This is a genomic window from Brevundimonas sp. P2_A6, from assembly GCF_056404975.1.
Window position 1 is genome coordinate 165,249 of sequence record NZ_JBFUCZ010000002.1, and the last position, 54,380, is coordinate 219,628.

Sequence of the window (54,380 nt, forward strand, 5' to 3'; positions counted from 1 at the left end):
CATCGGCAGTCGGCAGGACAAGAAACTGACTCAGGTCGGAGTTGATCAGGTCGCGGGCCAGAGCATTGAACCGCTCGGTATGGGCGTCGTTTCTAACCAGCACGACGCCATCCCCGTCCAGTTCCACACGGAACGCGGGGTCATCGAAGCTGACCTTGTCGAGCAGACGACCCATTCAGGTAGATGAACCAAAAACCCCCGGCTGAGTCCAGCGTAGCCGTAAGCGGTCGGGTTCCCGGCTTCAGGCGGGCTTGGGTTCGGTGTTCAGCAGCGAGGCAACCGCGTTGACGATCTGGGCTGAAACGAACGGCTTGCTGACCAGGATGCTATTCGGGACACCATGGGCAGCCCATTCATGGGCGCTGTCAGCGGTGACGTAGACAACGGGCAGGGTCGGAAACTTTTCCCGCGCCGTTCGGGCAACATCCCAGCCCGTTTGATCGCCACCGAGGTTCACGTCTGTGACAAGCGCACGACACGTTTCGCCTTCGGTGTCCAACAGACCGATGACTTCCGCATAAGACATCGCCGACCGGTGAGCAAAACCGCCGTCCTCGAGCGCTTGCTCGATGGTCATGAGGATCAACGCTTCGTCATCGACGACGAAGATGCACACAGAGTCAGACATTTAGGGCTCGTAAACACGGACGGTACTTAACACTCAACCCTTCGACCGGTTGCGGACCCATGCCATGGGTGCGCAGACCGTTTGCTAGATGAGACCCGATAAAGCTATATCTTGGCAGCTTAACGCCAATCAAACGTCGAACTGAACGAACCTTGACGGTGCGCATTCGGTTGGTGCGGGTTCGCGGGGGGAGACATGGTCAGAGCAATAGATGACGTAAAGCCATGTAGACGGATGCGGTCTCCATGAAAGAGCGCCAAAATCTGTCGACCATGGCGGAAGAGTCTCCCGCCATGCTTTGGAGGGGTGATGAAGACGGAAATTGCGTTTATCTGAATAAGGCCATGCGGACTTTTTGGGGTCTGAAGCTTGAAGATTGCCCAACCTTTGAATGGGCGAGCACCCTGCTAGTCGAAGATCAGTCAGCCGTTTTTGAGCACTTTAGTACTGGGATGGCTATAAAGCAGCCGTTCACTTGTGAAGGGCGCTATCGTAGAGCAGACGGGCAAATGCGAGTCCTCCGCACCCGCGCGGAGCCCTACAGCCATGATGGATGCTTCGCTGGGATGGTGGGCGTAAACGAGGACATCACCGATCTTCGCAATGCGGAGCAAGCCTTGATGATCCGAAATCAGGACCTTGATCGCAGCCTTGCGCAGATGGAGTCGGTTGCTAGTCGGTTTGCGATGGCCACGAGCATCTCCGGGCTTGCGATGTCCGAGCATGACGAGGACCTTCGGTATACCTGGGCGCACAACGTTCCAAACTCACTGGGCAAGACGCCAACGGAGATGGTCGGTCCTGAGGTCGGGGCCCCTCTCGAGGTCCTTCTTCGGCGGACGCTGGATACCCGTCAAACGCAAGCCCAGGAGTTGTCGTTCCTTCTCGGCGATCAGAGGCTTTGGGTGGATATTCAGGCGTCGCCTTCAACGCTCCCCGATGGGCGTCCGGGCGTAATCGCCAGTGCCCTGGACGTGACTGCGCGCAAGCTGAATGAGTCGAAGCTCGAAGTTTTGGCGAAAGAACTCGGGCATCGTGTCAAGAACGTCTTTGCGGTCGTGCAGGCGATTATCCGGCAATCGACCAGGACGATCTCCGTGCCCGAGAGCTTTGTCGTCGCGATCGAAGCGCGGCTGATGGCGCTCGCCCAAGCTCAGGATTCACTGTTGAATATGACGGACGACCGGTTCGAGCTGGGTCGACTGTTGGCTCGCCAGCTGTCCCACCTTGAAAGGGTCGATCTTGATGGGCCGCAAGTCCTGCTGCCTGGAAAACTGGCTCCATACCTTTCTCTTGCGGTCCATGAACTTGGTACCAACGCGCTCAAATACGGCAGCCTTCAGGCCGACGAAGGTCGCGTTAGGCTTACGTGGTGTCTCCCCGACGATGAGCATGTATGCCTGAGTTGGGAGGAGCTTGGCGGACCATCACCGAGGGCGAGCAGCCCGGGTCCCGAAAAAGGTAATGGCGGGTTTGGTTCTCAGTTGCTGACCAAGGTTTTTCAGGCCGCTACTGAGGGCAAATCCACACTCAGTTTCCCGCCGGAAGGACTGAAATGGGAAGCGACCGTACCCACAAAGTTTTCCTTGAAGTTATAGCTATTAGCCGAATTGGATCGCACAGTACTTGTTCTTCAGCCCCGGAGACGAGCCCTCGGCCAATGGCAGACGACGCTCAGGCCAGACTGTCGCTTAGCTCCCAGCGCGCCTAAGAGAACCAGCTCATCCCAGTCAGTTTACTTAGGGGATGCCGCTGGAAGCTTCAGCTTCTCGGAGTAGGATAAACCTTTCGGGGCTCGGCCAAGCTATCAGTCGCTTCCCGCGACACCTCCGTAGTCGTGCGCCCCTCCAGCCCTGCCTTGGCCATCCAGCGATGATCGCGCGTGCCGTAGAGGCCGCCGAAGACTGCGGCGACCCCGCTGAGAAACATTGTTAGGAAACCCCACAGAGCCAGCGTCGCGGTGTTGTCGGCGGCATTCTCTACTTCCACGCGGTCGGTCTGCGGGACGACAAGTTGTTCGTCTGCGACGCGCCTATCTGGCGACAGAGCATCACCGATGACGGTCTCATCAGCAGCCGCCCGGGTCGCTTCACCGCCCGCGACCCCGGCCGTGTTCACGGCCGCCGAGCCCGACGCGATCAGAATGGCGAGGAGGAAGGCAACGCCCCAGACGCTGAGGCCATGCAGCCCGCCCTTGTGATGATCGGCATACTTCGCCGCGCGGCTAGCGACTGCTCCGCCCACGAACAGGGCGATGGAGTTGGCGACCACGGCCCACATGCCAGCGGCGGCAGCGAAGCCTTCTGCGTGACCGCCGGCGAGGTCGTAAGGATTGAAAGCTCCGGCCCCCAACGCGACGCCCAAAAGGTTGAGCATCGCCCCCGTGGCCACAGCTACGACCGCACCCGCGATCACTGCTGGCCAGGAGACGAGGACGTGAAGGGGGTGCGGGTGGGAGCTTCGGTCGAGATAGTCGGTCATGTTTCCCTTCCTTGGACTACGATGCCAATGGAAGGTCTACGCGTCGGTTGGGTTCCGACGAGAAGCTCTATATGGTTAACGATCAGCCGGGGCCGCTGCGTCAGGCGGCACCGCAGCTAGGTGCATGTTTGTTCGAGTGCCTCACCAGCGTTACGACGCCTGTCGCTCGCTCTTCCGTGCTAGGCGCTCATCCAAGCCGTCGAAGAAGAATGTGACCGGCAAATCCATGTGCACGGCGATAGTCCACAGCACGGAAGCGGAGAGACGATTAATACCCTGTTCGTATTTTTGGATCTGTTGAAACGTTAGGCCCACCATCGATGCGACCTCACTTTGAGAGAGGTTCTGCGCCTGACGGGCTGTTTTGAGCCTTCCACCAACGTGAACATCAATAGGCGTCCTCGCTGCAGCATTGGATGATTGAGGCATGCCTTAGACAAGCTCCCGATTGCGACCGACGCAAGCCATTAGCTGGCAAAAACAGCCCCGTTGCGCAAACTTGGGGCGTCAATCAAGCTGCTAGAAGGGCCGGCTCTGCCGCTGTGACCGCCTTCGCCCGGACTGGGAAGGGGTTGGGTCGGCCGGTTTTTGAGGTCGTAGGTGGCCCTTTAAACGCATGTAGACACTGGGTTTGGACGATCGCTTCCCTCGATTTCATAATGAGAGGGTCATCGCTCTATCGGTAGCGTGCTAATTTCGATAGCGCGGTTGAAGAGTCAGCAATTACCGTTTCGGCAAACGCTGGTTAGCCGAAAGGGTAAGGACGCTTCGTCCTTAGACCGCCTAGGGTCGGAACGGTCGTGCTTCACGAAGCGCGGCACGGAGAATGTCCGCTTTCGGCAGGACAGCTAATGTCGCAAACCGACCCAAAGCGGACCTAGGGTGGCCCATTGTAGGAGCCCCCTTCCACGTCCCCCGATGCGACATGGAGCTTGAAAGGGAGCCAATCTGGCGGACCCATTGGGTTGTAAGCCTCACCCGTTATTGCCTGGCCGTCGCATCGGAGCGACCGCATCCCATCCCAAGATACTCGGCGCGACTGCCAAATCGCGCCAGACGGCCCGATGGCTTCAAACCATAGACCATTTCCAACGATCAGGATTTTCTGGCCGGGGACAAACTCGATGAAGTCGGCAGGCCAAGTGAGTTCTGAGGCGGTCTTGGCGTCGATGTTCACACGATACGCGGTACTGCCAGCTACAACGATGAGTGCTGCTGGTCCTAGCTCACCTTCAACATCCAACGCCATCTAATCAGCAGACCCACCCTTCGCCGCCTCCGCGCCGATGCGGACATCGCATGGGCGCTAGCTGTTGCCTGATATGAGGCAGGGTAGGGTGTCTTTCGAGTTGGCGAAGGTAACCTGACAGCGCCCTACCGCCAGGGCTATCTGACGGCCGTGCCGGCCGCCGACGGCAACTCGGTTGCGGGCACCAACGAGACCATGAACTTCGATGCACAGGCGTCGTACAACATCACGCCTCAGCTCCGCTGGCCGAGGTGCTGATGGCAGAGGGGTAGATATGCAACGGCAGGAATCGTCGTGCGTTCTGGCTGGTGGGCGACATAGCGCCCGGCCGGACCGCAGCGATGGCGGAGCGCAAACTCACCCGTGTTCTGACCGACCGCATCTGCCAGCTCGCCCATTGGGTCGGTCACCCGTACATGATCGCGGCGCTAGGCCTCTTCACAGGGGTCTGGTTTGTTACGGAGAAGGCCAACATAGGCTGGGACGGCTTCCTCGCCGTCTTCACGATGGTTGCGACGATCGTCATTCAGGCTTCGCAAAACCGGGACACTGCAGCAATCCACGCAAAACTGGACGAGTTGCTCAGGGTCAATGAGGACGCACGGGACGACCTCCGACATGTTGAAGAACTGCCTGAGAAGGAGATCAACAACCTCAGGGACTAGGGCTGCCTAGATCCGCTTGCACGTGCGCTATCGCACCTTGCCGGCCTCTCGGTTTCGCTTGCGGGGCACGAACCGCGATGGGGAACACGGCAAAGACTCGGCAGTTCTAAGTGTCCACCCAACAAGGATACACCTCAATGCACACCGACAATAATCGCGCCGTCAAGGCCCTCAACGATCTGATCGAGACCACGCTGGATAGCGTGAATGGCTATCGCCATGCCGCCGAAGGCGTTAGCAATCCGGAACTAAAGACCCTGTTCACAGAGCGTGCCGGCAAACGTGAAGAACTCAGCCGTCGGCTCCAAGCCGAAGTTCGCACTTTTGGTGGTGAACCAGAGGATGACCAATCTCTTCTGGGGCGCATCCACAACAAGTTCGCGGAAATCAGAGGCGAAGTCATGGGCCGTGACGACAGCGGCGTGATCGACGAAGTTGAGCGTGGTGAGGATGTGATCAAGGCGCGGTTTGAAGACGCAACTAAAGACGCCGATCTTCCCGATACACTTCGCCACCGCGTGGCTGAAGAGTACGCGTCGATCAAGGCTGACCACGATACGCTCAGTGGTTTGAAGCATCGCCTCAACTAAAGCGCCACTTCTTCAAAGGTATAATCGAACGACGCGCCCGAGTTGATCTCAGGCGCGTCGTTTTGCGGCTACTTACTCGGTTCGGGCTGCGGCATCGGCAGCAGCATCGGTTTTCCGAGCGGCGGTGTCGGCGGCTGCATCAACGTTGGCTGCTGCCTCGCCGGTCGCTGCGGCGGCGCTGTCGGCAGCCGCGTCAGCGTTTGCCGCGGTGTCGCTCGCAGCAGAAGCAACTGTCGCCCCTGCATTATCAGCAGCGGCAGCTGCCTTGTCTTCCGTATTTTCGGAACAGGCGGCAAGTGACAGAGCGGCCGCGATGGCGGCGATGTAGATGGTGCGCATTTTGTTTCCTCAGGACTGACATGGCAGCTAATCCGCCTTCAAACGTCAGCTGATAGAACCTAGTCGGCGGTCGGCCCTGTGGCGACAGGATTGATAGCGACTGTTGTCCGAGAGGTCGCATCTGTGTGTCATTGCCTTGGACGGCTCCCGACCCGATGCTGACTTCGGCTAAGTCATCTCGCGGCTAACCAGGTCTTGCCCCGGGTGATCTTCGCCCAGTGTCCGAATGAGGCGGACCGCGACGCGAAGGAGAGCGGGATTCCCCAGCCGGTGCCAAGCGTAGATGAGGTCCTCTAGATCAGTGTCCGCAATCGAACTGCGAGTGAAGGACCGGCCCTCCCGTAGCAGTCCTGCGCCACCGTCGAGCGACTTGTCGATAAGCTGAGCCATATTGCACCAAGGTGAGACGGGGTCGGTTCCGTCGCCTTCGCGGAAGCATACCTGGGGCCATCAGCTAACTGCGCTGGACATCTGCTCTAGGCCTTGGTCGCGATGTCTGCTTTTCGGCAAACACCATATGACCACCTTCGACCCATTGCAGACTCCGGTTCCGCCGGTAACCTCTGCGGATGAGCCTTCCTACCTTCCAAGACCTCTACCCTCACTCCAAGGCGTATCTGGGATTGCCGCCCCTTCGCATCCCGGCAGGATGGATGATCGGGTGGAATACGCTCGATGCAGGGATGGCCACGTCACTGGACGGTATCGGTGGCTCGTCGGTGTTCACCGCGACGAATGAAGGGCGTCGGTTCCGCATCGACATCATCTTCAGACCGGAGTTTGACCCGGACGGTGCCTTCCATCTCGAAACCTGGTATCAACCTTGGCCTCGATCCGAGGGGGGGCGCAGGAGAAATGATTGCCTGTTCGCCTTCGATGCAGACGCACAGATCATCCACGAATTCGAGACGCGGTCATACTCTGCGTTAATCGCGGAACTGGAGCACTGGATCGCTCGCTGCACTGTATGGCAGCGCGAAGGGAGCTGATGGCAGCTTTCGACCCTTATCGGACATTACTGGACCGTTGCGCTTCGTAAGCCTCGATCATGCTCCAAAGCATTGCCTGATGCTCGCTCGGTCTTTCTGCTGCATTGCGGACCGAATGATATTCGACATCGCTGCTGATCGAGCCGCGTCGCACAACCCGGCTTATGGTCCTGCTGAAGAGTGCGCGAACGTCCGAGAGGGTTGGAAGTCCGGCGGCAAGGAACTCTTGATCGGTCGAGACGACTCGGTCATCCGGCCAGTCGCCCGTCAGTTCCATCACGTCGCCGATAGCAAGTGCAAGGCCCACCCTCGCCTTAGCCGGTGCCTTCTCGGCGAAACCATCGAGGACTTGAACCGGGTCGATGTCGGAGCCGACTTCGATGTGTGGCATGGCAAGCACGACCATTCGTCCAAGCCATATTCTGAGGTCGTCGTAGTTGTCAGGGCTCACCAGCATGCCGCTATCGTGGCCACCTTCATGAGCGACGGCAATGTCCCCTTTCCACCCATAGCGGACATTCGGAACGTCCGCTTTGGGCCTCTGCCTGCGCGTCGATGGATGGCGACTACTCGTTGTTCAACCGGAACGCCCGGCCTCTGGCACCGAGAAGGCTCCAGCCGGCCGTTGTGGGCCGGAACCCTCCCTTTTGTCCTTGAACGGCCAGCCCCAGAACGGCGAGCTGTGAGCCTCGGCCTTCCGCAGGGAGGCGCTCGGGATCGATCAGGTTCAGCAGGGCGTCGATACGTTCGTCGTCGGTCATCGTGATCTCTGAATGCAGAGGTGGTAGCCAGGATATCTGGACTGTGGTGCTGTGGAGGCGATGTGCAACCTCTACTCCATCCGCAAAGGCCCTGCTGCGATCCTCGACCTTGCGCGCGCCATGGGGAACGTGGGCAACCTCGAACCCCGCGACATCTATCCGGACTACCCGGCACCCATCGTCAGGAACGGGCCGGATGGCGATCGGGAACTCGTCCTGTCGCGCTGGGGTCTGCCGTCGTCCAAGAAGGCGTTGTTCGACGCGGCCACCAAGCGGGCCGACAAGCTGAGGGCGAAGGGCAAGGACGTCGATTTCCCCAGGCTCCTAGAGCTCGAACCCGACAGCGGCACGACCAACGTCCGGAACACCGCCAGCTCTCACTGGAAGCCGTGGCTGTCGCCCCAGAACCGGGCGCTCGTCCCCTTCACGTCCTTCAGCGAGCCCGGCCGCGACGCCGAAGACCGGTACCGTCCAATCTGGTTCACGCTGCCTGGAGACGAGCCGCTCGCGTTCTTCGCCGGTGTCCACGTTTCGGACTGGACCTGTGTGCGCAAGATCAAGACCGGCCTGGAGACGTGTGATCTGTTCGCCTTCCTGACCACCGAGCCCAACGCGGAGGTCGGCTCGGTCCACCCCAGGGCGATGCCGGTCATCCTGACCACCGACGAAGAACGTGACGTCTGGATGCGGGCACCGTGGGAAGATGCGAAGGCGCTACAACGGCCGCTTCCGGACGGCTCGCTGTCGGTGGTTAGCCGCCAATGATCGATTTAGTGCCGCCCTGGCTTGAGGCCATCGGGGGTGCGCTCGGGATGTCGTTTGCCCTGTCGGGGATCCAACGGGCGCAACGACTCGGTTGGCGGAACAGTCAGGACCGCACCACCGCCTATGGCCTTCTGATATTCGGCTTTCTGCTGACGGTGGTCGGTGCGATCCGATGGGCGGGCCTGTGAGGTTGCTCGCCCGCGCGATCGTACTGGGGACGGTGCTGAACCTTGCAGGCATCGCGCCTGAGCAGGGGATCAGCATCTGGGTCCAACGCCTCCTTGCCGACCAGGCCTACGATCGCTGCATGGCGACCGGTGGAGACGACGACTGGAAGTGCGAGGAGCTGGTCGAATAGGCGTCAGGCTTTCAACTGGCCTCGGGTGGAACGGCCGTCTGCCGGACCGCCAGCGTCAGAACCGGCCCGTCGGCCTTCGCTTCGACGGCGTCCACCAGAGGCCAGAAGGTCAGGTGCCAGCCGGGCGGGCTGCCCATGAAGATCATCGTACCGTCGCAGCCCACCCGACGACACCGAGCCGACCGGCCCCAGGGTTTGAAGTCGCGACCGTTCATGCGGATCAGCACCTCGAAGTCGCCCAGCAGGTCGAGGTGGCAGTGCAGGCAGCGGGTCCGGATCAGCCACCCGTCGCGCTGCATCTGGCCCAGCATGACGTGGGGATGCAAAAGGTCGTGCAGGCCCCGACGCTCCGGCTTCTTGTAGCCCACGCCCTAGACCCCGGTCCTGAGGTTAGCAGCGTCGCCCCGCCACTCCCAGACGCGCTCGTATCGAGGACCCCAGTCGCGCTCCACCTGGATCCTGTCGGGCCGCTCGCCACAGTCGCAGCACCGAAAGGGGATCAGGCCCATCTCGATCGGCTGCCACCGCCTTGGAATGGCACCGACGCGAAGCATCCGAGTGCGATTGCAGCGCCGACAGTCGATCGTCGCCCTGAGGGTGTGATCGTCCCTCATCTCCAGCGGTGTCATGGCTCAGGGTCGCTTGCCGGCTGCCCAGTACATCCCGGCGCACAGCTCGGAGATGAAGGCCTTGTGCGCGTCCGGTGAGCGGATGATCTCGCGGGCCTGCTCAGGCGACACGCGGGCGCTGGCCATGCGCTCCATAAGTCGGTGCTGGTCGGCCGGGCTGGCCGGGAAAAGCTCTTCTTGCATGACGATCTCCAGGTGCCGACCCGGCTGGCGTTGTGACTCTGGAACTGCGGCGCGTGCAAGAAGATGTTCCGTTTTTGTTCTGTTTATCCACCGCCATTGAGACCTGTGGACGGGATGGCAATAGCGAGGCCTCAACCGGCAAGCCGGGTTGCGATGTCAGATTTGGATCTCGGCCGGGAGGCCCTGAGCTAATTCCGAGATCAGGTCGCCTGGGGCTATGCCCATTGCCCGTGCCAGAACGATGAACTCGACGATATCGACGCGCCGCTCTCGGCTTTCAATTTTCGAGATAAAGGAGCGTGGCTTGTCGATCCGCTCGGCCAGATCACGCTGCGAAAGTCCGAGGCGCTTGCGCACGGCGACGAGTTGGCTGACCGCCTTTTCGTAGGCGGCCGACGTAACCCAAACTCTCCGCATCCGGTCACTTTCAAACGACGTGACACGTTGCTAAGGCTTGCTCAAACCGCACCCATCATGGGGGCAAACGAGGATTGGCGACGCCATTATGCGGTGCGTTAGCCGCCGAAGTTGCGGTGGTGGCCTGGGGGGCAAATGGAGTTCGAATACAAGGTGATCGACGTCGCTGACGGGGCGATCAGCTCATTGCTCCTGAATGAGGGTCGCATCGAAACCGACGTGCTGGAGGCGTACTTGAACGCCATGGCGGCCGAAGGCTGGAGGGTGGTTTTCATGGCTAACGTGCTGCAACGCCACCTCGTCGTCAGCAGCAGGGAAACTCTGATGGTGACCTTCGAGCGGCGGGTGCCGGAAGACCAACGGGCCACTCGGGCCGCGCGGGTGCTGGACGACATCATCACGGCCGAAGACCGGTCCAAGATCGTCGGCCGGAAAGCTGCGGCCGGCGCGATCGGGCTGGCCGTCGGCGGAGCCGTCATTGGGTCGATCCTCTCGAACGAAGGCGAGGCGTAACGTCATGGACATGCAAGCAAAGATCGCCGCTCGCCGCGCTGAGATTGAGACCCAGACGCGAGAAAGCCATCGCCTAGCGACAGAAGCTACAAAGGCGGAGCAGGCCGCCGCCGAGGCTCAGCGTGTCCAGGCGCTGGATGAAATCGCCGCCGAGGTGTCACGGGACGGTCTGGACGTGCAGCGTCAGGGCGGCGAGCTCAAGGCAACCGCCAAGGTGCCGATTCCCCTCGATGTCGACGGGCTCAAGCGATCTGCAGTCGACAAGCTGTTGGGCAGGGAAGCTCGCAAGATGTGGACGCCCGCCGAGAACTGGCAGGTGATCACCTTGATCGTCGCAGGCGTGTTTCTCATCACCGCCTATGGGCTCGGGCTGGGGCTCATCCTTGTCGGACTGATCAATCGAAACGCTTTGAACAAGCGGTACAAGGCTGAGCTCCGCCAGCGGTATCCTGCAGTGTTCCTGGAGCCCCAGACGCCGCCGTCCGCCACTAAGACCGGGTAGTAACCGCGCTCACCTCCTCCAGCTCTCCGGCGGATATTTGTAGGTGAGAAGAAAAAAAGGGCACCCGCCCCGCGACCGACAGATGTCAGTGCGCGGGGCGGGTGATAGATGAGCAGGCCCGTTTGCAGCGCCGGCCTCGACGTCTGCCAGGTTCAGGCGCTGGCGTGCTGCAGATTGCCAATGCGTGAGGTGCAAGCCATAGCCATGAGCCATGGGCTGCCTAGTTATCTTTATGCAGCGTTCGTAGCGTCAGGGTTGACAGAGTCATGGCCACAGCTTGGTTCGTAGATGGTAGTTATTCGAATATATCGTGGCAGTCCGTGTCTCGGGATCGGCTAGATTACTCAGCGTTGCGACGTTACATTGAGGCGGACGCATCCGATACAATTGGTGACGCGTACTACTTTGATTGTGACAAAGATCCACACTCGACCGGTCTATCGGGGTTTCACCGGTTCCTGAGCTCGCCGCCTCCCAAGGGGCCCGGGCTCCGCGTCAAGTTATATTGGCTCCAAAACAAAGCACATGAGTGGCCTAAACATGCCGGTGGAGGACCAATTGTTCACCCAGTGTCAGGGGAACAATATACCACCAGAATTCAGAAGGCAGTTGATGTTGGCCTTGCGTTTCACTTGATGCGATCCTTCAGTAAGCAGAGCTGGAACAAGCTATATTTGATTGCCGGGGATGGTGATTTCAGTGAAGTGATAAAACACCTAGTCGAGAACGAAAACGTTGCAGTAATTGTCATTGGAACGAGCGGCTCTATCAGCGGAGAGCTAGCCTCCTATGTCCGCATTATCGATTTTGCGGAGATCAGGACAAAGGTCGCGATGAATGCCAACTCGACCCCGCCCCCTTCCGGCAAAGTCGAAGAAGCCGTTGAAGCCGGTTCCAAGAGCCCCACCCGCACGCAGGCTCTGGACCAGCATACGGGTGGGTTACCAACGTCAGGATATCAGCTGTCTGGCGGATCCAGCTTCCACGGCAGCAAGCAAGGTGTCGTTGGCGAGGTGCGAGTAACGTTGGGTCGACTGGTAACTGGCGTGCCCCAGGACCTTGCCGACGGCAAACAGGTCGACGCCGCTGTTGACCATGAACGACGCAGCTGAGTGCCTGAGGTCGTGGATCCTCAGACCCGGCAGCTTTGCGTCCCTGATCGCCTTCTGCCAACCGTGCTTGATTGAGACGAACGGCAGGCCGGTCGCCGGGTTGGGCACCAGCCACGGACAGTCTTTGAACCGTGGCAGCTTGGCGATGATCGCCAACGCCGCCGCAGACAGGGGGACGTGGCGCGGCTTGCCCGTCTTGCTGGTCGGGATCAGCCAGGACTTACGTTTCACATCGACGTTCTCCCATCTCGCATCCAGCAGCTCGCGCAGCCGGGCACCGGTCAGGAGAAGCAGACCGACGATGTGCTGGAGTTGGAGGTTGTGGGAGCCGGCCACCGCCTCACGAAGGCGCGCCGCCTCCTCTGCCGATAGGAACCGTTCGCGGGCGTTGTTAAGCGGCTTTCTGGCCACGCCACGGGTCGGGTTCTTGTCGGCCCCAATTACCTCCCAGCGGGCACCCAGGACGAAAGATCGGCCCAGGATCACGCGCATCTTCTCGACTGTCGCCGGGGCCGAGCCGGCGGCACGCTTCTCGGCAAGCCACAGGCTGACGCCGCGTGGGGTGATCTCGGTGATCCGCACCTTGCCCCACTTCGGCAGGATGTGATTCCGCATGCAGGCCTCGGTCGTGCTATACGACTTCTGGTGCAGCTTGGCGTCGGCTAGGTGCATCGCAGCCAGTTCGCGGTAGATGGGCACCGACTTTGCTTCGGCCTTAGCCGCACCGGGATCGCCACCCATGGCAATCTCGGCCCGAAGGCGCTGCGCCGCCTTCTTGGCTTCCGCGAATGAAACGTCCTCGAACTTCGCGATCTTATGCTGCTTTTGGGTCCCATTCCGATCGTACCGGATGGCGTACGTCCGGCCGCCGCCTTCACGGCACTCTAGAATAAATCCTGTGATGTGGGTGCAGTAGAAGTCGGTCTTCTTTTTTCCGGCCGTACAAGTGGCCGTGGCCACAAATGCGGCGTCTAGCTTGGCTCTAGGAATGGTCTGACTCCTGTAGATGAATGTTGAAATAAGAGGGTGGCGTGATCGCCGGCCGACCGGAGGCGTCGGCAAACCGGTCCCCGGGCGCATGGACCCGGGGACGGTGCGAGCCGTCCATCACGGACGATCGTCGCTGCGGCAGGGGCTTCGCTCGGCGCGGGTTGACCGCGTTACGAATGCGACGACAGCAGGCTGTAGAGAGATTGACCTCTGCCGGCCCTGCGGATGGCCCAGTAATGGTCTTCCGAGGTCGCGCCGGTGTAGCGGTCGAGGACGTGAAGTGCGTACCGATCGCTGACGCCGCTCTGTGAGGCAGCGGTCACGGCGAGCTGGACGCGACCCTCGCTGAAGCCTCCGGCTATGAGGCTTAAAAGCGCCAACACCACGCGGGTCTCGTCGTCTTGTTCTGCGTAGGCATCGGGGCCGGCGTGATCGTTAGGATGGACGATTTCTGCCCTGCGATGGACGGCAGATTCAGCCGCGCAGCCATGTGTTACCTCGGTCATGGAGGCCTCCAAAAAGGTGGGGTTGAAGGGGTTGCGACTCCGCGCTTCCTCTGTCGAAGCCGGCGGGGTCGCGGGTCGGTGGCCTCGCTCGGAGCGAGCGCGGCGGGGGACGAACTGGCCCGACTTGCCCCAGGGCTGGCCAGTGGGCGGGCGTCGGGCGGGCGGCGATGGTCGGGCCATCGCAGGCGCGGAGCGAGCCCCAGCGGGCTGCGTTTGGCCCGCCTCGGGCGGGGCCGTTCGAGGTCGGCAAATCCCCAGTTCCCCACTTTCCCAGAAGTCCCCTCCGACGACTTGCGATCCGTCGTCTCGGGATCTGGGAAAGTGGGGATTTGGGAGTCGGTGGGTCCCTCAGTCGCGCGCCAACAGGTGATAGATTCGCTTACCCCGGTCGCCCTTGGTGTAGTTCCAGCGGTGCTTTTCGGGGTCTGAGCCGGTGTACTTGGCGAGGACGCGCTTGGCCGTCGCGCGCGAGATGTCACCTTCGCGAGCCAGGGCGCGGATCATCTTGTCTTCGCCCACATGGCCGTGGCCGGAACGAAGGTACGCGGCAATGCATATGACCACGTCTTCGTCGCTGAGCTGTTCCACCTCTAGCTGGTGGCCATCAAGCTCCTCCGGATAGACCGGCCGAAGAGACGCGACCTTGTCTGCATAGGTCAGGCCAGGCTCCGCGGAGTAGGCGTAGGCGACGATCTCCGGGCCTTCTGCGCGGGTCTTCAAGCGCGTGAAGCGGATGATGCGCTCCCCGGATCCTGGGCTGGCGCTCATCGGCTCGGCAACATAGACCGCGTCGAAGTCCTCCAGAATATCGGTCGTGCCCTGATAGCGGGGCGTTCCGTCGGGGTTAGGGCTCTTGGCAGTATGGCCCAACGCGAAGATCGTGCCGCCCGCCATAACGAACTCTCTGCAGACCTGGGCGAACTCGCTCGATCGCCCTTTGTCCATGAGGTTGGTGAACTTCTTGAGTACGTCGATGAACACCACCGACCCGCGCGCCGACCCGTCGTACGTAGCCTCCTTTAGTTTGTCGGCGAATTGGCCGGCCTTGAAGCCCTTGTAGCCGGGGGCCAGCACGTGAGCGCCGGCACCCTCAAGCAGCCCGACCTTCTCAGCGAGACCTTTGCTACTGTCGTCAGCGTTGACGTAGATCACGTCGTTCGGATCGACGCGCCCTAGTTCGATCGCTTCGAGGATGAGCGCGATCGTAGTCAGGGTCTTACCGGCATTCGCCTGGGCGTAGATCATGGTGGCTTGGCCGAACATGACGAAGTCCCCGAGGAGAGGCTTCGTGTCGACGGCGCTTGCTTTCAACCTGGCTCCATCCCCCTTCAGGCTGTGCCTATGAAAGGGAGTTTCCATTTTCGCTCGCCTTGGCGCTTGCGCGTCCCTGGCAGGAACTGGGTCTTGGTCAGCTGGAAGTTCGGGCTCTGGCGAGCTCGAAAAGCCGTCAGGCTGTGTTGTGTTACCCGGTGGCTTGTTTTCATCTTCGTTCGGTGTCGGCGACGCAGACTCGTCATCGTCCGAACGATCGGAATCGTCTTCCATTCGTTTCTCCATTCAACGATTTCAAAGACCAGATCGGCCAGACGACCTGTGCGAAAGCGCAGGGGCGAACTGGTCCGACCGCAGCGCGATCTCCTTTCGGATGGCCGAGCCGCTAGCCCCCCCCTACGTCCATCGCAGTGTGTAATTCAACGCCCAATTTCAGACTTCGACAGAATACCCAAAGTTTTCGCATTGATCCTGAAGTATCGAACAATAGCTCAGTTAATCTCGCCGCCAAGCGGAAGGCTAGTTTACTAGGAGTGAGCTCACCGGTAAGTCCGGAAGTGCCTTCCGGTAGGGACTGACACGGCGTCCCATTGGAAGTACCTTCCGGCCGTCTGAACTCTATCGCCCACGTTTCAGTGGTGTTCGCGGCCATCCGTCAGAAGCAGTCGGTGTCGAGACTTCCGCCGCGCGGCAGCGATGACCACCGCAAGTGCGATAACGCCGACCGTGATGATGAATGCCGTCGGCTGGGCGCTGGCCAGACCGACGACCGTGAGGGTGCCCACGAACGCCAGGGTCTCACGCGGCCGGGTGACGGAGTAGAACAGCAGCATGATCGCGAGGGCGATCACGAGCGCCGACACCGCCGCCCGGATGGCCGCCAGGACGAGTAGCGCCGTCATGAACGCGACGAAGCGGTTCACGCCTCTTGCCCGACGTCAGAGGACCAGAAGTGAGCGAGACATAGGTAATGAAGCCCGAGTTCAGTCCCTGGACCGTTCTCGACGAAGATGCGGGTGTGTCCGTAGGCGATCTCGAACCAAAGGCCGTGGTCTTGGATCCAGTCGCAGCTGGCGGGCTCAGCGTCGTCGCCCGTGATGGAAAAGCCGAGCGCCCGATTGATGACATCGGCCGTGTCTCCCCCCTGGATGACGAAGAACCAGGGGTGGCTTTTCTGCCCGGCATGAAGCTGTCGAGCACGAAGGCGGATAAGCCCGCGCAGGCTGAGATCGAGGTCGGTGTCGTGGAGCGCGTCCGCCACGGCGGCGCAGGTTTTGAGTTCAAGCACGAGGAGGCTCCTAAATTGAAATCGCCCTCGCGACGGGCTGTCGGAGGGCGCGGAAGGATGGGTCGGCGGAGTGAGGCGAAAGAGGCGTCAGGCGGGGTTCTGCCGGTTGGCGACGGCAAGCAGATTGAAGTGGAGGGTGTGATCGACGCCCGGATCGTCGGCGACGAAGACGATCAGGCCGACGTCGTCGGTCAGGACGAACGCCAGCTCGAAATAACCAGCCGAGCCGTGGTCCTCCATCCACTCGAAACCCGGCTGGTCGGCCTGGTCCCAGGTGAGCGGGAAGCCCACCGCGTCGTGGATGGTGGATGGGTTGTCGCCCGGCTGGATGACCGCGAACTGGACGGTCTCGCCGAGGGGTTGGTGTCGGACATCGTCGAGCTGCCAAGCGCGAAGGCCGATGAGGGCGCGTAGTTCAGGGTCGATATCGGGGTCGGTGAGCGCGGCCGTGACGGCGGCTCGGTCGGAGAGTTTCAGCACGGCGGGGGGATCCTTTCAGGGCAAAGAAAAACCCCGCAGCGTGAGGCCACGGGGGTTCTGGTTGGGTTGGCGATGGAGGGGTGGCGTGGGGTAGGCAGTGGTCGGGTTGAAAGGCCTAGCGTTTCATCAGCTACAGGTTCTGCAGCTAGAGGTTTAAAACCGCGGCTGAGCGCTGAAGCTAGGACCTAGTTCATATAAGATGCCGGCATTTGCGCATGTCGCGTCCGGCTTGAGCCCGCCAGCTAGACGGACGCGGGTCCCGAGCCTTGGACGCCTGTCTAGCTTCGCTGGACGCCCGGATGGGCCGTGGGGATCTTAGCCGCCTGCGAGGCCATATAGGAGCGGTGGTCAAAGCGCGACGCCTGAAGCCTTAACCACCGAAGCGAGAGACGCCGGGAATGCGCGCGAACAGGATTTCGGCCGCGCCCCATCTTCCAACGAAAAACTCGCCGCCAAGGCTACGAAGTTCCTTGTCCGCGATGTCCTTGAAAGCCTTCTCAGCCACCTCGGCCGCCGCGCGGTCCACATATGGCTCGGACACCATCGGGATGGCCCAGCGGCCGATGGCGGCAGGAGGGATGCCAGCATTCAACTCTTGAACCCGCCGTCGTGGATCGTTGGAGACGCCGATTTTCAACAGCACGGACTTGTCGCCGTAGGGGGGCGTTTCACCCAATAACGCGAAACCGTTACCCTCGAAGCGGGCCATATACATGCGCGTCGGCCCATCCTCGTAGAAGCTTGTGCGAGCGCCAAAGCTACCTGGAAAGGCGCGAGACGGGGTGAAGGCCTGAGCCAGTGGCGCGCGAGAAAGGCTGCCGCCGGACAAGGGCGGTTCGCCGAAAACACTGACCTCGGTCACCCTGATCTTCAGCGCCTGCTCGACCTCTTCGGGCAGCAGTGGCGGGCTCCACACAGCGATCGCCTGGCCCGCTTCGGGGCGATAGGTCTTGGGCGCGATGCGCTCCAGCAGGATCGGCTCATCCACCCGCCAAGCGCGCACGACCGGGAGGGCGTTCGTCCAGCGATCGCTCCAGCCCTTCTGGCGCTTGCGTTCCATGCCGGCGGGTGACGCCTTGTCGATATCCTGTATGGGGCGCGCCTCGATCTGGAGGAAGCCGATCACCTTGTTGCGTTCAGCGCGGGCCGTCTCGGCGCTCGACGCTCCGTAGATCATGAACATGTCGCCGTCTTCGAGGAAACCTAGCATACGATCGCGGCGCTCGGGTTCTGTCCAGCCAATGTAACCGTCCTCTTCCGGGCCGAAACCGTAGAAGGACCTGAGCCAGATGCGGCGTGGACGCGCGAGCACGTTGCGTCCCTCCAGAGAGGGTTCGGGTGCCAGCTCGCTCAATCCGTCATTCCCCTGAAGGCATCGGGCCAGCCGCCGTGTTTGGCGATGACCCTGTCGATCTCGGCCGTGACCTTCGTGGTCTCCTCAAGGGCAACGATCATGCGGCGATAGTGGAGCTGGTCCTCCGGCGTGAGGACGCGGCCTTCACGCTTGTTCTTGCCGCCCTTGGCGGCGCGGTCCTTGAGCCATTTCTGGGCCGGCTGGTAGCCGCCGATCCAGTGATCCCAGACCGAGGAGGGAACCGTCTCGAACCAGCAGGCGTCATTGATGTAGACCCGGCCAGCGGTGTTACGCCGAGCGTCGAGCTTGCGGCCGTCCAAGCGCGCCTCGACCCCATTTGGGTTAACGAAACGCACGGCGGGGTCAGTAAGGATGGGAGCATTGCCGAAGTCCAGAAGATGCAGCGCTATGAGCTGGCCCCCAAGCGGCACCAGACGGTTGAACAGCTCTTTGTTACGGGTAAGCGGTATCCGTGCGTAATCCTCTTCAAGACGTCCTTGGTAACGGAATCTATAATCTGGTGAATGAAGTATGGCATAAATAAATCGAAATATTGAGTTGCCATCGATGGCGGCATCTAGACCAAGCGCGGCCACGTATTTCGGGCTGAGATTGAATGCAACCCCGCTGTCGGTTCCAGGAACCATTGCGGAATCACCGAGACCGAGAGGAAATACCTGAGTATTTCGGTCGTGGGTGGCTGCTTTGTATTCAACCAGCCCATTGGCCACGAATACATTGTCGTAGGGCTTCCCAGTCACTCGCCGAGTACTAAGGAGCGCGAGGTTGGGTTGAATAAGCAAGCCCATAATCTCAGGCCGCGGCTCCCCAATCATTAGCGGATGATAGATGACCCATCGTTTGTCAAAGGGCCGGTAAAGTATCGGCTTTATCGCTGCTACAGCCTCATCACGGGGAACATTTCGAGCCCTACCGATGTCGAAATGAGATGTGCTGCACAAACCAAATTCTTCTACGAGCTCCGCGTCAGTTATTGTCCTGTCCAAGAGCCTTTCAATATTGTGCTCCAGCTCAAGTCGGGTCATGCCGACGGCGAAATTGTCGTGACGCGTGGCGAGCGCCGCACCATTAAACGGCAGGCTTCGCCCAGAACGTCGAGCCCCAGCGAAGATGTTCGGAAGGGACGGAGCGGCACCGTAAATTTCGTCCGCAGCCTTCGGACGAGGGACCAACCACCACGTCGGGCCCAGCGGCACGAGCTCTTGGGAACTAATACCCACCAGGTCTGATAACGCTGCGGATTTCGATTCTCGATCACCTCGGATGCGACTGTATAGAACCGAACCGGTGCGCCCAGAGAGTGCCCTAGAAACGGTAATCGCGACGCCCTGTTGGATGTCGAATACGTTCTCGTCGATCTCAGTCTCTGCTGCTCGACGGCTATTTCCACCGAGATCGACAATTGTCAGGCCAGACTGAGAGGAATTGACGATCTCTTGCCTCATGTCGCGAAACAAGGGCCCGTCTAGGAAGCTATTGTCAGTAATAAAAGATAGAATATAGGTACCAGTGCGCGCCACCCAGTCGAATGATGTCGCGAAAAACTTGACATAATCGTTCGATAGCGCTTGACGCTGAATTTCTTCCTCAGCGATGGACGTTTTGTACTTCTCCATGACCTTGTCGATCAACTTCGACTTGTTGCTGGAGAGCTTCGCGTAGGGCGGATTACCAACGAGAACCGTGAAGCGTGCGTTCGCCTTCGCTTCATTGGCCGCCTTGGCCTCATGCGCCAAGGCCTCCGACATGAAGCTAAGTTCCATGTCCAAGTTGCGTGCAGGCTCCAGCGCATTGGTCAGGAACACTCGGGCCCGGGCAGGATTGCCGTCGACGTCCAAGCCTTCGAACCGGTAGCCGGTGTCGGCCAGCTTCAGCCCCAGCTTCATGTGGGCGACGGCATAGGGGGCCATCATCAGTTCGAAGCCGTAGAGGCGGGGCAACAGGTGGGCGGGAACATAGTCGTTCCAGGCCTCGACACACGCCTTGCCGTCCAGCCCCGCCGCCGTCCATTTCGCCGTCATGGTCGTGTGGATCAGGTCGATGGCTTCGACCAGAAAGGTGCCGGTGCCGGTAGCGGGGTCGAGGATTTTGACGAAGGGTTCATCCTCCCTCACGCCTGCGGGAATTTTCACGTCCGGATGGGCGGCGGCAAACTCGCCCCAGGTGGCGGTATCCGCCAGGCCGTCGGTGAGGCCGAACTCGCTGCGCAGCACCTCGTCTACCGAGCGCACGATAAAGGAGACCACCGGCCTGGGCGTATAGAAGACGCCCCGCTGGACCTTCAGCGCCTTGTCATAGGCGTGCAGGAAGCCCTCATAGAAATGGATCACCGGGTCGTCCCCGGCCTTGTGCTTGTCAAAGTCCAGCAGCACCGACTCCATATCGGCCGCATTCAGCAGATCGACCACCTCGCCGACGCCGAGCTCGTCGAAGTCCAGTCCGGCACCCTTCGCGTCGCGTCCGCCCGCGCTGAGGAATGAGCCGAACAATTCCTTCAGAAACGGATTGGTCGTCGGCATCGCCTGGCCGGCGGCGTCGGCGGTGATGGCGGGCAGAGCCGGCTTGGGTCCGAGACCCACTTTTAGCGCCGCCTCGTGCTTGACGTCGCGTTCGCGCACTTGGTTGATGCGGGCCGACAGCAGACCGTAGGCGATGGTCTGGGCGTAGGTGTCGGCGAATTTCTCTGTGTCGAGGTCGCGGTTCAGCGTTTGCTTCACTGCCTCGAACAACTGCTTCAGGTCGCCATTGGCTTTTTCCTTTGGCAAGATCAGCTTGATACGATCGCGGATATCGCGCGCCAGCGCCGCCAAGGCTTCCGCCATCTCTTTGGCGGTTCGGACAGATTCACGCGGTCGCTCGGTGAACGCGTCGCGCCAGTTCAGCGGCAGGCCCTCGCCGTGGAGCCAGCCCAGCTTAGAGCGCAGCACCTGGTCGGTGTGCGAAAGGCGGCGAACGGTGTCGTCCCTGTCCCAGCCGATGACCCGCAGGGTCGGTAAGTCGTTTCCTCGCTCCTGGAAGTGGGCGAAGGAAAGACGTCGGTCATCTGCATCGCCTACCGCCGAGATGAAGATCAGATCGTCCTTGTTCCACGCCGCCTGATCGGCCGCATTGGCCGAGGCGCGCTTGCGCTTGGACAGGCCGCGCAGGATGCGGCGCATCAGCGTGACGGGAAGCTTTCCCTGCGGAAAGTTGAGGAAGAAGATGCCCCACCGCTGGTCGGTCCGAAGGGGGCGCAACTGGGTGATCTCGATCGGCTCGTCGAGATCAAGGCCGATCTCCGAGGGCGTCCAGTTGAAGGTCAGATCGCCGAAGGCGGCGTCCTCGGGAATTTCCCATTCCAGCTCGTCCCGCAGGTAGCGGACCAGGCCAGGGAAGTCGTTGATGCGGTCGAGCGTGGCTGGTGCAGTCATCGGCTCAGTTCAACTCCATCCAGGCCTTCAGGATCGGCTTGACGCCGATCGGAGCCTGCACCTGTTTCAGGTATCCACTGACGATGTGCTTCTCGACCGCCGTGCGGGCGGCGGTCAGGCGCGCCCTATCCACCGGAGTGCGCGGCGTATCCTCGGCCGAGCGAATACGGGCGGCGATGGCCGGCACGCTTTCCAGGACGGTGTCCCCATCCAGGTCGTGAAAATACCACCGCACCTGGCGACCATTGTCGCTGTCCCAGGTCTCTTCGCCCTCGACCGTCCGGGTTCGCCCCGGCAGGGCGTAACAGAAAAATACGCCCCGCGCCTTGATGGCGGCGCGCCCGCTCAACACCCGGTTGGGTAGGCCAGCCAAACGGACCTCCATGTCTGGATGCTCGATCAGGAGCTGCCGCAGTTCCTGGCGCAGGTTCTCCTCTTCGGTTGGTTCAGAATCGATTTCGCGGTTCAGGTCCTTGAGGTCGTCAAAGTCGTCTGACTCCTTCAAGAGCCGGCGGCCCTCAATGCCAAACAGCCGGGAGATGCGCAGGGTCTTGCCAGCCACCCGCGCGTATAGCCCCAGCAGTTTCTCCAGGGCCTCGTTGGGCAGGAAGTTCCAATAGGCAACGTGCCCGCGCAGGTCCTTGGTGTCCGGATGGTCAGCCACCAAGGCGGCCTCGATGTCGGGGTTCATCCGACGATCAACGCGTCCAATCCGCTGCATGAGCCGCACGGGGTTCCAGTGGAGATCGTAGTTGATCAGCCGGGTTGCGTCCTGAAGGTTCAGCCCTTCCGAAAGCACGTCGGTCGCTATCAGGACGCGGATTTCGGCTTCGCCGGATTCAGCCAGGGCGGCGCTGGTGGTCTGATTATAATAGGGGGCGAAGTTGCGGATCATCTTGTCGCGCGGCGTCTTCGTGGACGAGTCGATCTGGGCCAGACCGGCGATGCCACGCGCCTCCAGCTCACGCTTCAAATATCGCGCAGTGCCCTGATACTCGGTGAAGATCAGCACCTTGTGACGGCTTAGCACGGGGTCGTCGGTCAACATCCGACAGAGCGCCTTCAGCTTGCCGTCCTGCGCGGCGTCGAACAGCTTCAGGACGTCGAGGAATTTGACCAATTGGTTCAGGTCTTCACGCGTCTCGGCGATCAGCTCGGCGAGCTTGTATTTTTCACGCGGCAGACGCTCGACCTTGCGCACGTCCGCGTCCGTAATCAGCGGATCGGCGTCGTCCTCGTCGTCGGCTTCGTCGCCGGTGTGACGTGCGAGGCCCGCCTGAACCTGAGCGATCTGCGGGGCATGGCGATCCTCCCAAACAGCGAGGTCGGCTTTCTCGGCGTCGGTTTCGGCATGAACCTTCCAGAAGGCCAGAAGCTTGATCATGAGTCGGTGGCAAGAGAGCTCGAAGGCGGCGGTGGAACTCTCTAGGCGCTTCAGGAAACCGATACGGATCAGGCGCACGACCTGCTTCCGCCGGCCCTTCGCCAGATCATCCTCCTCTGAAGGCTCGATCAGCCATTCGGTCGGATCGTAGAGGGCGAGGCGGAACAGTTCGCTCTTGTGGCGGAAGGATTCCTCGACCAGGTCGAGCAGCTGCTGTTGCAGCGGCGACAGGTCATAAGCAGCAACTTTAGGGTCGTCGCGCACCGGGAAGATCGCCTGACCCTTGGCCTCGGTAAGCTGGCTCGCCTTCACGTAGGCCCGGCTGCGCTGGACCACCAGATTCTGAACCAGCGGGTCGGCCGCGAAGGCTTCGCGTGCGGGGCCGACCTCGACGGTCTGATCGACATCGTCCTCGGGTGGGGCGGTCTGGTCGGCGTGATTCGCCGTGCGGATTGTCTTCTCAAGGCCCCGGAAATGCCCCTGAAGCGAGTGCACGCCCAAGCCGGCGAAGGCGTCGGCACGCTGGGCGAACAGTTCAATCAGGTGCATCAGGTCGAACACGCCGTTGTTCACGGGTGTGGCGGTCAGAAGGAATACCTGCTTGCCCTGCGCCATCCGTTGCAGGATGCGATACCGGGACTCCTTTTTCCGTCCCGTGCCGGCGAGGCCTGGATTCCGGAAATTGTGGGCCTCGTCGATGATGATGGCGTCGCACTGAGAGGCCACCGCCTCGATCGTGCTCTTCATGGACTCCCGATTCAGGTCCGTGTGGTTGAGGATCAGCAGGTTGCTCCACTGCCCCCCCTTCAATAGGTCGGGAAGGTAGCGCTTAAGGTTGGCCTCCCACACCGACTGTCGTCCGGACTTCGGGACGATGAGCGCGACGCGTTTGTTCTGATGAACCGCCAGGCGCTCCAGCACCATTAGGCCGACAAAGGTCTTGCCCAAGCCGACGCCATCGCAAAGGAAAGCGCCGTTGTGCTCGCCGGCGATCTTGAGCAGCTGGCCGTAGCCCTCCCGCTGATAGCCATCGAGCAGTTTCCAGATGCGCGAGTGGTCACGCTCCCACTCGCCGGCCGAAATCTCTCGGCGGCGGAAATACTCGCTGAGCGACTGCGCCCACACATCGAAGGGCGTGAACTCCTGGATGTGGCGCTCAATCGTCTTCAGGACCTCGACCGTGATGTCCTCGGCCTGATCCCAGTGTTCTTCATACCAATCCTGCAACACCGACACCGGTTGGCCGGTGATCTGGACGTTCAGTTCGATGTTCTGGGTAAGGCCGGGACGGGTGAAGTTCGATGACCCAACAAGGGCGGCGGCGCCGATGACCTCGCTGCGGGCGTGGGTGATATAGGCCTTGGCGTGGAACTTGGCCTGTCGATAGACGCGGAACTGAATCTTGCCGCTGCGGATGGCCGCAACGATCGCGGGCAGGCCGTCCAGAAAATCGTCCTTCTCCTTCTCGGCCTCCAGGCTGTCGTCGAGCCTGCGGACACGATCTGATAGAGCCTTCTCGAACATCGCGCGCGTGCGCAGCGTGACCTCGTCGCCCATCAACACGCGCAGACCATCGACCTTCTGCCACTGGCCATCCAGAGCCAGCATCGAGCCGATCTCGAAATTGCCCGTAGCTACGTCGATAGACCGGGCATAGTCGCACCAGTCGCGTAGATAGCGCAGAGCCTTCCACTCATCGTCACTGTTATCGACGATGAAGAGCTCACCACCCGTTCTGGCATTTTCGCGCTTCGGCATTGTGCCTCCCCTTACCGACAACCGGCACACACCTAACACGTGTCTGGTTCTTGTCTCGGGCGAAGTGGACGTTGGGCCTCTGCGCCCAAGTTTCGCTCGACCTCCACCCGGACATCAAACATTTAGCTAGTTGTCTTGGCCGCTCGTCCGGCAAAGGCCCGAACCGCCCAAGGAGAGGTGCCCCAGGTCGGACCCACTTCGGCTCCCAGCGGGAGGCACTTCCGCCTTGGGCCAAGCCTATGTCCTATGGGAAGTAGTGGTGCCGCTTAGGTGACTCGAACACCTGACCCCCGCATTACGAAATCCAGGGAAGCGAACCGGCCAAACCAAGTGGTGGCATGGGTTCAAAGGGCCATCTGCGGCCTCTAATGTTCGCCGACCCAACCCCTTCCCAGTCTGGGCGAAGCGGGCGGTTTCGACGTTCCCAAACTAAGGCGCCTTCCGGTGGATGAGAGCGGAATTCCGACCTGCGCCATACCTGCAAACTAGGTCGAAGGGGAGCAAGCATGGACGGTGCTTTCCCGACCACGCTGAACTGAAGTATGGCGATCTGCCGGCGAGACACGCTACGTTTGGTTTTGCATGATCCCGAGAAGCCTCAAGGCGACGGGGGGCCAGACGGGTTCGGCTAAAGATGGACGCGACTTTCTTCTTGAAGCAGCGAACGGCTTTCATACGCATCTTTTACGACACGGGCGTGGCGGGGTTCGAAGACACCAAGCAGCGGATCGAAGCCGGAGAGCCGCCTTACGACAATCCGCCATACAGCGAGGACGGCGAGCCGCCTTATGTGACCGAATGGATTGATGCCGATACCGGCCGCGATGTTCTTAGCCAAGCATGCGTCGCGCTTCTGTCCGACTCGTTGAAACTTTACCTCAATACCTTGCGACTTCGGACGCTCCGATTCGAATTCGAGCCCCGGGAAAAGGCTCTTTTGAAAAAGGGCTTCGTCGCCGCATATCGATCAGCCCTAGGCGATGTGTTTGATACCGACTGGTCTGACTGCCCGGTCCGTTTTGAAGTCATCGAACAGATCGTTCTTGCACGGAATCAAGCTCAGCACGGCGATGACATCACATCATTCCGCCTCACACATGGCCCTAGCACCCTGCGCGAGCTCCGCCAGCCAATCTTCGTAGACCCCCCGGATTGGCAGGCCTGGATCGATGCTGGCGGGGATGAGCGCTCATTTCTCGCACCTTCGGTTAAGGTGTCGCGAGACGCGTTGTTCGAGGCGATCGCTGAGGTGGATCGACTGGGGGACTGGGTGGAAGCCCGGATCGAACACGATTGGCGTCGACGAGGAACAGCGATCTAACGCACGTCGCGTTCGATCTCTGAAGATTAGCCTGCATGGATACAGTTTGGCCCTCAGTCGGGGCGAGCCGCTCCGGCTAGCGACCGCGCATGATGTTGGCAGTCACCGCGCTTGATCAATCCCGGCGCGAACCTATTGTGGCGATCAAGCGGCGGGCGTCGGGGCGCGCCACAAGATCGACCAACCGGAAGTTCCGGATTTGCCCGGCTACGGAGCACTAGCTTGAACAACGCTATCCGGATCACCGACTACGGAATCGCCGATGTCATAAACAGCCTTCGAAGCGCCACGTGGCAGGTGCCCCGTTTCCAACGGGAATTTGTCTGGGACACCTCTGCGATCGCCGCGCTCGCGACTTCGGTGATTGACGCCTACCCCATTGGAATGATCACGCTCTGGGAGCAGTCGGACCGAAACCCGCTCGACCTCGAGCGGCTTACAATCCAAGACTATGACGCGAAGGCTCGCAAACAGGTCACAAAGCGCTTCGGCGAGGATGCCGGCGGCCAGAAGCTCTACGCCATCTTAGATGGCCGACAACGGTGCACTGCCTTGGCCATGGCTTTCGCGGGATTCACGCCACAATATGGAAAGAGCAAATACAACGGGCGCTACTTCCTTAACGCCGCACAGCCGGATCCGTTGGAACGCATAATCTTCCGCAAGACAACCGATCTGGAAAAGGCCGGCCTAACCACCTCAACAGCGTGCATTGCCCAGGGGCTGTTTCCCCTCGCGAGCGACATCGAGGGAGAGTCGGTGTTGCGGCAGTGGTACCGGTACGCTCAAGAGATTCGGGATCCACAGACTTATCCTGGCGGAGAACTGCCCGATCCTGTGGAGCTCAAACGCCGAGATTCCATTGTTCAAAGCGCGTTCGACGGCATCAACGAAACCCGACTGGCAGCCTGTATCGTTCCGGAAAAGTATGACCTCGGGCAAATCTGCGAGATATTCGAGACGCTCAACCTGTCGGGAATGAAGGTCTCGACAGTCGATTTGATTAATTCCTGGATTTATCGGGAAACTGAGGGGGACGACGGTTCAGAGGGGCTTCACATTCGGGACTGGGTCCGCGATTTCGGACAGATTGACGGTGCCGTAGGTTGGGCGGTACCGGAACGACGGCCTGAACTAATAGCCCAGTTCGTCACCGCAGCCTTCGTTGCGCTGGAACGCGCAGACAAACCAAAACCGCGACAGGTTGGCGGAAACCGTAAGGTGACGACGATCGACTCGATCAAGTCGCCGGACTTGTTGGCGACGCCCGCCGCGCATTGGGAAGCGGTGGTAGCGAACCAGGATCAGTTCGCGACCTTCCTGAGCGACTTCCAGTTTCTGGTTGCGGGCGGTCATTTCAGCTACGACAAATGCCCGTATCCGATCTCCGCATCGATCTACGTAGCGATCCGTTGGCACAAAGCTTTTGATCCTCCGGGGCTCCACAGCATGTGGAACGTCGCCGATCTAAACTCCCTTTACCGAGCCTTTTTCTGGCGCAATGCACTCGCAACCCGATACGATCAGGGCTTCCTGACGCGGCTCGCGACCGACCTGGCTAGCCTCAAGAAAATGCTTCGGACGCGGGGTAACTATGAGACCAAGTCTGCTTGGCTTCACGATTGTGATGCTCAACTGGAAGCGATGATCGACCCCAAGGATGTCCCGTCTCGCGAAGCCATTATAGACCTGCTCACGGATGGAAGGCCGGGTGGAGCGAAGCAGTCAGCACTTTTGCTTCCGATGATCGCGGGGACATCGAGGGACATCGAGGGCGTCGATATTTCCCTGACTGCCGAAGGCACGTTGGAGCTTCACCACATCTTCCCTCGAGCATGGTGCGCGGACAACGCCTCGGGACCCTTGAAAGCCTGGCTCGACAAAGACCAAGCCGGCCGAGATTGGGTCAATTCTATTGCTAATCTGATGCCCCTGGCGCGGGAGACAAATAACGATTGGAAGACCAAGTCGCCGCGGACTTATATCGAAACCTCGAAAATTACTTTTGAAACAGGCGGCGAATTCTTCCAGAACGTTTTCATCGGTCCGGACGATTTCGCCATGTTGACCGGCGAACCTGAGGCAATGCCTAGTTTCTGGCAGGGACGTGCTGCCAACATCGCTGACGACCTTCTCCGGCGCACTCGCTTGTCTGTGTGATCCGTGCCCACGGACTTGATGGAGTTTGTCTCAGTAGCCCTCAGGCAGGGCCTGGAGTGCTCAATCTCCGATCTTCGGACGCTGCCGGAATTCCAGACGCTCGCCGCTTTAGAGGTGCTCGACGAACTGGGACGGGTATGCGAACGCACCGGGGTAGAGTGCAGCCCACCACTAGCCACGGGAGAGTTCGATGACCGGCGAGTGTTCAGCGCTCTGAAATCGGCGGACGAACTCGAGAGCGCCTGCAAAGAGGCACTAAAGTTGGGGGAAGGACACCGGGTCGAGTACAAACAGACGCTCGGCTTGAACGTTCGACGCCTGGAACAACAACCAGAAGCACCTGCGGCGGACTTGTTCTCAGACGAAATTATCCACGAGGTGATCAAGACCGTCGTTGCGTTTCTAAACGCCGACGGTGGGGTACTCCTGATCGGCGTGTGCGACGACGGAGCTCCATACGGTGTAGAAAACGAGTTCGGATTTATTGGGGGGAAAGCTGATCAAGACCAATGGGAACTGCGGCTAAGCGCAGCATTGAGGACCTTTATTCCAGATTACCGCATTATCACAGGATATATCCGGCACGGCTTTGTGGAAGCCGATGGCTGTCGGGTTTGCGTCCTCAATGTTGAGCCGCGTCGCGATTGGTTGAACGTCTGCATCAAGTCAGCAAAGCCGGGCGCTGAGGAAATCGTGTACCGCCGAGCGGGCAACCAATCGGTAAGGCTACAAGCTCGGGACATCGAAGCTCTTGTAATGAACCGCCAGCGCTAGGGCAGGGGTTCTGAGGATCTCTCATTAAAAGGGGCACGCTGACGCTGGGCAGCGCGATCAGCACAGCACCGGCTCATAAGCGATCTTGTCGACGACCTTGTTCGACGCGCCCCGGGTTGCGTAGGTTCCAATCAGGTAGCCCACGTCTGTCGGTTCCTCGATCAGGTGCAACTCCCAGCGCTTTTCCTTTGTTGGAGACAGGCGAAAGGCGCGACTATTTCGGCGCATGAAGAGCGCTTTCGACCCTTCCAGTGGCCCCCACTTGCAATCCGCCCCAGACAGGAACCGGCGCTCCAGGGCCAAGCGTTCGGCCGCCTGCGCGGCCTTCCAGTTCTCCTGGCGTTCGCGGTCCAAGCGCCTCTCTTCCGCGTCAGCGAATTCCTGGAGCGCGCCAACGATGGCAGGCAGTTCGGTGCCTGCTTCGAGTTCGGCGGCGTACAGTGCCAAGCACGCATCCTTCACGCGCTCGTCTGGATAGCGGTCTGCGTATGGTTCCTCCTGGAAGGCCCTCAGCCTCTGTTCTGCGTCGGTTTTCGTGAGCCGCGGTCCGGGCAAACCGTTCAGGAAGGCGATCAGATCCTCGATCGGAATCCAAGTCTTCGCGGCAGCTTTCAACAGCTCGCCTCGTGTCGCATCCCATTTGGCCCATAGCGGCGAGGATCGATCAACGGCAGACACGATGTCCTCAGCCAAGCGGTCGACCTGCTTTGGGTCCTTGAGATGACGAAGAGACGGGCTCTCAAGGTACCGAAATAGCAGCCGGCGCACCTCGGCCTGCCTCTGGTAATCGAACATGCAATTCTCCGATCAGAGCGAATGTCGAACTGTTTGGCTTTCGACCGTCAATCCGCAGGCCGATGATTAGCCATCCAATCGGGTTTAGACGGGCGGCTGCGTTGGACAATTACTGACGGTTTGTGATGGTCTCCACCTATGTGCAACCTCTACTCCCTTCGAAAAGGTCCGGCCGCGATCTTCGACTTGGCGCGGGCAATGCGCAGCGACGTCGGCAACCTCGAACCCCGCGACGTCTTTCCTGACTATCCGGCACCGATCGTTAGGAACGGGCCGGGCGGAGATCGGGAACTGGTCCTGTCCCGGTGGGGGCTGCCGTCGTCCAAGAAGGCGCTGTTAGACGCGGCCACGAAGCGCGCCGACAAGCTGCGGGCCAAGGGCAAGGACGTCGACTTCTCCAGGCTCCTAGAGCTCGAACCCGACAGCGGCACGACGAACGTCAGAAACACTGCAAGCTCGCACTGGAAGCCGTGGCTGTCGCCCCAGAACCGGGCGCTCGTCCCGTTCACGTCCTTCAGCGAGCCCGGCCGCGACGCCGAGGACCGTTACCGCCCGATTTGGTTCACGCTGCCTGGAGACGAGCCGCTCGCCTTCTTCGCCGGCGTCCACGTCCCGGCCTGGACCTGCGTGCGCAAGATCAAGACCGGTTTGGAGACCTGCGACCTGTTCGCCTTCCTGACGACCGAGCCGAACGCCGAAGTGGGCCTTGTCCACCCCAAGGCGATGCCGGTCATCCTGACTACTGAACAAGAGCGTGATGTCTGGATGCGAGCACCGTGGGACGAGGCAAAGGCGCTACAGCGGCCGCTCCCGGACGGGTCTCTGTCGGTGGTGTCCCGACCGTGATCGATCTGGTGCCGCCTTGGCTAGAAGCTATCGCCGGGGCGTTGGGGGTGTCGTTCGCCCTCTCGGGATTTCAGCGCGCCCAACGGCTCGGCTGGCGGAATGGTCAAGATCGCACCACGGCCTTTGGCCTGCTGATCTTCGGCGCTCTGCTGACCACCGTCGGCGTCGCCAGGTGGACGGGGCTGTGAGGATCTTCGTGCGGGCGATGGTCCTGGGCGCCTTGCTGACCCTCGCCGGCATCGCACCGGAGAAGGGCGTGATCGTCGGCGTCCAGCGCGTACGTGCCGACATGGCCTATGACCGATGCATGGCGAGCGGAGGAGACGACGACTGGAAGTGCGAGGAGCTGCTGGAGTAGCTGTCTTGCCGACTCAGGACGTGTCAGGCTGAGCGGGGTCCTTGCGCACCGCCAGCGTCAGAACCGATCCTGTGGCCACCGACCCGACCCCGTCCACAAGAGGCCAGAAGGTCATGTGCCATCCGGGCGGGCTGCCCATGAAGACCATAGTGCCGTCGCAGCCCACGCGCCGGCAACGCGGCGAGCGGCCCCACGGCTTGAAGTCGCGGCCGTTCATGCGGATCAGCACCTCGAAGTCGCCCAGCAGGTCGAGCTGACAGTGCAGACACCGGGTCCGGATCAGCCAGCCGTCGCGCTGCATCTGGCCCAGCATGATGTGGGGATGCAGAAGGTCGTGCAGGCCCCGCCGCTCCGGCTTCTTATAGCCCATGTCCTAGACCCCAGACGGGCGGTCTGCGTCGCCGCCTCGCCACTCCCAGACGCGCTCGTACTGAGGCCCCCAGCCGCGCTCGACCTGGATCCTGTCGGGCCGCTCGCCACAGTCGCCGCATCGAAAGGGGATCAGACCCATCTCGATGGCCTGCCAGCGCCTGGGGATGGCACCGACGCGAAGCATCCGGGTTCGATTGCAGCGCCGACAGTCGATCGTCGCCCTGAGGGCGTGATCGTCCCTCACCTCCAGCGGTGTCATGGGTCAGGTTCGCTTGCCGGCCGCCCAGTACATCTCAGCGCACAGTTCGGAGATGAAGGCCCTGTGCGCGTCGGGGGAGCGGATGATCTCGCAGGCCTGTTCGAGCGAGACGCGGGCGCTGGCCATGCGCTCCATCAGACGGTGCTGATCGGCAGGGCGGATCGGGAAAAGTTCTTCTTGCATGACGCTCTCCAGGTGCCGACCCGGTTGGCGTTGTGACTCCGCTGACGTGGCCCACGCAAGCGATTGTTCCGTTTTTGTTCTCATGTCTGTGGAGAGCTTGACCAGGACGCGGGTAGTTGTCCTGACCGACCGAAATTTCAAAAAAAGGGTCTCCCCGCCCCGCGATGCCAGCCGGAACCAGCGCGCGAGGCAGGGAGAGATTTATACGGCCGGCTTTGCCGCCCCGGGCTTGCCGGCCGCCAGCAAGGGGGAACCGACGAGAAATCCGACCCGCGCTATACCGGCAGACACGGGAGGAAGAGCGCTAACGAGTGCCAAAAAGCCAGTCGAAAAGACCCTTCTTTTTCTTGGTCTGAGCCGGTCTTGGCTCCGAAAGCGGCGGTTGAGCTGCCATTCCTGTCATGGCCGAAATGGATTCAAAGACTGTCGTTTTTTGCCAGTCGGCGGGCTTAGCCCAGGCCGGTGGTGCCGACGCTGGGGGTTTCGGCCGAGGATCAACTGTCGAAGCAGCCGTCCTTTTGGATTCCGCCTGACCTGGAGCGGTGCTCTTCACTCCGATTTTCTCAAGGAGGGTTGAGGGAATATCGATGACCTCTCTGGCTCTCGTCATGGCGACGTAGAACAGTCGCAACTCGGCCGCGAACTCATCATCGGCCTTTTTCGCTTCAATCGGTGTGGCTCCTTTTGAGGTAGGCCGCGCCGGCAAGAAGTCGTCCATCAGCTGAACGTTCGCCCATTCTCTCCCCTTCGCCTTGTGAGCGGTCGAGAGCACCAGATCGGCGTCCTCTTCATCGACCGTTCGATTCAGCGCCCACATCAGCTGCTTTTCACCGCGCGCCTCAACTAGGTTCACGAACGTTAGGAGGTGGGCACCTTCCTGGCTGCCGGCAAACTCGACCACTTCCCGCCAATTAGAAAAACCAAAGAAATCGGGCACGACGCTCAGGTTTCCGGCTTTGAGATCTTGCACACCTCTCAGCATCGCCATGAGCTCTGTCGTGCCGCCTACGAGGTGGGGCTTGCGCCCGTCGTCTAGGGCAGTGAGCAGGGAGGCCATCACGTTGGCGTTCGTGCGTGCAAGTATTGTGTCTGGCCTACAGTGAGCGATGGAACTCTTAATCGCCGAATTGCCGGTGAGGGCCTTCGGCTCACCAAGCTTCTGCAGCACCAACGAAGCCGCAGCAGCGATTTCAGATCCAAACCGAAACGACTTGGTCAAGGTAACCGCGTGGTCGGTCTCCATCGCCGCCATTGCGTTCACGGCACCGCGCCATTCGTAAATTTGCTGGTACTGGTCCCCGACATAAACGAGCTGCGCTTCTTGTAGCTTGAGCACCTCAAGCACGACTGGATTGGTGTCTTGGGCTTCGTCGAGGAGGATAAATTCTGCAGGGATGCGCGGTCGCGACAGCGCCCAAAGCTTAAGATAGCCGTCATGACCGAGCGGCAGCGGATCATCCGCATTGCACATGCGCGACCAGACGTGTTCCGCCCCCCGGCGTGCGTGCTCGTTGACGCGTGCGACCGTGTCTTCGCTCGCGGATAGCAGCGAACCATGCCGTGGAACATGCGTGTCCAGGATCACCTCGTCGCCGCTCTGCCCGAAGCTCCGAATGGTGTCGAGAATCAGAAAGGCCACCGACCGGGGCGGAAGGATATGGCCTTCATCAACCCGCCATCCTTTTTTCAGTTCTAGAACGTCAGCAAGCTTTTGCGCGCTGATGCGTCCCGTCATTTTTTCGTTGTTTCCCGCGAATCCACCAGCGATCGCCCGATAGGCCAGCCCGTGTGTCGTTGAGCAGTTAACAGTCTGGGGAAACTTGGTTTTAGCGTCGGTCACGATCGATTTGTTGAATGCGATGTACTGCCCTCGCCGCTCGCTCGAGTGAGCAAGCATCTGAAGCGTCGAGGTCTTTCCAGACCCCGCGAAGGCGTTGATGCGCAGCGAACCTCCGGTGCCGAAGCTGTCCAACGCCTCTACCTGTTCGACCGTTGGCTTGTGCTTTTGCCTTGTCGCCTTCTGAGCCGAACCTTGAGGTGCGGATCGGGGTTGGCGTGCACCTGAAGCTGACCGTTTAGGCTCCGTCGTTGCCGGCCGGGTCGTGTCCGAAGCGCCGCTTTCGATCCGCTTAACAAGATCGCGTGCCCGAGGGACGCGCCTGAAGGTAAGTTCGTGTGAGATGGTTGAGACCGTGCGGGTATCCCCCGCCGCGATGGCGTTTTCCAATGCTTCTTCGATCAGGTCGATCGAAGCTGACAAAAATGGTCGTCGACCGCTCGCCACCACCGTCCCCTTGAACGCGACAGCGGCGCTCTCTCGCTATGGTTAGGCCATAGGGATGTCGCATGGGCCAATGTCAAACCGTAACAGCGCATCAAAGCGATCGCCGACTCCCTATCCTCCATACAGCGCCTTTGATTATTGGGGCTTAGAGAGCGGTCCGCGTTACCCGATCTCGCACACCGCCACAGCGAGCCACCCAGTGCTTAAGCGCCACTGATCATCAGATTGGGCCATGCTGGCGAATAACCTCTAGAAGACGACGGAACTCGCCATCATCCCCATCGGATTTCCAAGCGTTGATGAAGCGGCACACCAACTGCAGGTTACCACGCGCGTAGTGGCCGTCGCTGTCGATCCGATCAAGTGAGCAGCAAAGCTGTCGGTCGTCTCCCTCGTCATCCTGCAGAGGGATCCCGCTAAGGGCACAGATGCCTTCTTGGGCATCAAAGAGATCGGCAATGTGACCTTCCAGTTCGTAGACGTCATGGAAGTCGAAATTCTTGGTTTTGACGCGCCTTTCGACAGTCTGCCCATTTGACGAGGCGGCCGTGTCCATGGCGCGTCGCGCCAAGACTGCAAAGGTACGCCGACGTGCACTAAACACCGTTCCGGGCAGTCGAGACCTCGAGTGGTGCCGCCAGTCGTCCAACTTGTGCCATGGCTCAAGGTCGCCACCAGCGATCAGAGCCAGAGCATAGTCCGAATAGCGCTCGCCCAGCTTCTGTAGCGTCGCCTCAGTGACCAGAAAGTCGGGGCACTTTGGGTGAAGACTTCGCCATTCCAATGGCCGGCCTAGGCGGTCCTTATTTGACCATGGCTGTGATGGCTTTCGATAGAAATAAATTCCCGCAGCCACCGGATCGCTGACGCCAGGATCAATTCCGGGCTCGATGATCGGATCATTATCAAGGGTTATGGTCCACCATAGGTGACGACCGTCCTGATGCAGCCAAAGGTCACCAGCACTTTCAGTTATTATTGTTCCTAGATTGAACCAGCGTGACGTGACCCCCGTTTCTCATCCAGCCATAACGAGAGTCCTTGGTTGATCTGAGCCGTGATTGGCAGGGGTGGCAAGAGGCCGGTCTGCGCAGCCATCAACCCGCGCAGCAGGCCGGCCGATGTGTCCGGTGAGCGCCTTGGCGTAGGCCTCGGGCGTCAGCCATCCCAGCTTCGAGTGCGGCCGGGTTTCGTTGTAGTCACGCCGCCAGGCTTCGAGCACGCCGCGGGCGTGCGGCAACGATCGGAACAGCGTCTCGTTCAGCAGTTCGTCGCGCAGGCGGCCATTGAAGCTCTCGTTGAAGCCGTTCTGCTGGGGTTTGCCCGGGGCGATGTAGTGCCAGCCCACGTCGGCGTCGTCCGCCCAGGCCAGGATGGCGTTGGACGTATATTCCGTGCCGTTGTCGCTGATGATCGTTTCGGGTCGCCCGCGCTGCTGGATGATGACGTCCAACTCGCGCGCCACCCGTGCGCCCGACAGCGAGGTATCGGCCACCAGCGCCAGGCACTCGCGGGTGCAGTTGTCGATCACCGTCAGGATGCGGAAGCGACGGCCGTCGGTCAGTTGGTCGGAGACGAAGTCCAGCGACCAGCGCTGGTTGGCGACCAGCGGCAGCTCCAGCGGACGTCGTGTGCCCATGGCGCGCTTGCGCCCGCCGCGGCGGCGCACCGTCAGCCTCTCCTCCCGATAGATCCTCTGGACACGCTTACGGTTCACCGCATGGCCCTCGCGACGGAGCATCACGTGCAGCCGTCGATAGCCGAACCTCCGGCGCTCCTGCGCCAAGGCCTTCAGCCGATCCCGCAGGACGCCGTCATCCGGCCGTGTGGCCCGATAGCGCACGCTCGCCCGATCGGTGCCCAGCACCCGGCACGCCCGCCGCTCGCTCATCTCATAGACCGACTGCAGGTGCGCCGCCGCCTCTCGATGCGCAGCGGGCGTCACCACTTTTTTCCCAGCAAGTCCTTCAGCGCGACGTTGTCCAGCATCGCGTCCGCCAGCATCCGCTTCAGCTTCGTGTTCTCGTCCTCAAGCGCTTTGAGCCGCCGGGCTTCCGACACGTCCATGCCGCCGAACTTGGCCTTCCACTTATAGAAGGTCGCCGAGCTGACACCGTGACGCCGGCAGACCTCCGCCGTCGCAACGCCCGCCTCCTGCTCACGCAGGATCCCGATGATCTGCTCTTCCGTGAACCGTGATCGCTTCATTCTGTCCGTCCTTTCGAGGGGCGGACTCTAGCTATTCCTGGAGGAGTTTCAGGGGGTCACGTCAAGCGCCCGGCTGTCGAGCGGGTAGGTGACACCCCCTTCAAGGTCTTCAGATTGGTGACGCAAAAGTCGATGTAGCCCGCGCGGTCGCCATCGCCCCAGAATGGGTGCACCCGGCGATCCTGCATGGTGACCACCTCGGACCTCGCCAAGCATTCAGGCCAAGCGAAGTTATCCCGGCCGAAGTTGGCCACGAACACTCTCATTGGCGTGTCAGAGGGGCGCTCGAACCAACCCGCAGACTGTTTGCGCGGCGACGCTGCTTTAGAAGCACGTACATGGACCCCAACTCCGACTCATGACTGATGCGCCAAGCCCAGTGGGACTGCGAAGCCAATCGATCAATGGTTCGGAAGTAGGCAGCGTTCATCGGAATTTTGCCGTCGCAAAAGATCACCGTGCAGGCGATCCTTTTGGAAGCCTCAGTTACGTATAATGCGCCTGCATCTCTCCAAGCCGCCCGGAAAGCCCTCACGATACGATTTTTAGAAGCGCGGGGGCTGGCCCGAGCAAGCTTGACTTCGAAGGCCCAACCGTCCTCGTCTGCATTCTTCGGTGCCAACAGCCAGAGATCACATCGTCCATGGCAGTCGTCGCCATTTTCTTTTGATAGTTTCCGGGTGGGATACTCGAGCAGGCCAGTCAGCCCCGCCCGCCCGGCAGCTGATAGCATTAAACCAACGGTGGCGACTTCCCCTAGCTCTAGCGGGTCTTGGCCGCAGCGCTCAAAATAGCTCTCTCGGACGGTGCCGAATGCGCGCATCCAGCGACGCCAAGCAGGCACGTCGGTAGCACTCGCCGCAAGATAGCGAACCCGGGCCAAAGCTAGCCGGTGGCCGTAGGAGGAGCGACGGGCTGAGCTCCCTGTCTAGGTGGCATCTTCGTCAACTTGACGGAGAATTAGCCGCTCGGTCGCGCCGGAGATTTCCTGATGTATGACGAAGTGGCCTTGCAGCCGGACCTGGTTCATTCCGGTCCCCCCATGAGTGGTGGGGGCCACTTCTTTCGAGGCCTCTACACGGACTTGAAGCGTCGAGTTGCAAACGGTGGCGGGGTGCCCCTCCCACATGCGACGATGCGGAAGCCCAATATCGCGGTTGTAGATGCGCCCTTCCTGGAAGGTGTATGTCCCCCCCTCTTTCTTAAATGCCTCTTCGCTCTGGCCCGGGAGATTGTACGCGAGGTTACAATCGTGGAGCATCACGAAGTGTTCTTCAAATATGGGACTAAAGTCGAGCAGCGTGTTAATGCGCACTTTTTCAGCGTCATGCTTACGTAGAAAGGCGAGGAAGGCGTCGTTATTTGGCGAATATTCATTGAAAGCCACGGAATCACGCTCGAACTCGGGCATCTCTTTGGCGCGGGCGTCACAATATGTTAGAATGCCGACGAGGGAGGCGATGGCACCAAGCGTCGTTACGCTCAACACCGTTATTCGAGTAAACGGGTTGGGCTTAGGCGGCGTCGAGGCAGTCATTTGCACCCTCACGTGGTAGGGCACTGTCTTCCCGTGATCCGGTGATAACCGTCAATATCTGATCCTGGACCAGTTCCGCTGCCCGCCTTCGCGGACATTTGCAGCGTCAGTTTCGTAGAATGTCCATTACGCGCGTGGATAGGGCCGACTGACCAAGCAAAAAATAAGGATGTCCCCGCCCCGCGAGCCGACCGAAGCCAGCGCGCGAGGCGGGGATGGGAGTTCACCAAGCCTGTTTCGCCGCACCCGCCTCGACAGCCGCTAGAAGGGTGTCGTTGGCGAGATGGGAGTACCGCTGGGTCGACTGGTAACTGGCGTGACCCAGCACCTTACCGACGGCGAAGAGATCAACGCCGGAGTTGACCATGAACGACGCCGCCGAGTGCCTGAGGTCGTGGACTCTAAGACCAGGCAGCTTCGCGTCTCGGATTGCCTTCTGCCAGCCGTGCTTGATCGACACGAACGGCTTCAGCGTGGCGGGATTGGGCACCAGCCATGGACAGTCCTTGAACCGTGGCAGCTTGGCGATGATCGCCAATGCCGCCGCAGACAGGGGAACGTGGCGGGGCTTGCCCGTCTTGCTGGTCGGGATCAGCCAGGACTTACGTTTCACGTCGACGTTCTCCCATCTGGCATCCAGCAGTTCGCGCAGGCGAGCACCTGTAAGAAGGAGCAGGCCGACAATGTGCTGGAGTTGGAGGTTATGGGAACCGGCCACCGCCTCACGAAGGCGCGCAGCTTCCTCGGCCGATAGGAACCGTTCGCGTGCGTTGTTCAGGGGTTTCCTGGCCACGCCACGGGTCGGGTTCTTGTCGGCCCCCATGACCTCCCAGCGAGCGCCCAAGACGAACGATCGGCCCAGAATAACCCGCATCTTCTCGACCGTCGCCGGGGCCGAGCCGGCGGCCCGCTTCTCTGCCAGCCAAAGGCTGACGCCACGCGGCGTGATCTCGTTGATCCGCGTCTTGCCCCACTTCGGCAGGAGGTGGTTTCGGACGACTGCCTCGGTGGTGGCGTAGGCCTTCTGGCTAAGCTTGGCGTCGGCGAGATGCATGGCGGCGAGTTCGCGATAGAGCGGGATGGCCTTGGCCTCCGCCTTCGCAGCGCCGGGGTCGCCGCCCATGACGACCTCGGACCGCAACTGCTGCGCCCGCTTCTTGGCCGCCGCGAAGGTGAGGTCATCTACCTTGCCGATCTTGAACTGGCGTTGTCGGCCAGCGGCGTCGGCGTAGCGGAGGTAATAGGTCTTGCCGCCAGTGGATCGGCATTCCAGGACGAAGCCGGTGACGGTCTCGTCGTAATAGTCGGTCTTCGCCCTGCCGGGTTTGCAGTAGGCAAGGGTCACATATGTCTGGTCGAGCCGTGCCTTAGGCATGGGTGGTCTCCTGATGATGATGATGGGATTGATGTCAAAGTCTTGAGCGCCAGCCGATCGGCGAACCGTCGGCGTCGGCAGAGCGGACCCCGGGCACAAAGTCGGGGACGAGCGGGGCGCGGAGGCCCGAGAGGGCCCCAGAGTCGGGCGCTGGGGCAGCGCGGCGGGGGTCTGGATCTCGGGATGATCGGACCCCCGCGCCGGGCTCCAGCGGGCCGGTTTTGGCCGGCTGGCGACGCGCGGGACGGCGATCCGGGCCCCGCAAAACCGGCAAAAGAGGCGCGACCTGTTTTGCCACTTTTCGGCGGCCGGTTCTCGGCCCGACCGTCGTCGGGCGAGTCGGCGGCGTCTAGCCCTCGATCACCCGCCAGGTGTTGCGCCGCGAGTTCGGCCCTGACTCGATCCGCAAGCCGTTGGCCCAGCGGCCTCGGTTCTGCTTGAGGTACCAGCCGAGCTTTTTCCTGTTCACGACGGTGCCGTCCATCAACCCGATCTCGTCCAGGGCGTCAGCAAAACTGGCGTCTCTGGCGGCATAGGGCTCCACTTCACGGACCATCATCGGCTCATCGTCAAATAGCCTGACCCAGACCTTAAGAAACTCGCCGAGCGCGTCTTGGTCACTATCCTGCTGAACCTGCTCGATCAGACTGGTTGCCGGGTCTGGCTCGCCCAGCCACAACAAAGAGTGACGGCAGAACAGGGACCACTCATCAAAGCTTCCAATTGGCGGCACGTCGGCTACCGGCTGGCCCGCCAGCCGGTGCGCCTCTATGATGGTCAGGGCCGCCTGGACAATCCGGGACCTGTGCTTCCGGATATGAGCGACAGGGTTGAACGAGAACTTCCGCAGTGTCGGCGTCTCGCTCTTTGGGGCGAGCCGGATCGACACGACACGGCGACGCATATCCTGCGCCGGCTCCACGTTGTTGCCCGTCCCAAGAAAGAGCACGTTGGTCCGTGCCGTGGCAGTTCGGCTCGCGCCAAGATAGCGCTCGGTGATTGATGAGCTCGTCAGCGCCTTATTGAGGGGACCCAGCGACTTCCAACCCGTCTGGATCTGCATGTCGTCGAACAAGACGACGGCAGGCTTCTCGAGCAACATCGCCAAAATGAGTTTCGTCGCTTCTTCAGCCGTGGTCGGATAACTCACGCTGTATGGATCGCCCGGGCCGGCAGCCAACGCGATCAGGGACGCCAGATAACTCTTGCCGCCGCCAGATCGAGGGGCGTTGACGTTAAATCCTGGGGCTAGAGGCAGAGATGGGCGGACGGCGGCTGTGATGATCGCTGCCAGCGCTGCTGAACGGTCTGCGTCTGAAGCGAACTGGAATTCGCGCATTAGCCATTTCAGATATGCGAGTGCGATTTCTGCTTTGTCCTGGTTTAGGTCACAGAGATCATACTCCGTCTCATCGAAATCCGAATAAATGCCAGTCGCCTCATCGAATCCAGACTGAGATACGAGACGCCCATCCGACCCGTAGAACGGCTGCCTAGAAAGGCCAGTGAGCGTTCGCAGGTGTGATCGATCCTGCCCATACCGAAGGCTTTGGACCACGGTTGAGGGCGGGTCGCAGCGCTCCCATTCTTTGCCCTTGGCCTTTCGATAATAGTCGACCTTCGAAGCTAGGAACGCGCTCAGCGTCTGGTCATTGACGAGTTCAGATGAAATGCCCTGTCCAGGCTTGGTGACAATTCGGACGATAGGGCCGCCGGCGTTGAAGTAGCTGCCGTCTGCCGCCAGCACTCGCTCGGATGCGGCCACGGCGCGGTGGGTCTCACCCGTCTGCATAAAGACCACCGCCTTGGCACGGGCGACGTCCGGCGTGAGCCCGAGGTGATCGATCAAGCTTTGAGCGTCGCGCGTTTCAGCGTGCTGGTGTGCGCAGCGGAAACGCCCGATCGGTCTGCCGAAGTCCGGCTCCAGGTAGTCCGCCTGAGAGGACTGTTCAGGAGGGTGTTCCGAAGCCCAAGGGCAGGCCAGTCTGTGGACCCCCTCGCCAGCGGCTTCGAGATACAGGCCATTGGCAATGAGAGCGTCCACAACGGGGTTGGACTTCGGCGCAGGCGTGTAGACGTCGTCGGAGTGGTCAGTGTCTGCTGGTACTGAGTGACGAAGCGCGATGTCCGGACGGGATGAAACAGGCAAAACAGGTGTCGGGGGAGGCGGGTCACCTCTTTCACCGCTTTCCTCGGCTCCGTTGGCTACCACGATCTCCGCCGGGTTAGTGGAGCTCGGTTGTGTAGTCTGGGCCGCGAGATTGAAAGTCTCGCGCTCGGTTTGGTCGGTCAACGGTGAATCTCCTATATCCGCTGTGGTTCTCTGTTCAGATGAGGAAGTCGCATTCCAATTTGTTACATAGCACTCGGCCATGAACGTCTTGGAAGGCGTCGATTTCTTCGCTCGACCGAACGTAGAACTCAGTATTGACCGTGTGAAAATCCCCCCGCTGGAAGTATCGAATGCAAGGAATGCATCTCTAAGCTGACAGGCACATAACCCTTAGGCATGTAAAAATTACATGTGCACCTGGTGCTTGCTGGTGTAGGTCCGCCAAGCGCCTGGCGGGCCTTTTCTCGGCGCGCGAACGCGAAGCGGAGATGGCGATGACCGATATTGGGAAAATACGCCTGGCGTGGCTGGAGGCGTTTGTCGCGATCGCCAAAAGTGGAAATCAGCTGTCAGCCGCGACTGATCTCGGCATCGATCAGCCGACCATCTCCCGGTACGTCCAGAACCTTGAGCTCGCGATTGGGTGTAAGCTTGTCTATCTCAAATCCAGCAAGCTGCTTGAAGCCGGCCACGCTTTTCAACCCAAGGCGGAGCAGGTGCTCGAAATCCTCAGGGATGCCAGAGCGTCGCTAGCTCCCCCGGCACCCAGATATGGGCCACCTACCCCGATCAAATTCATCAGGGTTCCTGGATCTGACCGCGACTGACGCGGCCGCCCAGGAACGCAGCCCGAATCCAGCAACTCGAGCCCGGTGTATAGGCATCAGCCGACTCCTCACCCGCTTGCTGACGTGAGCCAGTAAGCAGGTGAGGCCGCCGGTACCCGCCCGGCTGTTCGCGAGGTCTTCAGGCGACTATCCAAGAAGGTCTCGATCTAGCTGCTCCGATCCCGGTGATCGGTGTTCCCGGCCATCCGTCAAAAGCAGTCGGTGTCGAGACTTCCGCCGCGCGCCGGCGATGACCACCGCTAGAGCGATCACGCCGACGGTGACAATGAAGGCTATCGGTTGTGCGCTGGCGAGGCCGACGATCGTAATGGCACCCGCGAAGGCCAGGGTCTCACGCGGCCGGGTGACGGCGTAGAAAAGCAGCATGATCGCCAGGGCGATCAAGAGAGCCGCCACCGCCGCCCGTATGGCCGCCAGGACGAGTAGCGCCGTCATAAACGCGAGGAACCGGTTCACGCGCCACGCTCGCCGTCAGAGGACCAGAAGTGAGCAAGGCACAGGTAGTGGATGCCGAGCTCGGTGCCGGGGCCGTTCTCGACGAAGATGCGGATGTGTCCGAAGGCGATCTCGAACCACCGCCCGTCGTGGTCCTTGATGTAGTCGACGCGAAGATCCTCGGCACCGTCGCCGGTGATGTTGAACCCCAAGGCGTCGTTGATGACCTCGGGCGTGTCTCCGCCCCTGATGACGAAGAACCACGGGTGGCTCTTCGCCCCAGCGTGGAGCTGCCGAGCACGGAGGCGGATCAGCCCGCGTAGGCTGGGATCGAGGTCGGTGTCGTGGATCGCGTCGGCCACGGCGGCGCAGGTTTTCAGTGAAAGCACGGGAGGTCTCCTTCAGGCATGAAAAAAGCCCCGCACGGGTGTGAGGGGCTGGATGGCGGCTAGGGTTGTCGGTGTTGCTAAGTCGGCGGCGCTGGACGATCGGCGACGGCGAGGCAGTTGAAGCGGAGGGTGTGATCGACGCCCGGATCGTCGGCGACGAAGACGATCAGGCCCAGGTCGTCGGTCAGGACGTAGGCGAGCTCGAACCACCGACCATGATCGTTCATCCACTCGAAGCCAGGCTGTTCAGCTTGATCCCAGGTGAGTGGGAAGCCCACCGCGTCGTGGATTGTGGAGGGGATGTCGCCCGGCTGGATGACGACGAACTGGACCGTCTCGCCAAGGGGTTGGTGTCGGACGTCGTCGAGCTGCCACGCGCGAAGGCCGATCAGGGCGCGTAGCTCGGGGTCGATATCGGGGTCGGTGAGCGCGGCCGTGACGGCTGCTCGGTCGGTGAGTTTCAGCACGGTGGAGGGTCCTTTCGGGGCATGAAAAAGCCCCCGCAACGGTGGTCACGAGGGCACGGGTTGGGATGATCATGGTGGGGCCGGCGCGCGGCCGGCAGTGGTCGGGCTGAAGGTCTAGAGTTTCATTAGAGATCGCTGCGCCCGATGTCCGGGCCGGCTACTTTTCCGGGGCTACCGAGCACAAGTGTTGAAGGCCGGGCTAGTTAGCCGTTCTTCATATAAGATACCGAGGATTCCGCATGTCGTTGTGGCCCTACGCGGCCAAAGAGATCGGGAGTCGCGAACCCACTTAAGTTCCCTCGCCCTCGGTTGACGGGATCGCACTCGCCGAGACTCAAGATATGTGAATCTCATGACCGACACCAACGATGACGCCGAAGTCGCCGATGAGCAGGGCCTTCTTGTCAAGGCACAGCGCAAGGCGCCCGTCCTTCGAGAACTCTGGAGGCGCAAGCGCGACGAGGCGGATCGCGTCGTCACCGGCGCCGACATCGAGGCGGCGATCGACGCCAGCAAGGTCAAGATCAGCAAGCGCAACACCGCCAACTTCCTCAAGGATATCGTGCGGCGGAAAGGTGCCAGCGCCCTTTGGCCAAGCGATTTAGTCGCCGAGCGCATCACGGCGCGGCAAGTGTATGGCAATAAGCGTGTGTTCGAGTTCGTGCCGTTCGACGACGACATAGACGAAGCATTTCCGGACCGGTTCGGCCCACTCGAAGACACGCCGATCCACGACATACAGTCAATCTCCCTCCCGTTTACCGCAAGGCGCCTGGGTCGAAACGAAGAGACCTGGCTATCCCAAGTCGCAGTACATCTAGGGGTGATCCAGGCTCATCTCGCGTTCGAGTCGCCGCTGTCGAAAAGCGTGCGCGATGTCGTGCACCTACAAACCGGCATGAAAACTCAGCCGGAGATCGACGCGACTTTCATCGTCACAAACACCGCGGCCTCAGGGGCCGAGGACCACATTTTGCTTACCTGCGAAGCCAAGCGGAGCAAGGAGCGCCTGCTCGAAGAGCAACTGCGGTTCCAGGTCCGCGAAGGCATGAAGGCGACGTTCAAACTGTGCGATCCCCCAATTTCCGGAGTGAAACCCATTGGCATCCAACTGGCGGATGTGCAGACAGACTTCGGCGCCGAGCGTCTCATTTATGTTGTCGAGTTCGAAACGATCTCGCGCAGCGTCTACCAGGCGCTTTGCTTCCCCAACGTACCGGCCCCGAGCTTGCGATCCGTTCCCGACGAGGCGGCCATCTTCGCCCTTCCATTGAAGGCCGTCTCTCGCGCCTACTACCGTCTTCGGCCTTCGGTGGCGGGAATCTCGCTGCGCTGAACACCAGGACGGCTCGCACGTTGGATTGCTATGGCAGACAATCGGAGCGTCGAAAGCCGCAGCGCGCTCATGGCGCGGATCGGATCCAAAAACACGGCTCCGGAGATGACGGTTCGTCGCCTGCTGCACAGCTTGGGTGCCAGATTCCGGCTGCACCGCAAAGACCTGCCCGGCGCGCCCGATATCGTCCTACCCAGCCGCCGGCTCGTCGTCTTCGTGCATGGCTGCTTCTGGCACAATCACGGCTGCAAGATCGGTCGCCCGCCGAAATCCAGACCGGAGTTCTGGTTGCCTAAACTTGCGCGCAATCGCGAGCGGGATCGTGAAACCGCGGCGGCGTTGGAACGGTCGGGCTGGCGGGTCGAAACGATCTGGCAATGCGAGACGCGCGACCCCGAGACATTGCGCTCACGCCTGAACAGGCTGCTCGTGGAAAACGAGCGACCGCCGCTTACTCCAGCTTCCAAACAGCGGGAGCGAGTTTCGCCAGAGCTTTAGATCGGGCCTCGATCTCGGCCTTGGTCCACCGGTCTTCGGCTTTTACCGCGTCGTTGACGGCGAGTTTGGATTTGTTGAAGCCTAAGGTCTTCTTCTTGTCGAAGCCCTTGCTGCCTAGCTTGGCGTTGACCGATTTTTCTAGAACCGTGAGGTTGCCGATGCGCTCCACCCATGAGGCGAGCTCGTCGGCCGGTGGCAAGTCGGTCCAGTCGTTCGACGGCTTGCGAGGCATTATGTGCTCCAACGAGGCGTCTTCGTCGACACGTACGGCCTTGTCGGTTTCCATTGCCTTGTTCAGTTCGCCCAACACGTATCTAGCGATGTCCGGCTTGCCGAAGCCGTACTGCTCGAAATCCGCGACAAACCGATCATTTGGGACCGTGACGTTCTTGAGCAGCCCTTTCACGGTCTCGAAATTTCGCTTGTCGGTTTTGCGCACCAGCAATGCGGCGTCCGAATAGGTTTTCTCCAGTTCGTTCGCGCCGGCACCCGAGAGAACGTACCGGAACGAAATTGTCCAGACGAGCCGCAGCATGCCGACGACCTCCTTATTGGTGCCGCCCTCCATGACCGCGAGGGCTAGCGGCCGGAACTGGGTCGTGCGGAGCAGTTTGAAGAGCCGCACATAGTTCTGAGGCGATCCTTCGAAGTCGGCCCAATAGGGATGGGAGGGATCACTCAGCGCCGCATAGTGATCGGCCGCCTGCTGCAGGCCGATGGCGAACTGCTTTGCTTTTTGTGGCCCTTTCACCACCTCTCGCAGTTTCCGGTATAGGTCGCGTTCGCGAAGCAGTTCATGGGCCGACATCCAGTAATGGCGCAGGAAGGCGGTCAGGTTCTCGCTTCCGACCGCTTGGACGATATCGCTCCAGCTCTTTTTGATCGTCGCAAGCGTAGGTCCGCTGCCGGCGGACGCGAACAGATAGTTCTTCACCAGGTCGGAGACGGCCAGATCCATGCCGCGGTCGTTCAGCGTTTCGAAGATGACGAACGCGTCCGACTCGTCGCCAACTTCTATGACGATGAGATTAGCCGACTGAGCGACAAACTCTTCCAGATCAATCTTTGCGTCCTCGACGTCCGGGCGGGTAGCGACCCATTCGTCGAGCCGTTTGCGAATGCGTTCGTAGCCGTCCTTCAGAAGCTGATTGGACTTATGGCGCAGGTCGGATGCAGGGGCCTCGGTGCCGTTCAAAACGACCGCCTGATACGTGGCGTTGTTCGTCTCGTTTAGCGTCAGCTTGGGCAGGACGTCCCGGGAGCGGCGGTCGCGACTGCCAAGATATTCCTCTTTTACCTCGCCACCGCGCGCGTCGGCTCCCCAGGCTGCCGAGATCGCAGCGAAGATCATGCTCAGCGACGTTAGTCGTTGCTGGCCGTCGACGATCTCGTAGGCGGCGCCGAGACCGGTCGGCCGAACGACCACGGCACCGAGGAAGTACTCGTCGCGGCCTTCGGACAGCGCAGTCGTCAGATCGGTCCAGAGCGTTTCGATCTGATCGTCCGGCTTCCAAGCGAAGTCGCGCTGATTGGCGGGTACGGAGTGGATCACCCGCAGAACCTCGCCGACGGGTTTGGCTTCCGCGGTGATTTTGCGTTTGCCGCTCATTGACGTCCTTTTGGGTCGGGTTTTTGAGGAAGATTGGTCGGTTTTTTGAAAAAGACTTGCCCAGTCTCGCCGAAGCCCGGTCTACAACCGAAATCGACACAGGCCTACGATAAGACTAGCAACGGGCGACTCGATTTGCTTGTCATTCCCAAATCTAGGAACATCGCCACGGCCCGTCCGTGGGGCATGGACTTTCTCGCCTGAGGCGGCGGCATGGGTTTCGGTTTCGAGCAAGCCGGATCGGAGTGATCCTCGCGCATCGCAGACATCAAAAAATCCTGCCGAGAACAAAAAGCGATCGACTTTGTCCGGCCCTGACGTTAGATTCGTAAGGCAGCTCTCGGGACCACACATGAACAGACCCATAGGCATCGATCTGTTCGCAGGCGTCGGAGGCATGAGCCTCGGATTCGAGCAGGCCGGCTTTGATGTGGTGGCGGCTGTAGAAATTGATTCGATCCATGCAGCCGCGCACGCTTACAATTTCCCAGAAACCACGGTCATCAACCAATCTGTTGAAGCCGTGACTGGCGCAGATATCCGAAGAATGGCTGGCATAGGGGGGCGCAAGGTCGATGTAGTCTTCGGCGGCGCACCTTGCCAGGGCTTCTCCCTTATTGGGAAGCGAGCACTGGACGATCCGCGGAATTCGCTCGTCCGCGATTTCGTTCGTATCGTCTCCGAACTTGAGGCGACGCACTTCGTTTTTGAGAATGTGAAGGGCATTACTGTCGGTCGGCACCGGGCATTCCTAGAGGAGCTCATCGCTGAGTTTCAGGGCCACGGATATGAAGTTGTTTTGCCGTGGCAGGTCCTGAACGCGTCGACTTTCGGTGTCCCCCAGAATCGCGAGCGGCTCATACTTATGGGTACAAAAAAGGGCCACTTACCCCCGGAGTATCCCGTGCTCACGACGAGATCGGCTGGATCGGTCGGATCGGCCCCTGAAGGACCCTCTTGCGCAGAAGCATTGAGCGATCTTCCCGACGCCGAAAGTTTCGAGCAGCTTCACCAATCGGACTCCGTGGCTACGTCAGCGTGGGGAACGCCCAGCGAGTATGCGCAAGAAATGCGGTGTCTGACTAACGAGGCGTGGCGCTTCGGCTACGTAAGGCGTTGGGAGCCGAACGTTCTCTCATCCAGCGCGCGGACCGAACACACCGCCATATCGCGCAGGCGTTTTAAGGAGACCGTGCCAGGCGACGTTGAACCGATTTCTCGTTTCTTTCGTCTTCCTCCCCAAGGTGTGTCCAACACGCTTCGTGCTGGCACTGATGCGGCCAGGGGAGCGTTCACGAGCCCTAGACCGATCCATTACAAGTTCGACCGATGCATTACCGTGCGCGAAATGGCGAGGCTGCATGGGTTTCCTGACTGGTTCAGGCTTCACCAAACCAAATGGCATGGCGCACGACAGATCGGAAATGCCGTTCCTCCGCCACTCGCGCGCGCGGTCGCCGAATCAGTCATCACTGCGCTTGGTATAGCGCCGGAGAGGCCCGCTCGGTCGATCGAACTGGGAGACCCCCAGCTGCTAGCTATGACGATGGATTCTGCCGCCAGACACTTCGGAAAGGTGTTTGAAGTTGTCCGCCGCAACACAAAAAGCGGGGCCAAGAAGCGGAAGCAGTCTGAGATTGAAGCCGACCGCCTTCAGTTCGCGGCGGAATAGCGAGCAAGCATCGGTGTGGATTGTGCAAGAATGCACGTCTACAGTGCCACCTTCGAGGTGGGGCGATGTCGCAAAAGAACTTTGTCTTAGAAGCGCTATTTGACGAGCGGTTCGACGACCGGACTGGCGTTCTCGACCGGCCGCTTATCACGCTTCAAGACGTTGCAAACTGCATTCGGACCCTGGCCGAAGCTGGCGTGGTTACGCTGTCGCCCAACAATCCTGCCAACTTCATGAAGGATTACCTACGTTCTGCGCAGCGGAATGTTTTGTGGCCTACCCGTATTCGAGCGGCGGGCTACACCGCTCGCCAAACCACCGGGATAGGGCAGTGCTTTCAGTTCGTCCCCCTGTTGGAAGGCGAGGAGGCATTTCCGGATGATTTTCTGCCTGATGGGTCCGAGCCCACCTATCTGATTCAGACCCTAAGCCTCCCGCTTACCACGCGCGAGATCGTCCGCGTGGACGAACAGTCGGTCGCACAGATCGTCGTCAAGCTACATGTCCTCGAACATTTTCTGGCGTCCTCGCCAAAAGCTGTAGGCTGGGGACTACGCGAAGTGACCCACCTCCAAAACAACGTGAAGCTTCGCAGTGCGGAGATCGATGCTCTCTATCAGGCAGTTATCAAGGCCGATGATAGCATCCACCACGGCGCTGTCGCGGTTGAGGTGAAGATCGGCGATCCGATCATCGCCGAACAGATCGAGAAACAGGCTCTTGCCGCATTGGACGATCCGGCGTTCGAGTTTTGCATCCCGGTCATTTTGAAGCGTTTCAAGAAGGGCGAGCTCATCGCGATCCATTTGGACCCTGTTAGACGCTCGGACATCGATGCAGATGGCCGAGTGGCGCTCAGCGGGATCGCGTTTGCTGCCCGGTACGTTTTCTCGCCGGCGCTGCCCAAGATCTAGCGACAAACCTTGGTCCACGTTCTCCGGTGCCTCGCCTCGTGCGTCTAGAAATCAGGCCGTAGGCCGGGAAGCACCCCACGTGGGACCCACCCCCGCTCCCAACCGGAAGGGGCGTCCGCCTTAGGCCGACCCTATGTCCTACGGGAAGAGATGGTGCCGCTTAGGTGACTCGAACACCTGACCCCCGCATTACGAATGCGATGCTCTACCAGCTGAGCTAAAGCGGCCCTGTCGGAACGGCCCGGGGGCGTCGGCGACGGAAGCGGCTCTTTATACGCTGGCCCCCGGCTTGCCAAGCGCTGCGAGGAGGGCGGTTTCGGTGGGGGTGGGGGCCACGCGGATCTCGGCGAACCCCAGGTCGATCAAGGGTGCGGCGGCGGCAGGCGATATGGTGGCGGCGACCCGGCCCGGGACGACGCCGGCCAGGGCCAGGGCGCGGGCGGCACGGGGGGAGTGGACGAGGACCGCGTCCCACGCCGCCGGAGCGCAGGTGCCGGTTTCCAGAGCGCCGTAAATGGCGATGGAGCGGATGGCGGCGGCGTCGCCGACCGCCAGGGTCAGGTCTCCGGCGGGTTCGGCGGCCGAGAGGTGGAGGATCGAGCGGCCGGGGGCTTCGCGCCGGATCAAGTCGGCGAGGGCGGTCAGGTCTCCCGCGGCGGAGCGGACAGCGACGAAGCCGGCCTCTCGCGCGCCCCGGGCCGTGGCGTCTCCGACGGTGAAGACGGGTAAGGACCGCTCCGCCGACCGGGCGGCGAAGGCGGCGACGCCATTGAGGCTGGTGAAGGCGAGGGCCTGAACGCCGGAGAGGTCGAGCGTGACGTCGAGCGGGCGGATTTCGAGCAGGGGCACCACCACGGGCGTGAACCCGAGCGTGGTCAGACGCTCGGCCGTGCGGTCGGCCCCGGGCTGGGCGCGGGTGACCCAGACCCTCACGCGATCCGGCCCTTCACGCCCTAGACCTGAAGCGCCACGCTCTGATCGCCGGCGGCGGCGTGGACCTCGTGGCCCAGGCGCAGGCCCAGGTCGCGGGCCCGGTCCATCAGATGGTCCGGACCGTCCGGCACGGTCATCACGGTCATCTCTCCGGCGCGGCGCCAGCGGGCCGTGCCGTCCGGGGCCAGCATCTCTGTGGTCAGGGTCAGGCGGTCGCCGTCGATATGGGCGTGGGCGCCGACGGCGGTGCGGCAGGAGCCCTCCAGCGCGACCATGGCGCCGCGTTCGGCGGCGACGCACAGGGCGGTGGGGCCGTGGTTCATGGCCTGGACCCAGGCGTGGTCGGTGTCGCCTTCGCGCGTCTGCAGCGCCAGCGCGCCCTGACCGGGCGCGGGCAGGAAGGTGTCGACCGACAGGAGGCTGCGGATCGCATCGGACTTCCCGAACCGGTTCAGGCCCGAGGCGGCCAGCAGGATGGCGTCGAAATCCCCCTCGGCCGCGCGACGCAGGCGGGTGTCGATGTTTCCGCGCAGCATCTCGATCTGCAGGTCGGGACGGAGCGCCAGGGCCTGGGCCTGGCGCCGCAGGGAGGCGGTGCCGAGGCGACCGCCGTGCGGCAGGTGCTCAAGCGCGTCGTAATCGCGGCTGATGAAGGCGTCGCGGGCGTCCTCTCGCTCGGGGATGGCGGCGATGGTCAGGCCGGCGGGCTGTTCGGCCGGCACGTCCTTCATCGAATGGACGGCGATGTCGACGCGACCGTCCAGCAGCGCCTCCTCGATCTCCTTGGTGAACAGGGCCTTGCCGCCGACCTCCATCAGGCGACGGTCCTGGATCTGGTCGCCGGTGGTGACGATCTCGACCAGCACGACCTCTTCGATCGGCAATCCCATGGCTGCGGCGATGGCCCGTTGCATCATTCCCGATTGCGCCAGCGCCAGGGCTGAGCGTCGGGTGCCTATCCGTATCGTGGCCATGCGTGTCCGTTGCGTCGTGTTGTCCGGGTCGCTACCTGAACCCGGTGGAAATCGAGCCCGACCTTAACAGCGAAAACCGCGCCGGAAAGCCGCATTCCGACCTTACTGTTCTCGGTCTCGAGACCAGCTGCGACGAGACGGCGGCCGCGGTGGTGCGTCTGACGCCGGACGGTGAGGCGACCGTGCTGTCGTCGGTGGTGCACAGCCAGATCGACGACCATGCGGCCTTCGGGGGCGTGGTGCCCGAAATCGCGGCCCGCAGCCATGTGGAGATGATCGACGGCGTCGTGCGACGGGCGATGGCCGAGGCGGGTGTCGGCTATGACCGGCTGGACGGCGTCGCCGCGACGGCGGGACCGGGGCTGGTCGGCGGGGTCATGGTGGGTCTGGGGTTCGGCAAGGCCGTGGCTCTGGCGCGGGGCCTGCCGCTGATCGCGGTCAACCATCTGGAGGGTCATGCGGTCTCGGCGCGGCTGGGCGAGCGGGTGGATTATCCGTTTCTGCTGCTGCTGGTCTCGGGCGGACACTGTCAGCTGCTGGAGGTGCGCGGGATCGGCGACATGAGTCGGCTGGGCACGACCATCGACGATGCCGCGGGCGAGGCGTTCGACAAGATCGCCAAGGCGCTGGAGCTGGGGTATCCCGGCGGCCCGGCGCTGGAAAAGGCGGCCGAAGGCGGCGACGGATCGCGGTTCGACCTGCCCAGAGCCCTGCTGGGACGCAAGGACTGCGATTTCTCCTTTTCGGGCCTGAAGACGGCGGCGTCCCGGCTGGCCCAGACCTGCGAGAGCGACCAGGACCGGGCCGATCTGGCCGAAGCGGTGCAGACGGCGATCGCGCGACAGCTTTCGGAACGGTCGGATCGTGCCATGGCCGATTACGCCGAGAAACATGCGCACCGGCTGTTCGTCGTGGCCGGAGGCGTGGCCGCCAACCGGACGGTGCGGCGTGTGCTGGAGGAGACGGCCGCACGGCGTGGGTTCGCCTTCCTGGCGCCGCCCATGGCCTATTGCACCGACAATGCGGCGATGATCGCTCTGGCCGGGGCGGAACGGCTTCAACTGGGGCTGGTTTCGGATATCGATGCGCCCGCCCGTCCGCGATGGCCGCTGGACGAGGCGCGCGCCATGGCCGACCCTGTCCATCCGACCGGGCGCAAGGGCGCGAAGGCCTAGCCTCAAGCAGCCCCATTCCGCGCACGGGGCGTTAGGCTAAGAAGGAACCGCCTGAAGCAGCCGAGCTCCGCGAGCGAGGCGTTAGGCCAAGGAGAATGCATGTTTCGCACCGCAGGGGTCATCGGCGCGGGGGCGTGGGGCACGGCCCTGGCCCTGGTCTGCGCCCGCGCCGGACTGAACGTCGTCCTGCAGGCGCGCGAGCCCGAGGTGGTCGAGAGCATCACGAACCGCCGAATCAACGAGGCCTTCCTGCCCGGCGTCGTGCTGGACGATGCGATCTCGGTGACGGCGGATCTGGCGGGGCTGGCGGAATGCGACCTGGTGCTGGCGGTGCCGCCCGCGCAGTTCATGCGCGGGACCCTGGCCGCCTATGCCCCGCATCACAAGGCGGGCGCGCCGATCGTGCTGTGTTCCAAGGGCATCGAGCGCGGCTCGTTGAAGCTGATGACCGAGGTGCTGGCCGAGACGATCTCCGATGCCCCTGCCGCGGTTCTGTCGGGCCCCAGTTTCGCAGCCGATGTTTCGCGGGGGTTGCCGACCGCGGTTACCCTGGCCTGCGCCGACGCCACACTGGGCGAGACGCTGATGGAGACCCTGTCAGGCCCGGCCTTCCGGCCCTATCTGGCCACCGACCTGATCGGGGCCGAGGTCGGGGGGGCGGTCAAGAATGTCCTGGCCATCGCCTGCGGCCTGTCCGAGGGACGGCGGCTGGGCAAGTCGGCGCATGCGGCGCTGATCACGCGGGGCTTCGCGGAAATGACGCGACTGGGCGTGGCGCTGGGCGGCGAGCCGGCCACCGTGGCGGGTCTTTGCGGCCTGGGCGACCTCGTCCTGACCTGCTCCAGCCCTCAGTCGCGGAACATGAGCCTGGGTCTGGCGCTGGGCGAAGGCCAGACGATCGAACAGGCGCTGGCGGGCAAGCGCTCGGTGGCCGAGGGCTATGAGAGCGCGCCGGCGGTGCGCGACCTGGCGCGCCGCGTCGGCGTCGAAATGCCGATCTGCGAAGCGGTCGCGGCCCTGCTGGCAGGGGAGACGACGGTCGAGGCTCTGATCGAGGCCCTGCTGTCGCGTCCGCTGAAGGCCGAACGGGAATGAGCGAGACGCCGGCGCTGGAGCGAAAGCGGGTCTGGACAACGCCGGCCGGGGTGGCCCTGTGCGCGCTGGACGATATCGCCGAACCGGGATCGCGGGGGTTCGTCCTTCAGATCGGCGAGGCCTATTTCCACGGCTTCGTGGTGCGCAAGGCGGGCGAGGTCGCGGGCTGGGTCGATCGCTGCCCGCACCAGGGGTTTCCGATCGCGATCGAGATGGATCGATATCTGACGCCCGACGGATCGCTGATCCTGTGCGGCTGGCACGGGGCGGTGTTCGAGCCGCTGTCGGGGGCCTGCGTCGGCGGACCGTGCGCGGGCGGAAAGCTGACGCCCTGGCCCGTGCAGGCGGAGGGCGGGATCATCCGGACGGCTTAACGTTTCAGCCTTCTGGCGTTGGCGAGGGCGGCGGTGTGGATGGGTTTCAGCGCATCGGCCTGGGCTTTCAGCAGTTCGGTGTTCAGGGTCAGCATCTGACCGGTCGCGCGGCCCCACCAGGCGACGGCGTAGTTGAACTGTGCGGTCGCGGCGGCCTGGGGCGAGGCGGCGGTCGCCATCTGCGAGGCGGCGCGCTGGGCGTGGGCGACCTCGTCCAGGGCGGACTTCGACACGCGTGCCGCCAGATCGCCCATATCGGCAGCGACGGCGGCAGCCGAGGCGGTCATGGCCTGCATCTTCTCCGTGCTCATCAGCGACATCTCGGCCATGTCGGCCTTCATCGGATTGGCCAGGCCCTCGGCCATGATGGTCAGGCGGGCGGCGATGACGTCGGAGGCCGCACGCAGCATCTCGCCGCCATGGACGGCGTTG

General features: G+C 61.6%; 59 protein-coding genes, 1 tRNA gene and 1 pseudogene (2 of these 61 cut by a window edge). 24 read left to right on the plus strand and 37 right to left on the minus strand.

Annotated features, from left to right (window positions below):
• Both AC1DW4_RS06235 and AC1DW4_RS06240 read right to left on the minus strand, forming a co-directional pair.
• On the minus strand, nucleotides 1–175 hold the 5' portion of the coding sequence (locus AC1DW4_RS06235) for a hypothetical protein (RefSeq protein ID WP_477016384.1). Its footprint begins 41 nt before the window's first position; only the first 175 of its 216 coding nucleotides appear in the window; the start codon lies at nucleotides 173–175; its stop codon lies beyond the left edge, outside the window.
• A gap of 66 nt (nucleotides 176–241) precedes the next feature.
• On the minus strand, nucleotides 242–628 hold the full coding sequence (locus AC1DW4_RS06240; protein WP_477016385.1) for a response regulator: 387 nt from the start codon (nucleotides 626–628) through the stop codon (nucleotides 242–244).
• A 245-nt stretch (nucleotides 629–873) separates the two neighbouring features.
• Here AC1DW4_RS06240 and AC1DW4_RS06245 point away from each other — a divergent pair, with 245 nt between their 5' ends.
• Entirely contained in the window at nucleotides 874–2,226 is a 1,353-nt protein-coding gene (locus tag AC1DW4_RS06245) for a PAS domain-containing sensor histidine kinase (RefSeq protein WP_477016386.1), read from the plus strand.
• A gap of 163 nt (nucleotides 2,227–2,389) precedes the next feature.
• Here AC1DW4_RS06245 and AC1DW4_RS06250 read toward each other — a convergent pair whose 3' ends face one another.
• Both AC1DW4_RS06250 and AC1DW4_RS06255 read right to left on the minus strand, forming a co-directional pair.
• On the minus strand, nucleotides 2,390–3,109 hold the full coding sequence (locus tag AC1DW4_RS06250) for a hypothetical protein (protein ID WP_477016387.1): 720 nt from the start codon (nucleotides 3,107–3,109) through the stop codon (nucleotides 2,390–2,392).
• Nucleotides 3,110–3,259: 150 nt separating this feature from the next.
• Nucleotides 3,260–3,538, minus strand: a complete 279-nt coding sequence (locus tag AC1DW4_RS06255) for a helix-turn-helix domain-containing protein (protein ID WP_477016388.1) — start codon at nucleotides 3,536–3,538, stop codon at nucleotides 3,260–3,262.
• Between the two features lie 1,161 nt (nucleotides 3,539–4,699).
• Between AC1DW4_RS06255 and AC1DW4_RS06260 the strand changes: the two genes are divergently transcribed.
• Nucleotides 4,700–5,023, plus strand: coding sequence for a low affinity iron permease family protein (locus AC1DW4_RS06260; RefSeq protein WP_477016389.1), 324 nt, complete (start codon nucleotides 4,700–4,702; stop codon nucleotides 5,021–5,023).
• A 137-nt stretch (nucleotides 5,024–5,160) separates the two neighbouring features.
• Nucleotides 5,161–5,613, plus strand: a complete 453-nt coding sequence (locus AC1DW4_RS06265) for a PA2169 family four-helix-bundle protein (protein WP_477016390.1) — start codon at nucleotides 5,161–5,163, stop codon at nucleotides 5,611–5,613.
• Nucleotides 5,614–5,685: 72 nt separating this feature from the next.
• On the opposite strand, the gene AC1DW4_RS06270 is transcribed toward AC1DW4_RS06265, so the two are convergent.
• Nucleotides 5,686–5,952: a hypothetical protein gene (locus tag AC1DW4_RS06270; protein ID WP_477016391.1), complete on the minus strand. Its 267-nt coding sequence runs from the start codon at nucleotides 5,950–5,952 to the stop codon at nucleotides 5,686–5,688.
• Nucleotides 5,953–6,521: 569 nt separating this feature from the next.
• Here AC1DW4_RS06270 and AC1DW4_RS06275 point away from each other — a divergent pair.
• Nucleotides 6,522–6,941 (plus strand): hypothetical protein, encoded by a 420-nt coding sequence (locus tag AC1DW4_RS06275; protein WP_477016392.1) that lies wholly within the window; start codon nucleotides 6,522–6,524, stop codon nucleotides 6,939–6,941.
• A gap of 16 nt (nucleotides 6,942–6,957) precedes the next feature.
• Here the strand turns inward: AC1DW4_RS06275 and AC1DW4_RS06280 are convergent, their stop codons facing one another.
• Together AC1DW4_RS06280 and AC1DW4_RS06285 are read right to left on the minus strand one after the other, a co-directional pair.
• A complete protein-coding gene (locus AC1DW4_RS06280; protein ID WP_477016393.1) occupies nucleotides 6,958–7,398 on the minus strand; it encodes a hypothetical protein in 441 nt (146 codons plus the stop codon).
• 109 nt (nucleotides 7,399–7,507) lie between these two features.
• On the minus strand, nucleotides 7,508–7,702 hold the full coding sequence (locus tag AC1DW4_RS06285; protein WP_477016394.1) for a hypothetical protein: 195 nt from the start codon (nucleotides 7,700–7,702) through the stop codon (nucleotides 7,508–7,510).
• A gap of 60 nt (nucleotides 7,703–7,762) precedes the next feature.
• Between AC1DW4_RS06285 and AC1DW4_RS06290 the strand changes: the two genes are divergently transcribed.
• Genes AC1DW4_RS06290 through AC1DW4_RS06300 form a run of 3 tightly spaced genes read left to right on the plus strand, consistent with a single transcriptional unit; the run spans nucleotide 7,763 to nucleotide 8,825 of the window.
• On the plus strand, nucleotides 7,763–8,467 hold the full coding sequence (locus tag AC1DW4_RS06290; RefSeq protein ID WP_477016395.1) for an SOS response-associated peptidase: 705 nt from the start codon (nucleotides 7,763–7,765) through the stop codon (nucleotides 8,465–8,467).
• Nucleotides 8,464–8,655, plus strand: a complete 192-nt coding sequence (locus AC1DW4_RS06295) for a hypothetical protein (RefSeq protein ID WP_477016396.1) — start codon at nucleotides 8,464–8,466, stop codon at nucleotides 8,653–8,655. Before AC1DW4_RS06290 ends, AC1DW4_RS06295 begins: the two co-directional genes overlap by 4 nt.
• The gene (locus tag AC1DW4_RS06300) at nucleotides 8,652–8,825 is read left to right on the plus strand and encodes a hypothetical protein (protein ID WP_477016397.1); all 174 of its coding nucleotides are present in this window, start codon (nucleotides 8,652–8,654) and stop codon (nucleotides 8,823–8,825) included. Before AC1DW4_RS06295 ends, AC1DW4_RS06300 begins: the two co-directional genes overlap by 4 nt.
• 11 nt (nucleotides 8,826–8,836) lie before the next feature.
• Here the strand turns inward: AC1DW4_RS06300 and AC1DW4_RS06305 are convergent, their stop codons facing one another.
• From AC1DW4_RS06305 to AC1DW4_RS06315, 3 genes are all read right to left on the minus strand, one after another.
• Nucleotides 8,837–9,193, minus strand: a complete 357-nt coding sequence (locus AC1DW4_RS06305; RefSeq protein ID WP_477016398.1) for a hypothetical protein — start codon at nucleotides 9,191–9,193, stop codon at nucleotides 8,837–8,839.
• A 264-nt stretch (nucleotides 9,194–9,457) separates the two neighbouring features.
• On the minus strand, nucleotides 9,458–9,637 hold the full coding sequence (locus AC1DW4_RS06310; protein WP_477016399.1) for a hypothetical protein: 180 nt from the start codon (nucleotides 9,635–9,637) through the stop codon (nucleotides 9,458–9,460).
• A 156-nt stretch (nucleotides 9,638–9,793) separates the two neighbouring features.
• A complete protein-coding gene (locus tag AC1DW4_RS06315) occupies nucleotides 9,794–10,054 on the minus strand; it encodes a helix-turn-helix domain-containing protein (protein ID WP_477016400.1) in 261 nt (86 codons plus the stop codon).
• Nucleotides 10,055–10,189: 135 nt separating this feature from the next.
• Between AC1DW4_RS06315 and AC1DW4_RS06320 the strand changes: the two genes are divergently transcribed.
• The 3 genes and pseudogenes from AC1DW4_RS06320 to AC1DW4_RS06330 all read left to right on the plus strand — a co-directional run.
• On the plus strand, nucleotides 10,190–10,567 hold the full coding sequence (locus tag AC1DW4_RS06320) for a DUF4177 domain-containing protein (RefSeq protein ID WP_477016401.1): 378 nt from the start codon (nucleotides 10,190–10,192) through the stop codon (nucleotides 10,565–10,567).
• A 4-nt stretch (nucleotides 10,568–10,571) separates the two neighbouring features.
• Entirely contained in the window at nucleotides 10,572–11,069 is a 498-nt protein-coding gene (locus AC1DW4_RS06325) for a hypothetical protein (RefSeq protein WP_477016402.1), read from the plus strand.
• A 266-nt stretch (nucleotides 11,070–11,335) separates the two neighbouring features.
• Nucleotides 11,336–11,848, plus strand: a pseudogene (locus tag AC1DW4_RS06330) (NYN domain-containing protein); the annotation flags it as partial.
• Between the two features lie 171 nt (nucleotides 11,849–12,019).
• On the opposite strand, the gene AC1DW4_RS06335 reads toward AC1DW4_RS06330, so the two are convergent.
• The 9 genes from AC1DW4_RS06335 to AC1DW4_RS06375 all read right to left on the minus strand — a co-directional run bounded on the left by AC1DW4_RS06335 (nucleotide 12,020) and on the right by AC1DW4_RS06375 (nucleotide 24,644).
• The gene (locus AC1DW4_RS06335) at nucleotides 12,020–13,141 is read right to left on the minus strand and encodes a tyrosine-type recombinase/integrase (RefSeq protein WP_477016403.1); all 1,122 of its coding nucleotides are present in this window, start codon (nucleotides 13,139–13,141) and stop codon (nucleotides 12,020–12,022) included.
• Between the two features lie 200 nt (nucleotides 13,142–13,341).
• Nucleotides 13,342–13,677, minus strand: coding sequence for a hypothetical protein (locus AC1DW4_RS06340; protein WP_477016404.1), 336 nt, complete (start codon nucleotides 13,675–13,677; stop codon nucleotides 13,342–13,344).
• Between the two features lie 348 nt (nucleotides 13,678–14,025).
• Entirely contained in the window at nucleotides 14,026–14,940 is a 915-nt protein-coding gene (locus AC1DW4_RS06345) for a hypothetical protein (protein WP_477016405.1), read from the minus strand.
• Nucleotides 14,941–15,581: 641 nt separating this feature from the next.
• Nucleotides 15,582–15,872: a hypothetical protein gene (locus tag AC1DW4_RS06350; RefSeq protein ID WP_477016406.1), complete on the minus strand. Its 291-nt coding sequence runs from the start codon at nucleotides 15,870–15,872 to the stop codon at nucleotides 15,582–15,584.
• Nucleotides 15,869–16,237, minus strand: coding sequence for a hypothetical protein (locus AC1DW4_RS06355; protein ID WP_477016407.1), 369 nt, complete (start codon nucleotides 16,235–16,237; stop codon nucleotides 15,869–15,871). The genes AC1DW4_RS06350 and AC1DW4_RS06355 overlap by 4 nt, the downstream gene beginning before the upstream one ends.
• Nucleotides 16,238–16,324: 87 nt before the next feature.
• Entirely contained in the window at nucleotides 16,325–16,717 is a 393-nt protein-coding gene (locus AC1DW4_RS06360) for a hypothetical protein (RefSeq protein ID WP_477016408.1), read from the minus strand.
• Between the two features lie 370 nt (nucleotides 16,718–17,087).
• Entirely contained in the window at nucleotides 17,088–18,071 is a 984-nt protein-coding gene (locus AC1DW4_RS06365; RefSeq protein ID WP_477016409.1) for a hypothetical protein, read from the minus strand.
• Entirely contained in the window at nucleotides 18,068–21,502 is a 3,435-nt protein-coding gene (locus AC1DW4_RS06370) for a type ISP restriction/modification enzyme (RefSeq protein WP_477016410.1), read from the minus strand. The genes AC1DW4_RS06365 and AC1DW4_RS06370 overlap by 4 nt, the downstream gene beginning before the upstream one ends.
• Nucleotides 21,503–21,506: 4 nt before the next feature.
• Nucleotides 21,507–24,644, minus strand: coding sequence for a helicase-related protein (locus AC1DW4_RS06375; protein WP_477016411.1), 3,138 nt, complete (start codon nucleotides 24,642–24,644; stop codon nucleotides 21,507–21,509).
• Between the two features lie 634 nt (nucleotides 24,645–25,278).
• Between AC1DW4_RS06375 and AC1DW4_RS06380 the strand changes: the two genes are divergently transcribed.
• The 3 genes from AC1DW4_RS06380 to AC1DW4_RS06390 all read left to right on the plus strand — a co-directional run bounded on the left by AC1DW4_RS06380 (nucleotide 25,279) and on the right by AC1DW4_RS06390 (nucleotide 28,899).
• Complete coding sequence (locus AC1DW4_RS06380) at nucleotides 25,279–25,965, plus strand: hypothetical protein (RefSeq protein ID WP_477016412.1); 687 nt, start codon at nucleotides 25,279–25,281, stop codon at nucleotides 25,963–25,965.
• A gap of 222 nt (nucleotides 25,966–26,187) precedes the next feature.
• A complete protein-coding gene (locus tag AC1DW4_RS06385) occupies nucleotides 26,188–28,125 on the plus strand; it encodes a GmrSD restriction endonuclease domain-containing protein (protein ID WP_477016413.1) in 1,938 nt (645 codons plus the stop codon).
• Nucleotides 28,126–28,143: 18 nt separating this feature from the next.
• On the plus strand, nucleotides 28,144–28,899 hold the full coding sequence (locus AC1DW4_RS06390; protein WP_477016414.1) for an AlbA family DNA-binding domain-containing protein: 756 nt from the start codon (nucleotides 28,144–28,146) through the stop codon (nucleotides 28,897–28,899).
• A 57-nt stretch (nucleotides 28,900–28,956) separates the two neighbouring features.
• Here the strand turns inward: AC1DW4_RS06390 and AC1DW4_RS06395 are convergent, their stop codons facing one another.
• Nucleotides 28,957–29,694: a hypothetical protein gene (locus tag AC1DW4_RS06395; RefSeq protein ID WP_477016415.1), complete on the minus strand. Its 738-nt coding sequence runs from the start codon at nucleotides 29,692–29,694 to the stop codon at nucleotides 28,957–28,959.
• A gap of 138 nt (nucleotides 29,695–29,832) precedes the next feature.
• Between AC1DW4_RS06395 and AC1DW4_RS06400 the strand changes: the two genes are divergently transcribed.
• Genes AC1DW4_RS06400 through AC1DW4_RS06410 form a run of 3 tightly spaced genes read left to right on the plus strand, consistent with a single transcriptional unit; the run spans nucleotide 29,833 to nucleotide 30,898 of the window.
• Nucleotides 29,833–30,540 carry an SOS response-associated peptidase gene (locus AC1DW4_RS06400; protein ID WP_477016416.1) on the plus strand — a complete coding sequence of 236 codons (708 nt, stop codon included), beginning with the start codon at nucleotides 29,833–29,835 and terminating at the stop codon, nucleotides 30,538–30,540.
• A complete protein-coding gene (locus AC1DW4_RS06405) occupies nucleotides 30,537–30,728 on the plus strand; it encodes a hypothetical protein (protein WP_477016417.1) in 192 nt (63 codons plus the stop codon). Before AC1DW4_RS06400 ends, AC1DW4_RS06405 begins: the two co-directional genes overlap by 4 nt.
• Entirely contained in the window at nucleotides 30,725–30,898 is a 174-nt protein-coding gene (locus AC1DW4_RS06410; RefSeq protein ID WP_477016418.1) for a hypothetical protein, read from the plus strand. Before AC1DW4_RS06405 ends, AC1DW4_RS06410 begins: the two co-directional genes overlap by 4 nt.
• Before the next feature lie 13 nt (nucleotides 30,899–30,911).
• Here AC1DW4_RS06410 and AC1DW4_RS06415 read toward each other — a convergent pair whose 3' ends face one another.
• The 9 genes from AC1DW4_RS06415 to AC1DW4_RS06455 form a co-directional block, all read right to left on the minus strand.
• Complete coding sequence (locus AC1DW4_RS06415; protein WP_477016419.1) at nucleotides 30,912–31,268, minus strand: hypothetical protein; 357 nt, start codon at nucleotides 31,266–31,268, stop codon at nucleotides 30,912–30,914.
• Between the two features lie 3 nt (nucleotides 31,269–31,271).
• A complete protein-coding gene (locus AC1DW4_RS06420; protein ID WP_477016420.1) occupies nucleotides 31,272–31,529 on the minus strand; it encodes a hypothetical protein in 258 nt (85 codons plus the stop codon).
• A 3-nt stretch (nucleotides 31,530–31,532) separates the two neighbouring features.
• Nucleotides 31,533–31,712 (minus strand): hypothetical protein, encoded by a 180-nt coding sequence (locus tag AC1DW4_RS06425; protein ID WP_477016421.1) that lies wholly within the window; start codon nucleotides 31,710–31,712, stop codon nucleotides 31,533–31,535.
• A 304-nt stretch (nucleotides 31,713–32,016) separates the two neighbouring features.
• The gene (locus AC1DW4_RS06430) at nucleotides 32,017–33,972 is read right to left on the minus strand and encodes a UvrD-helicase domain-containing protein (protein WP_477016422.1); all 1,956 of its coding nucleotides are present in this window, start codon (nucleotides 33,970–33,972) and stop codon (nucleotides 32,017–32,019) included.
• 244 nt (nucleotides 33,973–34,216) lie between these two features.
• A complete protein-coding gene (locus AC1DW4_RS06435; protein ID WP_477016423.1) occupies nucleotides 34,217–34,552 on the minus strand; it encodes a hypothetical protein in 336 nt (111 codons plus the stop codon).
• 462 nt (nucleotides 34,553–35,014) lie between these two features.
• A protein-coding gene (locus tag AC1DW4_RS06440) for an IS3 family transposase (RefSeq protein ID WP_477016424.1) occupies nucleotides 35,015–36,204 on the minus strand; the annotation gives its coding sequence in 2 pieces (ribosomal slippage) (nucleotides 35,015–35,946 and nucleotides 35,946–36,204; 1,191 coding nt in all).
• A gap of 928 nt (nucleotides 36,205–37,132) precedes the next feature.
• Complete coding sequence (locus tag AC1DW4_RS06445) at nucleotides 37,133–37,741, minus strand: hypothetical protein (protein WP_477016425.1); 609 nt, start codon at nucleotides 37,739–37,741, stop codon at nucleotides 37,133–37,135.
• A gap of 223 nt (nucleotides 37,742–37,964) precedes the next feature.
• Nucleotides 37,965–39,116, minus strand: coding sequence for a tyrosine-type recombinase/integrase (locus AC1DW4_RS06450; RefSeq protein ID WP_477016426.1), 1,152 nt, complete (start codon nucleotides 39,114–39,116; stop codon nucleotides 37,965–37,967).
• A 349-nt stretch (nucleotides 39,117–39,465) separates the two neighbouring features.
• A complete protein-coding gene (locus AC1DW4_RS06455; protein ID WP_477016427.1) occupies nucleotides 39,466–41,409 on the minus strand; it encodes a hypothetical protein in 1,944 nt (647 codons plus the stop codon).
• 314 nt (nucleotides 41,410–41,723) lie between these two features.
• Between AC1DW4_RS06455 and AC1DW4_RS06460 the strand changes: the two genes are divergently transcribed.
• Nucleotides 41,724–42,056 carry a LysR family transcriptional regulator gene (locus AC1DW4_RS06460; RefSeq protein WP_477016428.1) on the plus strand — a complete coding sequence of 111 codons (333 nt, stop codon included), beginning with the start codon at nucleotides 41,724–41,726 and terminating at the stop codon, nucleotides 42,054–42,056.
• 147 nt (nucleotides 42,057–42,203) lie between these two features.
• Here AC1DW4_RS06460 and AC1DW4_RS06465 read toward each other — a convergent pair whose 3' ends face one another.
• The 3 genes from AC1DW4_RS06465 to AC1DW4_RS06475 all read right to left on the minus strand — a co-directional run bounded on the left by AC1DW4_RS06465 (nucleotide 42,204) and on the right by AC1DW4_RS06475 (nucleotide 43,368).
• Nucleotides 42,204–42,533, minus strand: coding sequence for a hypothetical protein (locus tag AC1DW4_RS06465; RefSeq protein ID WP_477016429.1), 330 nt, complete (start codon nucleotides 42,531–42,533; stop codon nucleotides 42,204–42,206).
• Nucleotides 42,530–42,901: a hypothetical protein gene (locus AC1DW4_RS06470; RefSeq protein WP_477016430.1), complete on the minus strand. Its 372-nt coding sequence runs from the start codon at nucleotides 42,899–42,901 to the stop codon at nucleotides 42,530–42,532. Before AC1DW4_RS06470 ends, AC1DW4_RS06465 begins: the two co-directional genes overlap by 4 nt.
• A gap of 77 nt (nucleotides 42,902–42,978) precedes the next feature.
• On the minus strand, nucleotides 42,979–43,368 hold the full coding sequence (locus tag AC1DW4_RS06475; protein WP_477016431.1) for a hypothetical protein: 390 nt from the start codon (nucleotides 43,366–43,368) through the stop codon (nucleotides 42,979–42,981).
• Nucleotides 43,369–43,720: 352 nt separating this feature from the next.
• Between AC1DW4_RS06475 and AC1DW4_RS06480 the strand changes: the two genes are divergently transcribed.
• Nucleotides 43,721–44,704, plus strand: a complete 984-nt coding sequence (locus AC1DW4_RS06480; RefSeq protein WP_477016432.1) for a hypothetical protein — start codon at nucleotides 43,721–43,723, stop codon at nucleotides 44,702–44,704.
• 30 nt (nucleotides 44,705–44,734) lie between these two features.
• The gene (locus AC1DW4_RS06485) at nucleotides 44,735–45,202 is read left to right on the plus strand and encodes a very short patch repair endonuclease (RefSeq protein ID WP_477016433.1); all 468 of its coding nucleotides are present in this window, start codon (nucleotides 44,735–44,737) and stop codon (nucleotides 45,200–45,202) included.
• Here AC1DW4_RS06485 and AC1DW4_RS06490 read toward each other — a convergent pair.
• Nucleotides 45,156–46,811, minus strand: a complete 1,656-nt coding sequence (locus AC1DW4_RS06490; RefSeq protein WP_477016434.1) for a DUF262 domain-containing protein — start codon at nucleotides 46,809–46,811, stop codon at nucleotides 45,156–45,158. The genes AC1DW4_RS06485 and AC1DW4_RS06490 overlap by 47 nt on opposite strands.
• Before the next feature lie 352 nt (nucleotides 46,812–47,163).
• Here AC1DW4_RS06490 and AC1DW4_RS06495 point away from each other — a divergent pair, with 352 nt between their 5' ends.
• Together AC1DW4_RS06495 and AC1DW4_RS06500 are read left to right on the plus strand one after the other, a co-directional pair.
• Nucleotides 47,164–48,483: a DNA cytosine methyltransferase gene (locus AC1DW4_RS06495; protein WP_477016435.1), complete on the plus strand. Its 1,320-nt coding sequence runs from the start codon at nucleotides 47,164–47,166 to the stop codon at nucleotides 48,481–48,483.
• Between the two features lie 65 nt (nucleotides 48,484–48,548).
• Nucleotides 48,549–49,397 carry a hypothetical protein gene (locus AC1DW4_RS06500; protein ID WP_477016436.1) on the plus strand — a complete coding sequence of 283 codons (849 nt, stop codon included), beginning with the start codon at nucleotides 48,549–48,551 and terminating at the stop codon, nucleotides 49,395–49,397.
• A 151-nt stretch (nucleotides 49,398–49,548) separates the two neighbouring features.
• On the opposite strand, the gene AC1DW4_RS06505 is transcribed toward AC1DW4_RS06500, so the two are convergent.
• The 3 genes from AC1DW4_RS06505 to hemC form a co-directional block, all read right to left on the minus strand.
• Nucleotides 49,549–49,624 (minus strand) — tRNA-Thr (locus AC1DW4_RS06505).
• A 43-nt stretch (nucleotides 49,625–49,667) separates the two neighbouring features.
• Nucleotides 49,668–50,330 (minus strand): uroporphyrinogen-III synthase, encoded by a 663-nt coding sequence (locus tag AC1DW4_RS06510; protein ID WP_477016437.1) that lies wholly within the window; start codon nucleotides 50,328–50,330, stop codon nucleotides 49,668–49,670.
• A gap of 20 nt (nucleotides 50,331–50,350) precedes the next feature.
• Complete coding sequence (hemC, locus tag AC1DW4_RS06515; RefSeq protein ID WP_477016438.1) at nucleotides 50,351–51,304, minus strand: hydroxymethylbilane synthase; 954 nt, start codon at nucleotides 51,302–51,304, stop codon at nucleotides 50,351–50,353.
• Nucleotides 51,305–51,354: 50 nt separating this feature from the next.
• Between hemC and tsaD the strand changes: the two genes are divergently transcribed.
• The 3 genes from tsaD to AC1DW4_RS06530 all read left to right on the plus strand — a co-directional run bounded on the left by tsaD (nucleotide 51,355) and on the right by AC1DW4_RS06530 (nucleotide 53,948).
• On the plus strand, nucleotides 51,355–52,479 hold the full coding sequence (tsaD, locus tag AC1DW4_RS06520; RefSeq protein ID WP_477016915.1) for a tRNA (adenosine(37)-N6)-threonylcarbamoyltransferase complex transferase subunit TsaD: 1,125 nt from the start codon (nucleotides 51,355–51,357) through the stop codon (nucleotides 52,477–52,479).
• A 99-nt stretch (nucleotides 52,480–52,578) separates the two neighbouring features.
• On the plus strand, nucleotides 52,579–53,574 hold the full coding sequence (locus AC1DW4_RS06525; RefSeq protein WP_477016439.1) for an NAD(P)H-dependent glycerol-3-phosphate dehydrogenase: 996 nt from the start codon (nucleotides 52,579–52,581) through the stop codon (nucleotides 53,572–53,574).
• The gene (locus tag AC1DW4_RS06530; RefSeq protein ID WP_477016440.1) at nucleotides 53,571–53,948 is read left to right on the plus strand and encodes a Rieske (2Fe-2S) protein; all 378 of its coding nucleotides are present in this window, start codon (nucleotides 53,571–53,573) and stop codon (nucleotides 53,946–53,948) included. Before AC1DW4_RS06525 ends, AC1DW4_RS06530 begins: the two co-directional genes overlap by 4 nt.
• Here the strand turns inward: AC1DW4_RS06530 and AC1DW4_RS06535 are convergent.
• Nucleotides 53,945–54,380 carry the 3' portion of a phasin gene (locus tag AC1DW4_RS06535; protein ID WP_477016441.1) on the minus strand. Its footprint extends 68 nt past the window's final position, so only the last 436 of its 504 coding nucleotides appear in the window; its start codon lies off the right edge, out of view; it ends in the stop codon at nucleotides 53,945–53,947. The two genes, AC1DW4_RS06530 and AC1DW4_RS06535, sit on opposite strands and share 4 nt — an antisense overlap.

What these genes read in the sequence shown, in the direction of transcription:
- AC1DW4_RS06240 (WP_477016385.1), bottom strand. Translation starts at nt 628, where the DNA reads ATGTCTGACTCTGTGTGCATCTTCGTCGTCGATGACGAAGCGTTGATC.
- AC1DW4_RS06245 (WP_477016386.1), top strand. Translation starts at nt 874, where the DNA reads ATGAAAGAGCGCCAAAATCTGTCGACCATGGCGGAAGAGTCTCCCGCC.
- AC1DW4_RS06250 (WP_477016387.1), bottom strand. Translation starts at nt 3,109, where the DNA reads ATGACCGACTATCTCGACCGAAGCTCCCACCCGCACCCCCTTCACGTC.
- AC1DW4_RS06255 (WP_477016388.1), bottom strand. Translation starts at nt 3,538, where the DNA reads ATGCCTCAATCATCCAATGCTGCAGCGAGGACGCCTATTGATGTTCAC.
- AC1DW4_RS06260 (WP_477016389.1), top strand. Translation starts at nt 4,700, where the DNA reads ATGGCGGAGCGCAAACTCACCCGTGTTCTGACCGACCGCATCTGCCAG.
- AC1DW4_RS06265 (WP_477016390.1), top strand. Translation starts at nt 5,161, where the DNA reads ATGCACACCGACAATAATCGCGCCGTCAAGGCCCTCAACGATCTGATC.
- AC1DW4_RS06270 (WP_477016391.1), bottom strand. Translation starts at nt 5,952, where the DNA reads ATGCGCACCATCTACATCGCCGCCATCGCGGCCGCTCTGTCACTTGCC.
- AC1DW4_RS06275 (WP_477016392.1), top strand. Translation starts at nt 6,522, where the DNA reads ATGAGCCTTCCTACCTTCCAAGACCTCTACCCTCACTCCAAGGCGTAT.
- AC1DW4_RS06280 (WP_477016393.1), bottom strand. Translation starts at nt 7,398, where the DNA reads ATGCTGGTGAGCCCTGACAACTACGACGACCTCAGAATATGGCTTGGA.
- AC1DW4_RS06285 (WP_477016394.1), bottom strand. Translation starts at nt 7,702, where the DNA reads ATGACCGACGACGAACGTATCGACGCCCTGCTGAACCTGATCGATCCC.
- AC1DW4_RS06290 (WP_477016395.1), top strand. Translation starts at nt 7,763, where the DNA reads ATGTGCAACCTCTACTCCATCCGCAAAGGCCCTGCTGCGATCCTCGAC.
- AC1DW4_RS06295 (WP_477016396.1), top strand. Translation starts at nt 8,464, where the DNA reads ATGATCGATTTAGTGCCGCCCTGGCTTGAGGCCATCGGGGGTGCGCTC.
- AC1DW4_RS06310 (WP_477016399.1), bottom strand. Translation starts at nt 9,637, where the DNA reads ATGCAAGAAGAGCTTTTCCCGGCCAGCCCGGCCGACCAGCACCGACTT.
- AC1DW4_RS06315 (WP_477016400.1), bottom strand. Translation starts at nt 10,054, where the DNA reads ATGCGGAGAGTTTGGGTTACGTCGGCCGCCTACGAAAAGGCGGTCAGC.
- AC1DW4_RS06320 (WP_477016401.1), top strand. Translation starts at nt 10,190, where the DNA reads ATGGAGTTCGAATACAAGGTGATCGACGTCGCTGACGGGGCGATCAGC.
- AC1DW4_RS06325 (WP_477016402.1), top strand. Translation starts at nt 10,572, where the DNA reads ATGGACATGCAAGCAAAGATCGCCGCTCGCCGCGCTGAGATTGAGACC.
- AC1DW4_RS06340 (WP_477016404.1), bottom strand. Translation starts at nt 13,677, where the DNA reads ATGACCGAGGTAACACATGGCTGCGCGGCTGAATCTGCCGTCCATCGC.
- AC1DW4_RS06345 (WP_477016405.1), bottom strand. Translation starts at nt 14,940, where the DNA reads ATGTTCGGCCAAGCCACCATGATCTACGCCCAGGCGAATGCCGGTAAG.
- AC1DW4_RS06370 (WP_477016410.1), bottom strand. Translation starts at nt 21,502, where the DNA reads ATGACTGCACCAGCCACGCTCGACCGCATCAACGACTTCCCTGGCCTG.
- AC1DW4_RS06375 (WP_477016411.1), bottom strand. Translation starts at nt 24,644, where the DNA reads ATGCCGAAGCGCGAAAATGCCAGAACGGGTGGTGAGCTCTTCATCGTC.
- AC1DW4_RS06380 (WP_477016412.1), top strand. Translation starts at nt 25,279, where the DNA reads ATGGACGCGACTTTCTTCTTGAAGCAGCGAACGGCTTTCATACGCATC.
- AC1DW4_RS06390 (WP_477016414.1), top strand. Translation starts at nt 28,144, where the DNA reads ATGGAGTTTGTCTCAGTAGCCCTCAGGCAGGGCCTGGAGTGCTCAATC.
- AC1DW4_RS06395 (WP_477016415.1), bottom strand. Translation starts at nt 29,694, where the DNA reads ATGTTCGATTACCAGAGGCAGGCCGAGGTGCGCCGGCTGCTATTTCGG.
- AC1DW4_RS06400 (WP_477016416.1), top strand. Translation starts at nt 29,833, where the DNA reads ATGTGCAACCTCTACTCCCTTCGAAAAGGTCCGGCCGCGATCTTCGAC.
- AC1DW4_RS06415 (WP_477016419.1), bottom strand. Translation starts at nt 31,268, where the DNA reads ATGGGCTATAAGAAGCCGGAGCGGCGGGGCCTGCACGACCTTCTGCAT.
- AC1DW4_RS06420 (WP_477016420.1), bottom strand. Translation starts at nt 31,529, where the DNA reads ATGACACCGCTGGAGGTGAGGGACGATCACGCCCTCAGGGCGACGATC.
- AC1DW4_RS06425 (WP_477016421.1), bottom strand. Translation starts at nt 31,712, where the DNA reads ATGCAAGAAGAACTTTTCCCGATCCGCCCTGCCGATCAGCACCGTCTG.
- AC1DW4_RS06435 (WP_477016423.1), bottom strand. Translation starts at nt 34,552, where the DNA reads ATGGACACGGCCGCCTCGTCAAATGGGCAGACTGTCGAAAGGCGCGTC.
- AC1DW4_RS06445 (WP_477016425.1), bottom strand. Translation starts at nt 37,741, where the DNA reads ATGACTGCCTCGACGCCGCCTAAGCCCAACCCGTTTACTCGAATAACG.
- AC1DW4_RS06450 (WP_477016426.1), bottom strand. Translation starts at nt 39,116, where the DNA reads ATGCCTAAGGCACGGCTCGACCAGACATATGTGACCCTTGCCTACTGC.
- AC1DW4_RS06460 (WP_477016428.1), top strand. Translation starts at nt 41,724, where the DNA reads ATGACCGATATTGGGAAAATACGCCTGGCGTGGCTGGAGGCGTTTGTC.
- AC1DW4_RS06480 (WP_477016432.1), top strand. Translation starts at nt 43,721, where the DNA reads ATGACCGACACCAACGATGACGCCGAAGTCGCCGATGAGCAGGGCCTT.
- AC1DW4_RS06485 (WP_477016433.1), top strand. Translation starts at nt 44,735, where the DNA reads ATGGCAGACAATCGGAGCGTCGAAAGCCGCAGCGCGCTCATGGCGCGG.
- AC1DW4_RS06490 (WP_477016434.1), bottom strand. Translation starts at nt 46,811, where the DNA reads ATGAGCGGCAAACGCAAAATCACCGCGGAAGCCAAACCCGTCGGCGAG.
- AC1DW4_RS06495 (WP_477016435.1), top strand. Translation starts at nt 47,164, where the DNA reads ATGAACAGACCCATAGGCATCGATCTGTTCGCAGGCGTCGGAGGCATG.
- AC1DW4_RS06500 (WP_477016436.1), top strand. Translation starts at nt 48,549, where the DNA reads ATGTCGCAAAAGAACTTTGTCTTAGAAGCGCTATTTGACGAGCGGTTC.
- hemC (WP_477016438.1), bottom strand. Translation starts at nt 51,304, where the DNA reads ATGGCCACGATACGGATAGGCACCCGACGCTCAGCCCTGGCGCTGGCG.
- AC1DW4_RS06525 (WP_477016439.1), top strand. Translation starts at nt 52,579, where the DNA reads ATGTTTCGCACCGCAGGGGTCATCGGCGCGGGGGCGTGGGGCACGGCC.
- AC1DW4_RS06530 (WP_477016440.1), top strand. Translation starts at nt 53,571, where the DNA reads ATGAGCGAGACGCCGGCGCTGGAGCGAAAGCGGGTCTGGACAACGCCG.